Here is a 54240-nt window from a genome sequence, read left to right on the forward strand (position 1 = left end):
AGCGCTTAATCTGCGCGAGCTTCCGGAAGACGACTACGTGATGGTTGAAGTGGCGGATCAGGGGACCGGCATCCCCCCGGAAATCCTCGACAAGATTTTCGAACCTTTCTTCACCACCAAGGAAGTCGGCAAAGGGACCGGGCTTGGACTATCGATGGTCTATGGCATCATCAAGCAGTCCGGCGGCTACATCTATCCCGAATCCGAGGTCGGCAAGGGAACGACGTTCCGTATCCTGCTGCCGCGCTATATCGAAGAGCCGGCATTGCCGGGCGAAGCCGGCGAGGCGCAGGCCGCCGCAGCGCTCGCTGCAAAGGCCCCCGCCAAACCGGAACCGACGGACCTGACCGGAAATTCGGCGGTGGTTCTTCTGGTGGAAGACGAAGAGGCCGTGCGCCGCGGTGGCAAGCGCATGCTGGAAACGCGCGGCTATACCGTTCATGAGGCCGGCTCCGGCGTCGAGGCGCTCGAAGTCATGGAAGAGCTGAACGGTGCTGTCGATATCGTCGTATCCGATGTCGTCATGCCGGAAATGGATGGGCCGACGCTGCTGCGTGAAATCCGCAAGACCTATCCGGACCTCAAGTTCATCTTCGTCTCCGGTTATGCGGAAGATGCCTTTGCCAGAAACCTGCCGGCCGACGCCAAGTTTGGTTTTCTGTCCAAACCCTTCTCGTTGAAGCAGCTTGCTGTTGCTGTCCGGGAAATGCTTGACAGCTGATCTGTAACCGCTGGCCATAGATAGATAGCAGATCAGGCACTTTCGAGCTCGGAATGCTGCCACAAACCGGCCGGGCGGCCGCCGCGTTAACCGTCCGCCGAGATAATTTTGGCGGGTCTTCCGCTGTCCTAAAAAGGCCTGTTTCGCGATTGCATCTACGGGTGTCCCGCGCTGCGCTCATCGTTCGAAGGGGTTCGCCCTCTGGTTCAAGCGTAGCGTTCAATCTCCCGATTTTGCGAGCGCACGAATGAATTCAAAGCTAAGGATTGCAGTTCTTTTTGGTGGCCGTTCTGCCGAACATGATGTTTCGATTCTGTCGGCACGCAACGTATTCAAGGCGCTCGACACTGAAAAATACGATGTCGTGCCCATTCTGATCGACCATCAGGGAAAATGGCTCCTGCATGAGTTGCTCGACAGGGGCTTGCCCCATCCGCTCCCCACAGTGAACACGCAGGTTTGCCTTTTGCCCGGCGGCCGTGGTCGGCTTTTCGCCGTTCCCGAAGCTGGAAGTATCCGTGAACTGCCACCGGTCGATATCCTGTTTCCGGTTTTGCATGGGCCGCATGGCGAAGATGGCTCAGTGCAGGGGCTTGCCGAGGTCGCGATGGTGCCGTTTGCCGGCTGCGGCATTCTGGGATCGGCGACTGCAATCGACAAGGATGTGGCCAAGCGCCTGTTAAGCGAAGCGGGATTGCCGGTGGCGCGTTCACTGACGTTCCACCGGGGCGACGCACCCTCTTTCGATGAAGTCGTTGCAGCGCTAGGGCCGACGGTTTTCGTCAAGCCCGCCCGGCAGGGGTCGTCGGTGGGTGTCAGCAAGGCTCGAACGCAAGACGATTTCCGGACAGCACTCGCGGAAGGCTTCCGCCACGATCAGAAAATCCTCGTCGAGGAGTTCATTCAGGGGCGGGAGATCGAATTTAGTGTTCTTGAGCAAGTTGACGGCACGCTGATCGCCTCGCTTCCAGGAGAAATCATCCCCGCCGGCGGCCATGGCTTTTATAGCTACGATGCCAAATACATCGACCCCGACGGTGCCATTCTCAGTATTCCGGCTCTGTTGCCGGACGAAATCGCTGAAAAGCTGAGATCAATGGCGCAAGACGCTTTCAGGGCGCTTGGCTGTGACGGCATGGCCCGTGTCGATTTTTTCGTGCGGGCGGATATGAGTGCTGTCATCAACGAGGTCAACACTATCCCCGGTTTTACCGATATCAGCATGTATGCCAAGGCTTTGGCCGCAAGCGGAATTGCCTATGCCGAAATCATCGACCGGCTGATCGCGCACGGGCTGGCTCGGGCAGGGCGGCAGGGCTGACGCATCGGGGGCCGGTAGCCAGCCCCCGATTTTTCCGATGATCGATTTGACTCAGACCAGTGCGACGGCAATCTCGGCTGCAAGCCGGGCATTGTTTTCGACCAGCGCGATATTGGTCTCGAGGCTGCGGCCGTCGGTCAGGCCGAAAATGCTGTCGAGCAGGTAAGGCGTGACCTTCTTGCCGGAAATCTCGTCGCGCTCGGCATTGTCGAGCGCCCGGGTGATGTAGATTTCCATCTCGTCGCGCGGGATTTCGCTGGCCTCCGGCACCGGGTTGGCAATCAGCATGCCGCCGTCGACGCCGAGCAGGTCGCGCATTTTCTGGAAATTGGCAATCGCGGCCGGGCTGTTGAGCATCAACGGGCTTTTCAGGCCACTATCGCGCGACCAGAAAGCCGGGAAGATTTCGCTGTCATAGGTGACCACCGGAACCCCGCGTGTTTCCAGAACTTCCAGCGTCTTTGGAATATCGAGGATGGCTTTTGCGCCGGCGCAGACGACGATGACGCCAGTGTGGGCGAGCTCATCGAGGTCGGCAGAAATGTCAAAGCTCTCTTCGGCCTTGCGATGCACACCGCCGATGCCACCGGTGGCAAAAACGCGGATACCGGCACGGGCAGCCGCGATCATTGTCGCGGCAACGGTGGTGGCACCGGTGCGGCGCTCGGCGATCGCAAAGGCGAGATCGGCGCGCGACAGTTTCATCGCCCCTTCCGTCTGTGCCAAAGCCTCCAGTTGTGCATCTTCAAGGCCGATATGCAGGACGCCGTCGATGACCGCGATCGTGGCCGGTACGGCGCCTTCCTCGCGGATGATCGCCTCGACGCTGCGGGCCATGTTGAGGTTGCCGGGGAAGGGCATGCCATGGGTGATGATGGTCGATTCCAGGGCGACGATGGCTGCGCCGCGGGCCTTGGCGGCCGCGACTTCGCTGGAATATTCCATCGGAAGCAGGGGGGAGAAGGGCTTGGTCATCGCAGATCCTTTTTGGCGTTTTAAGGCGCGTTCATGACAGGATTTCGGCTGGTGGCACAAGCCGAATCGCTTCATCGAGCATCGGCCGCGACATTTTTTCCGATACGGCAAGCGGCGAACGCACGGTGATACCGGCGGCGGCAACACCGGAGCGAAGGCATATGTCGAGCGCTTTGCCTTCGACATAGGCCGACAGGAAACCGGCCGCAAGCGAATCGCCGGCGCCCGTGACGTCGGCAAGTGCATCAAGTTGTGGTGGTGCCACCGTCACCGTTCGCCCGTCCTGAAAGGCAATCGCGGGCTTGCCGCCACGAGTGATGACGCCGCCGGACAGGCCGGCCGCCTGGAGCATAATGGGCCATTCCGCCGCCGCCTCACTATCGCGGCCCGTCAACGCACGCGCCTCTGCCTCGTTCATGAAGAGAAAGTTGAGCCCTGGCAGGCTTTTCACCAGCCGCGTCACTTTCGCCGGCGAAATGGCGATGGCGGCGACCGGTTTTGATTCGGTATTCGCACGGGCAACCAGAGCGGTCAGCGTCTCCTCGGGGAGGTTCGCATCTGTGACGATCAGATCGCTCGACGAAATAATCTCGCGCATGGCTTTCTGCTGCAATCGCCTTGGAGAAAACAGCCGGTAAAGCTCCATGTCGGCAAGCGCGATCACGAGATTACCGTCGTTCTCCAGAATAGCCGTGTAGCTTGGCGTCTTGCGGTCAAGGAAGATGAACGGGCAATCGATAACTCCGGCTTCGTTCGCTGCCCGGGCGACCATTTCGCCAACGGCATCGCCGCCGCGCGGGCTGATCATACGTACGTCAAGTCCAAGCCGCGCAAGGTTGCGGGCGGCATTGAACCCGCCGCCGCCGGCCTCTTCGAACCAGCTGCCGGGATTGCTTGATCCCGGCACGGTAGTGCCGAAAATACGAGCCCGGCGATCGATATGCGCGCCGCCAAAGATGGAAACTTGTCTGCCTGTCATGCGTTTTCCTGTGTGCCGCTCCTAAGCGATTCGGTGGGCTGCGAGGTTGATATGTCTTTAGTTTCAGTTATTTCTGCAGAATACGAAATTCCCGGAACAAGAAAAGAACATGCATCCATTTATGTTGTCGATTCAAGTCGATAGATAACTCTTGCGAAATGAGAACAAAAAGTGTACATAGCTTTCATCGGCAGCTTCATTGCCTCGGCAGGCTCCATAACCTAAAGGTGGATCACATGGCACAAAACTCTTTGCGGCTTGTAGAGGACAAATCGGTGGATAAAAGCAAGGCACTTGAAGCGGCACTCTCCCAGATCGAACGCTCGTTCGGCAAGGGATCGATCATGAAGCTCGGTGGAAAAGACAGCATAGTCGAAATCGAAACCGTTTCGACGGGCTCGCTGAGCCTCGATATTGCGCTTGGTATCGGCGGACTGCCCAAGGGGCGCGTCATCGAAATCTACGGACCGGAAAGCTCGGGCAAGACGACGCTGGCACTGCAGACGATTGCTGAAGCCCAGAAGAAGGGCGGCATTTGCGCCTTTGTCGATGCCGAACATGCGCTCGATCCGGTCTATGCCCGCAAGCTTGGCGTCGATCTCGAAAATCTTTTGATCTCGCAACCGGATACCGGTGAGCAGGCTCTGGAAATCACCGATACACTGGTGCGTTCCGGCGCCATCGACGTTCTCGTCGTCGATTCGGTCGCAGCCCTTGTACCGCGCGCTGAAATCGAAGGTGAAATGGGCGACAGCCTGCCGGGTCTGCAGGCCCGTCTGATGAGCCAGGCGCTGCGCAAGCTGACCGCGTCGATCTCGAAGTCGAACTGCATGGTCATCTTCATCAACCAGATCCGCATGAAGATCGGCGTGATGTTCGGTTCGCCTGAAACGACGACAGGTGGTAACGCCCTGAAGTTTTATGCCTCCGTTCGCCTCGACATCCGCCGCATCGGCGCCGTCAAGGAGCGTGAGGAAGTCATCGGCAACCAGACGCGCGTCAAGGTCGTCAAGAACAAGATGGCGCCGCCCTTCAAGCAGGTCGAATTCGACATCATGTATGGTGAGGGCGTGTCCAAGACCGGTGAACTGGTCGATCTCGGCGTCAAGGCCGGCATCGTCGAGAAGTCGGGTGCGTGGTTCTCCTATAATAGCCAGCGGCTTGGTCAGGGCCGCGAGAACGCCAAGTCGTTCCTGCGTGACAATCCGGATACGGCAAGGGAGATCGAACTGTCGCTGCGCCAGAATGCCGGCCTGATCGCCGAAAAATTCCTGGAAAATGGTGGCCCCGAAGCCGGTGACGACGACGATGATGCCGCTCTGGCATAAGATTACCTGATTTCGACTTGATGTTGGCCGGCCGCTCCTTAATCCGAGCGGCCGGTTTTCTTTTGCCGTCTGGACAGGGATTGGCCCGGACGATAAAAGCCTGTGTTCCAATGGGGCGGGAGAGGGTCGGCGGATGTCCGGTGATCCGCGATTTTCAAAAGTTTTCCGGTTCGCGGCTCAGTCAGGCAGGCTGCGGACGGTCCGATGCAAGAGATAAGGGCGCAATATGAGCGGCGTGAATGAAATCCGGTCGACGTTCCTCGACTACTTCAAGAAGAACGGCCATGAGGTTGTATCGTCGAGCCCGCTGGTTCCGCGCAACGATCCGACCCTGATGTTCACCAATGCCGGCATGGTTCAGTTCAAGAACGTTTTCACCGGTCTGGAGCAGCGCCCCTATTCGACGGCTGCGACCGCGCAGAAATGCGTGCGCGCCGGGGGCAAGCATAATGACCTCGACAATGTCGGCTATACCGCGCGCCACCACACCTTCTTCGAAATGCTCGGTAATTTTTCCTTCGGCGATTATTTCAAGGAGCGGGCGATCGAGCTTGCCTGGAACCTGATCACCAAGGATTTCGGCATCGATGCCAAGCGGCTTTTGGTCACCGTTTACCACACCGATGACGAGGCTTTTGGCCTGTGGAAGAAGATTGCCGGCCTGACTGACGACCGGATCATCCGGATCCCGACCAGCGACAATTTCTGGGCGATGGGCGATACCGGCCCCTGCGGGCCATGTTCCGAGATCTTCTACGATCACGGCGATCATATCTGGGGTGGACCTCCCGGTTCCAAGGATGAAGACGGCGACCGGTTCATCGAAATCTGGAACCTTGTCTTCATGCAGTACGAGCAAGTGACGAAGGAAGAACGGGTCGATCTGCCGCGTCCGTCGATCGACACCGGCATGGGCCTCGAGCGCGTTGCTGCTCTGTTGCAGGGCAAGCATGACAATTATGATATCGACCTGTTCCGCGCCTTGATCGCTGCCTCGGAAGAGGCGACCGGCGTCAAGGCTGAAGGCGACCGCCGCGCCAGCCACCGCGTCATCGCCGACCATCTGCGGGCGTCCGCATTCCTGATCGCCGATGGCGTTCTGCCGTCGAACGAAGGCCGTGGCTATGTGCTGCGCCGGATCATGCGCCGTGCCATGCGCCACGCCCAGTTGCTGGGTGCCCGTGACCCGTTGATGTGGCGGCTGCTGCCGGCGCTGATCGGCCAGATGGGCCGTGCTTACCCGGAACTCGTTCGGGCGGAATCCCTGATTTCGGAAACCTTGAAGCTGGAAGAGACCCGGTTCCGCAAGACGCTGGAACGCGGCCTCGGCCTGTTGTCGGATGCCACGCTCGATCTTGCCGAGGGCGACCAGCTGAACGGCGAGACGGCCTTCAAGCTCTACGATACGTACGGCTTCCCGCTTGACCTGACGCAGGATGCCTTGCGTAGCCGGGGTATCGGCGTCGATACCGAGGCGTTCACGGCGGCCATGGAGCGCCAGAAGGCTGAAGCCCGTGCGTCCTGGTCCGGCTCCGGTGACAAGGCAACGGAAACGATCTGGTACGAGCTGAAGGAAAAGCTCGGTGCCACAGAGTTCCTCGGTTACGACACCGAGACGGCAGAAGGTGTCGTCCAGGCGATCGTGCGCGATGGCAAGGCGATCGACACCGCCTCGAAAGGCGATACGGTCCAGCTGGTTCTCAACCAGACACCATTCTACGGCGAATCCGGCGGCCAGATGGGCGATACCGGCGTAATCTCCACCGATCATGCAAAGCTGACGGTCACCGACGTGCAGAAGCGCGGCGAGGGCCTGTTCGTGCATTCCTGCGTCGTTGAAGACGGCACGGTCAAGGTTGGTGACGCAGCGGCACTGAACGTCGACCACGCCCGCCGTTCGCGCCTGCGCGCCAACCATTCGGCCACTCATCTGCTGCATGAAGCGCTGCGCGAAGTGCTTGGCACCCATGTGGCGCAGAAGGGCTCGCTGGTTGCGCCGGAGCGCCTGCGCTTCGACGTTTCGCATCCGAAGCCGATGACGGCCGAAGAGCTGAAGATCGTCGAGGACATGGCCAACGAGATCATCGTGCAGAACGCGCCAGTCACGACGCGGCTGATGAGCGTCGATGATGCGATTGCCGAAGGCGCGATGGCGCTGTTCGGCGAAAAATACGGCGATGAAGTGCGTGTCGTGTCGATGGGGCAGGGCATTCATGGCGCCAAGGCCAACCGTCCTTACTCGGTTGAACTCTGCGGCGGCACCCATGTCGGCGCCACCGGCGAGATCGGCCTTGTGCGCATCGTCGGCGAAAGTGCCGTTGGTTCCGGTGTTCGCCGTCTGGAAGCCCTGACCGGCGTATCGGCGCTGGCTTACCTCAACGAGCAGGACGAGCGGGTCAAGACACTGGCAACAACGCTGAAGGTTCAGCCTGCAGACGTTCTGACCCGCGTTGAAACGCTGATGGACGAGCGCCGCAAGCTGGAGCGCGAACTGAACGAGGCCAAGAAGAAGCTGGCGCTCGGCGGTGGCGATGCCGGTGGTTCTGCCGATCAGGTGCAGGATATCGGCGGCGTCAAGTTCCTTGGAAAGGTTGTTACCGGTGTCGAGCCGAAGGACCTGAAGAGCCTTGCCGACGATGGCAAGACGAGCCTCGGTTCTGGTGTTGTTACCTTCGTTGGCGTCTCTGCGGATGGCAAGGCAAGCGCCGTAGTGGCCGTAACCGACGATCTGACGTCGCGTTTCAGCGCCGTCGACCTCGTTCGGATTGCCTCGGCAGCGCTCGGCGGCAAGGGTGGTGGCGGCCGCGCCGACATGGCGCAGGCCGGCGGTCCGGATGGTGACAAAGCTGCGGAAGCGATCGCGGCGGTGAGCGCCGCACTCGCCGGATAATCCAGTTTCCGTCTCATTGCTTATATTTGAAAACCGGGCTGAATGGCCCGGTTTTTCTTTGGCCAATTGCTTTTCCCGTGTTGAAATCGGTGCAGCCAACTTCGCAGGATTTGTCAAATCTGGATGTGGTTCTGTCCGTTTGTTCGGCTTGTATGAGGATCGGCATGAAGGAAGACAGCATCTGGGCGGTTTACGAACAGCGTTTGCGGCGCGTATCGGCCTATATTTACGATCACCTGGACGAAGAGCTCGATCTTGATCGGCTCTCGGATATTGCCTGCATGTCGCCGCATCACTGGCACCGGGTCTACCGGGCCGTGCACGGCGAAACGCTGGCAACGACCGTCAAGCGGCTGAGACTGCATCGGGCGGCGGGTGATCTGGTGCAGACGAGCCTTTCTGTCGAGGAAATCGCAAGACGGACCGGCTATCCCAATCTCCAATCCTTCACCCGGATTTTCAAATCGGTGTTCGGCATGCCGCCGGCCCGGTACCGGAGAGAGGGCAGCCATACTGTCTTTCAATCGGCAAACGGCAAAGGATTTGGCGAAATGTACAATGTGACGATGAAAACGATTGCCCCGCGTGAGCTCACCGGGGTCAGCCATACCGGTTCCTATATGGGTATCGGCCGTGCTTTCGAAACGCTCGGCGGCACGCTGCAGGCACGCAAGCTTTACCGGCAGGACATGAAGATGGTCGGCATCTATCTGGATGATCCGGATCTGGTGGCGGAGGATAAGCTGCGCTCCTTTGCCTGTGTAACAGAAGGGCAGCACGTTCCGGCTGATGAGCCGCTGGTGCGAAAGCATCTGGAGGGTGGCGAGTATGCGGTGTTGCGGCACAAGGGGCCGTATGCCGATATGCACAAGGCCTATCAGTGGCTGTATGGCGAATGGCTGCCATCATCGGGCCGGGAGGTCCGCGATACGGTGAGGTTCGAGGAATACATCAACAATCCCCGGGATGCTGCTCCGAAAGAGCTGTTGACGGACATCTATCTGCCCGTGAAGTAAATTGTCGTGGATACCCGGTGGAAATTCGCTGCCGGGTATCGTTTTTCCATAAGCCGGCTAATGGATTAATTGTAGACGTTGCTTGATTCCATCAAGGCGTGCTGAAAAGCCCCCAATGCTGCAGGCCTTCCAGCACGCCATCGGCAAATTTTCCGCTGCTGCCATAGATATCCGGGCGGTCTCCGGCGATGGATTTCAGCTCATCCAAGGCGTTACCCACCACGATGCCGCGAGCACCGAGAAGCGCAAACATGCTGCGGTCATTGTCGGTATCGCCAGCCACCACCACGTCTTCATGCGACAACCCGAGCTGGCGGCATAGCCAGCAGAGGGCGGCGCCCTTGTCAACACCGTCAGGCAGGATGTCGAGGTCTCGTTTGCTGGAGTAGACCAGGCGGGCGGCAATTCCGGCGCCTGCCAGTTTTTCCTCTATGCTGGCCAAGGTCGCAGCATCGGCATCGTGCAGATACCAGCTGGATTTCTGGGCGTGCTGATACATGTCCGGCTGGAAGATGATGTCCGGAACACTGGATAACGCCCTGTTGATCCGTTCATGGTCAAACCCGGCGCCGATGGCGCGCGAATAAAGCGCCGCATGAGATGGTTCTTTCGCGTTGTCCAGCATCGTTCCCACTCCGCCGATATAGATATCGGGCCGTGGCAATGCCGTGGTGGCGACAAACGCTTTTTGATCGTCGATCAGCCGGCCGCTGTTGAACACCAGTAGTGGCCGTTTGTCTGGCGCAAGACCAAGCCAGGCATCGCGAAATCGCGCTTCAGCCTCTCTGTTTCCTGCCAACGTGCCATCGATGTCGCTGCAGAACAGCCGAATCGGCCTCAATCTCCGTCCGTCCATGGTTCCGCCCATTCATTATCATCCATTGCCTGCGGCATCGGCCGTCCCTCGACGACACCGATGAGCTGCTGGGCAATGCCGGTCCAGGTAAACAGGCTGCGTGCCTTGTGGGCGCCCATGCGCGACAAACGGCCGTAGAGCCGCTCGTGTTTCAACGGCTTCATCATCGTGATGCCAAGATCGTATTTGTCGAACGGATCGGCAAACAACGCATGCCGGCCATAGCTGACGGCGCGGAACAATCCGCCATGAACCGTAATGATGGTCGGGGTGCCGCTGGCCATCGCCTCGATCGCAGTCATGCCGAAGGGTTCGTAACGGCTGGATAGGACGAAGATATCGGCGGCACGGTAAAAGTCGGGCAGATCGTCATCAGCGACGAAACCGGAAAACACCACCTTGCCGTCCAGTCCAAGGGCTGCCACGCGTTGCTTCAATTCATCAAGAATACCCGCCTCCTGCGGGTCCATGTTTTCGCCGCCGACTGCCAGATGCAGGCGCGCTTCCGGCTCGCGCTCGGCCAGCACGGAAAAACCGTCGATCAGAAGATCATACCCCTTGTTCGTGGCCAGGCGGCCCATGGCCATCACCACCTTGCCTTCGAAGCCGAACCGCTGGCGGGCCATTTCGCGCGTTGCCCTGGAAACGGGAAAGAAGCGGTTGTCATCATAGCCGGGCGGAATCATATGCACACGGTCGCGCGGCAGATTGTAGTCGTTGACCAGCATCTCTACCTGGATCGGCGTCGTGGCGATCACCATGCTGCAGGAGCGATAGATGATCAGTTCATGCTTGATGCGCTCGGAAAAATTGAATTCCTTGTCGAACTCCGCCGCCTTGTCCGGATAGTCCGTCTCCATCTGGCGCTTCTTCCACAGGCCAAGCGAATGCGGCGTGTGGATATGGGTGACACCGAGCGCTTCGGACATGCGCTGGCCGGCGATACCCGCGTCCCAATAGTGGCTGTTGATCAGCGTATAGGTGAAATCGTTCCTGCGAACGAAACGGACGGCATTTTCGCACCATTCCATCAGGTGTTTGTAGAGATATTCCTTCGGTATGAAATCGTTGCCGCCGCAGGGGATGCGGATTACCCGCACACGCTCGTCAACTTCGTCAAACTCCGGTTGGTCCTCGAACCGGCGTGTATAGATGTCGACCTCATGGCCGAGCAGCGCCAGCTTGCGGGCGAGTTCGATGACATAGACCACCTGACCGCCGGTATCGGCGGCACCCAGCGGCGGTTCGGCGGCGACATAGCCATGAGTTGATACCAGGGCAATGCGGGGAAGGTGGCTATGGGGTTTGTCGGAGGAACTGTTCATTGATCTGCGGTCACAATCTTTTGGAAGGAGGGTGCGTGCAGTGCAGCATGCGGAAGGGCTCACTTCGCGAACGGTTCGCTGACGAAAAGGTTCCAATAAAAAACCCGGCACATGGCCGGGTTTCTCAGTTCATTCCAGTGTGGCTTGATCAGGCAACCATTGCCTTCTTCAGGTTCTCGTCGATCTTGTCGAGGAAGCCGGTGGTCGAGAGCCACGGCTGGTCTGGGCCGATCAGCAGCGCCAGATCCTTGGTCATGAAGCCGCTCTCGACGGTGTCAACGCAGACTTTTTCCAGAGTGTCAGCAAAGCGGGCGAGTTCCGCGTTGTTGTCGAGCTTGGCGCGGTGAGCAAGGCCACGGGTCCAGGCGAAGATCGAGGCGATCGAGTTGGTCGATGTTTCCTCGCCCTTCTGGTGCTGGCGGTAGTGACGGGTCACCGTGCCGTGGGCGGCTTCGGCTTCGACCGTCTGGCCATCCGGCGTCATCAGAACCGAGGTCATCAGGCCGAGAGAGCCAAAACCCTGTGCGACGATGTCGGACTGAACGTCGCCGTCATAGTTCTTGCAGGCCCAGACGTAACCGCCGGACCACTTGAGCGCCGAAGCGACCATGTCGTCGATCAGGCGATGTTCGTACCAGATCTTGGCTTCCTTGAACTTGTCGGCGAATTCGGCGTCGAAGACAGCCTGGAAGATATCCTTGAAGCGGCCGTCATAGACCTTGAGGATAGTGTTCTTGGTCGAGAGATAGACCGGAACGCCGCGCTGCAGGCCGTAGTTCAGCGATGCGCGGGCGAAATCAGTGATTGATTCGTCAAGGTTGTACATGCCCATGGCAACGCCGGCTGCCGGGGCGTCATAGACTTCGTGCTCGATTTCGGTGCCGTCCTCGCCGACGAACTTCATCGTCAGCTTGCCCTTGCCGGGGAACTTGAAGTCGGTGGCGCGGTACTGGTCGCCGAAGGCGTGACGGCCGACGATGATCGGCTTGGTCCAGCCCGGAACAAGGCGCGGGACGTTCTTGCAGATGATCGGCTCGCGGAAGATAACGCCGCCCAGGATGTTGCGGATCGTGCCGTTCGGCGACTTCCACATCTTCTTCAGGCCGAATTCCTCGACGCGGGCTTCGTCCGGGGTGATCGTTGCACACTTGACACCGACACCGTGCTTCTTGATGGCATTGGCGCTATCGATCGTCACCTGATCGTTGGTCGCATCGCGGTTTTCCATGCCAAGGTCGTAGTATTCCAGATCGATATCCAGGTACGGATGGATCAGCTTTTCCTTGATGAACTGCCAGATGATGCGGGTCATTTCATCGCCGTCGAGCTCGACGACTGGATTGGCGACCTTGATCTTTGTCATGTTGCAAACCTCTGCATGGGGTTGGATGGAAACGGGTTGGCGCCCCTATAGCATCCAGTTCACCACAGGCAAAGACATACACGCGTGATTCCGCGTGCGTTTCCTTCCGATTGCAAAACCTGTGTTCAATGGCCGCGGATAGCGCGCGGGAAATCCGCGGCGCGGGGCTTTGCATAACATCTTTCCTCGCGAACAAGGATGCTTTCCGCATCGAGCGCGGCAATGGGCGTATGCCGGTCGGTTGGCACCAGGCCATCAAGCTGCAGGGCGAGATAGCGGCCGCAGCAAACCCGCAGGAAGGATGTGAAGTTTTCCGGTGGATGGCCTTCGCCGAGCGATTCGATATAGAGCCGCCCGATCAGGCGGCCGACCGACATGCCGTCGCGGTCGCCGATATCGTCGAGGATGGACCAGAAGAAGCTTTCAAGCCGGATGCTTGTCGCCACGCCATCGATCCGCACCGAGCGGGTCACACTTTGCCAGAGCGCCGGGTCGGCGCCGATGAATAGTCTGCACATCCGTTCCTCCCAGAACTCCGGCTTGAAATGTTCACCCTTCGATGCGGTTTGGCAAGACCGATGTCAGGCAGCCGAGCGCGTCAATGGCGTATTGTGGCGAATCTCGGTTCCCAGAACAGTCAGGAACTGACCGATCCAGGCCGGATGCGCGGGCCAGGCGGGTGCCGATACCAGATTACCGTCAGTCACAGCCTGATCGACCGGGATTTCGGCATAATGACCACCGGCAAGCTCAACGTCGAAACGGCAGGCGGGGTAGGCGGAGCATGTCCGGCCCTTCAGCACGCCTGCGGCCGACAGCAATTGTGCGCCATGGCAAATGGCAGCCACTGGCTTGTTCGCCTCGAAGAAGTGGCGGACCATGGCGATGACGTTCGCATCGAGCCGCAGATATTCCGGCGCCCGGCCACCGGGAATGACCAGCGCGTCGTAGCTCTCGACCTTGGTGTCGGCAAAGGTCGCGTTCAGGGTAAAATTGTGACCACGCTTTTCCGAGTAGGTCTGATCACCTTCGAAGTCATGGATGGCCGTGGCAATCTGCTGGCCCGCCGTCTTGCCCGGGCAGATGGCATGAACCGTATGGCCAACGGCGAGCAACGCCTGGAATGGCACCATCGTCTCGTAGTCCTCTGTGAAATCGCCGCAGATCATTAGAATTTTCTTGCCGCCCATCGTATCCTCCATCGGGTTGCTGACGATGTCAGGATGCCACGGCCGGTCTCTGGCAAGGTATTAGCCTGATACTACATTGACCAACCCCTGACGATGATTGGTACACCGCATCATTGCGGCCTCGCGTGTCGAAGCGAATTTGATTATGAGCAGACGCAAATTCTCTGGCGCCGGAGCGCCGGTCGCGCATCTGAAATGTCGTGCATCTGAGATCAGGAGATGATGGATGAAACGGTTCGCACTTGTTGTTCTGGCTTGCTGCACGTTTTCGGCTGCGCACGCAGGCGACCCCGCAGCGCCGGTCAATGAAATCATGCAGGAAGCCGTCAAGGGCTGGGCGGAGGAGGCACAGCCGGGCGAGGATTATTTTTCCGAGGCGCGTCTTGGCCGTATCTACAGCCAGGATTTCGTCAAGGCCTATCGCGAGGCGGCAAAATTCCCGGCCTATGACGAAGGCGATTCGCCGTTTGATTATGATGTGATCGTCAGTGGTCAGGACAGCTGCTCGATCAAGGATCTGTTGGTCGTTGCCGGCCCGGAGACGGACGGCAAGAGCGATGTCACGGTCACCTTCGACAATACCCATTGTTTTGGTGAGCGCGCAGCCGACTGGAAGCCGAGCGAACTGCATTTCATGGTGATCGAGGAAGGCGGCAAGGCCGTCATTGACGACATCATCCGCGCCGGTGAAACTGGCTCGCTCAAGAGCGAGTTGCAGGCGATTGCCAGCCAGGGCGCCAGCACGCCAGAATAGACCGTTGTGGGCTGCGGCTTTCAAAATCCGCGCATCTGTGCAAGGAAGCGCTGAAATCCAGACGCAAAACAGAGACGAAAGTACCGGAATGGCAGGAACCAACAGCGAGCGCGTGCTTCTGACCGAAGGACCAGCAATCATTCTGGTGCATCCGCAGCTTGGCGAGAACATCGGCATGGTGGCGCGTGCCATGGCCAATTTCGGGCTTTCGGAACTGCGTCTGGTCAGTCCGCGCGATGGCTGGCCGAGCGAAAAGGCACGTTCTGCGGCGAGCCGGGCCGATCATGTCATCGATGCGGCCAAGGTCTATGACACGCTGCCGGAAGCAATTGCCGACCTCAACTTCGTCTACGCGACGACGGCTCGCGACCGCTACGGCTACAAGCCGGTGCGCTCGCCGCTGATTGCCGCCGAGACGCTGCGCAGCCGTTTCAATATGGGCGAGGCGACCGGCATCCTGTTCGGGCGCGAACGTACCGGTCTTACCAATGAAGAAGTGGCGCTCGCCGACGAGATCGTCACGTTTCCGGTCAATCCGGCCTTCGCCTCGCTTAACCTGGCGCAAGCCGTGCTCCTGATGTCCTATGAATGGCTGAAGACATCGATGGAATCGCGGGAGGAAACCTCGTTCCAGGCGCTGTCGCAGAACCCGGCAACCAAGGAACAGTTGCAGGGCATGTTCGATCATGTCGAGGAGGCGCTGGAGGCGCGCGGCTACTTCCGGCCCGTCGCCAAAAAGCCGAAATTGGTCGACAATTTGCGCGCGGTCCTGACCCGCCCCGGCTTTACCGAATCCGAAATCCGGCTGGTGCGCGGCATCATCTCATCGCTCGATCGTTTCACCCGCGAGGCGCCGCGCGGTGCCGGAGCGCCGGAAAATTCGCGTGCCAAGAAAGTTGACGATGCCGGTGACGACAGCTGAGCTGAAGCCCATCCTCGTTTTCGACAGCGGTATCGGCGGGCTGACCGTGCTGCGCGAAGCCCGCGTGCTGATGCCGGAGCGGCATTTTATCTATGTCGCTGACGATGCGGGCTTTCCTTATGGCGGCTGGGGAGAGGAGGCGCTGAAGGAGCGCGTCATCTCGCTGTTTGGCAGATTGCTGGCTGAGCACGATCCTGAAATCTGCGTCATCGCCTGTAATACCGCGTTCACGCTGGTTGGCGCCGATCTGCGCGCAGCGTTTCCTCAGATGCGCTTCGTCGGCACGGTACCGGCGATCAAGCCTGCGGCGGAGCGGACGCGCTCCGGCCTCGTTTCGGTGCTGGCGACGCCAGGAACCGTCAAGCGTGCCTATACCCGCGATCTGATCCAGTCTTTCGCTACGCAATGTCATGTCCGGCTCGTCGGTTCGGAAAATCTGGCCCGCATGGCGGAGGCCTATATTCGTGGCGAGGCAATCGATGACGCTGCGGTTCTCTCCGAAATCGAGCAGTGTTTTGTCGAGAAAGATGGTCGCAAGACCGATATCGTCGTGCTGGCCTGCACGCATTATCCGTTCATGGCCAACGTTTTCCGCCGCCTGGCCCCTTGGCCGGTGGACTGGCTCGACCCGGCCGAGGCGATTGCCCGGCGGGCGCGCAGTCTTGTGCCGCTGCCGGATGGTTTTGAGCCCTTGAACGGCATTGATCCCGCGATCTTCACCTCCGGACACCCGGATTTCACCACGCGCCGCCTGCTGCAGGGGTTTGGGCTGACGGTGTCGCAGGCCGGTTGACGGGATGGAAATCGTACCGATTACGCCTGCGTTCGATGGTTTCGATGCTTTGCGGGAGGCCAGCATCGGCGAGGGACATCGTATGCTTGTCCGGTTGCAGGAAAACTGGATTTCCGGCCTGAACCGGTTTGAGCGTCCAGGCGAAATCCTTGCCGGTGCCATTGTGGATGGCACGCTTGCCGGCGTTTGCGGCCGCAACATCGATCCGTTCGCGGGCAATGCCGCCGCTGGCCGCGTTCGCCATCTCTATGTGGCGCCGGATCATCGGGGCAGGGATATCGGCAGCCAGCTGGTTCGCTTCATTGTCCGTGACGCAGCCGATTTCTTCCGCTTTTTGAACACAAGGGCACCGTCGCAAGCGTTCGCATTCTACGAGCGCCTTGGGTTTTCACCGGTTCTGGAAAACAGCACAGTCACGCACAGGCTTTATTTCTGAAGATGTGGCCGTCTTAGCTGTGGGTTTTGCTGCGATTGCCGCGCAAAACATGGGCTTTAATGATACGGGTCAACGCTTGCGGGTTCGTGGCGGCGCATCCGACATGGCAATTTAAACGAGGTGGATATGAAAGTCGGCATCGACATGGGGACGGCGTCGGACGGCGCATCCGTTCCGCTCGATATCGAGGAGCTTCTCGCTACGCGTCTTCTGGTGCAGGGTAATTCCGGCTCCGGAAAGTCGCACTTGTTGCGCCGTCTGCTCGAACAGTCCGCCCCGTGGGTGCAGCAATGCATCATCGATCCAGAAGGCGATTTCGTCACGCTGGCCGACAAGTTCGGCCATGTGGTGATCGAAGGCGAGCGGACCGAGGCCGAACTGATCGGTATTGCCAGCCGTATCCGCCAGCATCGCGTTTCCTGTGTTCTGTCGCTGGAGGGGCTGGATATCGAGCAGCAGATGCGCAGCGCCGGTATCTTTCTCAATGCGATGTTCGATGCCGATCGTGACTACTGGTATCCGGTGCTGGTCGTTGTCGATGAGGCGCAGATGTTTGCGCCATCGGTCGCCGGTGACGTCTCCGAAGAGGCGCGAAAAGTCTCATTGGGCGCGATGACCAACCTGATGTGCCGTGGCCGTAAACGTGGACTGGCGGGCGTCATCGCCACGCAGAGGCTGGCAAAGCTTGCCAAGAACGTTGCAGCCGAAGCGTCCAACTTCCTGATGGGCCGCACGTTTCTCGATATCGATATGGCCCGTGCCGCCGATCTGCTCGGCATGGATCGGCGCACGGCGGAAATGTTCCGCGACCTGAAGCGCGGTTCGTTCGTAGCGCTCGGCCCGGCTTTGTCGCGCCGTCCGCTGCCGGTGACCATCGGTCATGTCGAAACCTCGGCCCGCTCGACCAGCCCCAAGCTGACGCCGCTGCCGGAAGCCGTCGCTGATGTCGAGGACCTGATCTTCACGCCGGATCCGGAAGAACTCATCCGCCCGATCATGCGGCGGCCCGGCGCCCAGCCGCGCCCCGCCACCGATATTCTCGCCGAGCTCTCACGGCCACGCCCCGAGCCAATCGGCCTTTCGGAGCCGAAAGCGCCGGTGCCGGAAATGCCGGTTCAGGAGCGCGAAGCGCTGCTCGACGGTCTGCTTGCAGAGATACTGGAGCATCCCGAGGCAGCGTTCCGCGCCGATGCCGAACTGTTTCAGGATTTCCTCGTGCGCTGCCGTATCCGTCGTGTGCCCGGCGCACCGCTGTCGCTCAGCGCCTTCCGCCGCAAGATGGCCGTTGCGCGCTCCGGCGTCGATGCCGAGACGGCCGCGACCGACATCTGGGCGTCGGCTTTGAGCCTGTCGCGCAATGTCACCGATGATCTGCAGGGCGTGTTCCTGCTTGTGGCGCAGTCCGCCGTGCGTAATCTGGCATGCCCCTCGGATGCAATGATCGCGCGCGCCTATGGCACGCACTCGGCCCGCCGCGCCCGCCGCCTGCTCGGTTACTTCGAGGAGCAAGGCCTGATCGTGGTTCACAGCGATCTTTCCGGCAAGCGGATCGTGGCGTTTCCGGACCTGCAGGTGGAGACAGCGCCGGGTGCTGCCGATGCTGTCTATGATGACGCCGGAAACCGCAGTGCTGCGGAATAGACGTGGATCCCACTTTGGGGCGTATCAGATCCAGGTCTGGATGACGCGCTCTGAGGCGTGAATGCAGGTGAGTTCCAGCCTGTCCGGCCCGGTATTGACGAAACGATGCGGCGTCTGAGCCGTGACCACGATGATATCGCCCACAGCCGCGTCGAGTGTTTCGAGCCCGACCGTGAATTGCGCGTGGCCGGACCGGACGATCCAGGTTTCGCTATAGGGATGGGTGTGCAGGGCAGGCCCTTGGCCAGGTTCGTTGTCGACCAGAAAAATGGAAATCGGCGTGTCGTACTCAGCGCCCTCGAACAGGACAGTTCTGTTTGACCGCTGATCCTGATTGGTGCGGGGAATGACATGATACATGCAGGCCTCCATTAGTATCTGGTGAATGGACGAAAGGCGATATATCTTCTTGCGAAGATAATTACCCAAAACTATCTTCTCGTCAAGATAGTTTGTTTTTGGAAAGGCACGGCATGGCGCAAAGCATTGAAAAGGCGGATCACGTGGATCGGTTGCGCGGCCAGTGGGACAGGGAATTGCCGGATCTCGATACCGAACCGATGGCCATACTCGGTCGGGCCTACCGGCTCGCCAATCTGGTGCGTCCGTCGATTGAGGCAACATTTGCGTTCTTCGGCCTCGACCGTGGTGAGTTCGATGTCATCTCGACGCTGCGGCGGTCAGGGCCGCCTTACCGGCTAACGCCGACGGAACTCTATACGTCCCTGATGATCTCTTCCGGCGGGCTGACGCACCGGCTGGACCGGCTGAAGAAGTCGGGACTGATCATACGCGAGCGTTCGCAAGAGGATGGGCGCAGCACGGCCGTTGGCCTGACAGACGAAGGTATACGGCTTGCCGAGGCTGCGTTTCGCGTCGATATGGCCAGCGAAGCATCCTATTTGACGGATCTGAGTGGAGAGGAGCGAACGGAGCTGGCGGGGTTGCTGCGCAAGTTGCTGGGCTCCTTGGAGCGGCGGGTGGAAGGTGATAAGAGTTAGATTGCAGGCGGAACTTAGCAAATTCGTTTGACAATCAGGGGCGAAGCCACTAAAGCCGCCTCAACGCCGGGCCGAAATGCCCGGTGTTTTATTTGACATGTCCCGTGGATTCTCCGTTAGCTTAATGTGAGAAACCTGTCAGAGCTCGCAAAATCGGGTTCAGAGGAGGGCGTGTTTCCTTCATCCGGTTTGGAAACAGACCGGTGCAACGTTCTGAAAGGAAATGCGATGAGCAAGCGCGAATCGTCCAAGTACAAAATTGACCGCCGTATGGGCGAGAACATCTGGGGCCGTCCGAAGTCCCCGGTAAACCGCCGCGAATACGGTCCTGGCCAGCACGGCCAGCGCCGCAAGTCCAAGCTTTCCGACTTCGGTGTGCAGCTGCGCGCCAAGCAGAAGCTCAAGGGCTACTACGGCGACATCCGCGAAAAGCAGTTCCGTGCGATCTTCGCCGAAGCTGACCGCCGCAAGGGTGACACTTCCGAGAACCTGATCGGCCTGCTCGAATCGCGCCTCGACGCGATCGTGTACCGCGCCAAGTTCGTTCCGACGGTCTTTGCTGCCCGTCAGTTCGTCAACCATGGCCACGTCAAGGTCAACGGCGTTCGCGTCAACATCGGTTCGTACCGCTGCAAGGCTGGCGACGTTATCGAAGTTCGCGAAAAGTCCAAGCAGCTCGTTTCGGTTCTCGAAGCCGTTTCGCTCGCTGAACGCGACGTTCCGGATTACATCGAAGTCGATCACAACAAGATGGTTGCGACCTTCGCTCGCGTTCCGGCTCTGACCGACGTTCCGTACCCGGTCATCATGGAACCGAACCTCGTCGTCGAATTCTATTCGCGATAATTTCTTCGGGCTCCGGCCTTGTGAAATTCGAAAAAGCCACTCAGAAATGGGTGGCTTTTTTGTTGCGCTGCACACATGCGGAGAATGACGAATGCCCGGCCCTTTGGACCTGCAGTCGATAGTCGATGATATCCACCGCGAGCTAACCCCACGGCTGGGTGAAGGCAAGGTGGCCGACTATATTCCGCAGCTCGCCCGCGTCGATCCCAAGAGTTTTGGCATGGCCATCGTTACCGTCGATGGCGATGTTCACATGGCCGGCGATGCCGGGGTGCCATTCTCCATTCAGAGTATTTCCAAGGTTTTCACGCTGACTTTGGCGCTCGGCAAGCACGGTGAAACCATCTGGAAGCGCGTCGGCCGCGAACCCTCCGGTTCCGCCTTCAATTCGATCGTCCAGCTCGAACATGAACACGGCATTCCGCGCAACCCGTTTATCAATGCCGGGGCTATCGCGATCACGGATCTGGTGCTTGCTGGCCATACGCCGAGGGAGGCAATCGGTGAGATCGTTCGTTTCGTCCGCTACCTCTCCGACGAGGAGGACATCCTGATCGATCAGGACGTGGCCAAATCGGAATCGGCGACCGGTTACCGTAACTTTGCGCTCGCCAATTTCATGCGTTCCTTCGGCAAGCTCGATCATCCCGTCGAGCATGTGCTTGGTGTCTATTTTCATCAATGCGCGCTGGCGATGAGCTGCGTTCAACTGGCCAAGGCCGGCCTGTTTCTAGCTGCGTCCGGCACCAATCCGCTGACCAAACATTCCGTCGTTTCCAAGCAGCGGGCGCGGCGCATCAATGCGCTGATGCTGACCTGCGGCCACTATGATGGCTCGGGGGATTTTGCCTATCGCGTCGGCCTGCCGGGCAAGAGCGGCGTTGGCGGGGGCATCCTCTGTGTCGCGCCGGGTAAGGCTGCGGTTGCGGTCTGGTCGCCCGGGCTCAATCACAACGGCAATTCGCTGCTCGGTTCGCTGGCCTTGGAAATGCTCGCCAGCCGCACAGGATGGTCCGTATTCGGCGCCTGAACCGGCGTTACGGAAGTTTCACATCACGCCCGGCGCATTTTCCTTGATCTTGCTGCTTTAGACGGGCAAGTGCAGGGCATTGTTTTTGCGCGCCGCCTTCGTGCTCTGCGCCCTCCATCCGGGACTTTGTCATGGATATTGCCATTCAGCCGCCGGCCGCCGGCCTCGAAGATCTTTCGTCCAGCCTGGATCAATCCGGCAACGAAGCTATGCACCCGATTTTTGCAAAAATGCCCAATTCCGTCTCGTTCAACAAGCTGCGCAAGCGGTTGCTGCGACAGGTCCGTCAGGCGATCGAGGACTTTGGCATGCTGAACGGCCAAAAACGCTGGCTGATCGGTGTTTCCGGCGGCAAGGACAGTTATAGCCTGCTGGCGCTGCTGATGGACCTGCAATGGCGCGGCCTGCTGCCGGTCGAACTGGTCGCCTGCAATCTCGATCAGGGCCAGCCGAATTTTCCAAAGCATATCCTGCCGGAATATCTGTCGTCGATCGGCGTCAAGCACCGGATCGAATATCGCGACACCTATTCGATCGTGAAGGAAAAGGTTCCGGCCGGTGGCACCTATTGCGCGCTCTGTTCGCGTCTGCGCCGCGGCAATCTCTACCGAATCGCTCGAGAAGAAGGCTGCGATGCGCTGGTGCTGGGACACCACCGCGAAGACATTCTCGAAACCTTCTTCATGAACTTCTTCCATGGCGGCCGACTGGCGACAATGCCAGCCAAGCTCCTCAATGACGACGGCGATCTGATGGTGCTCAGGCCTCTGGCCTATGTGGCGGAAGACGATCTCGCCAAATTTGCCGCAGCGATGGAGTTTCCGATCATCCCTTGCGACCTCTGCGGTACGCAGGACGGGCTTGAGCGCAATGCCATGAAGGCGATGCTGTCGGATATCGAGCGCCGCATGCCCGGCCGCAAGGACACGATGCTGAGGGCGCTCGGTCACGCCAATCCGTCGCATCTGCTCGACCCAAAGCTGTTTGATTTCCAATCTCTCTTCGCGGAGCCCAAAGCATGACATCTGCCATCGATATCGCTGCCATCGCCAATGTCCTGCAGGAGGCAGCCTTCAAGGAAATCCTGCCGAAATTCCGCAATCTGGGTGACGGCGACGTGCGGATGAAGTCGGAGGCGATCGATCTGGTCACCGAGGCGGACGAAGCCGCCGAACGGTTGATCAAGGCACGGATGGCGGAAATCGCGCCGGACGCTTTGTTCGTCGGCGAAGAATCGGTTGCCGCCAATCCGGCACTACTCGGCAGTTTGGCCGGAGCTGACCTTGCCATCGTCGTCGATCCGATTGACGGTACGTTCAACTATGCGGCGGGCATGCCGCTGTTTGGCGTCATGGCCGCCGTGGTTTCCAAAGGCGAGACGGTTGCAGGCCTGATCTACGATCCGATGGGCAATGACTGGGTGATCGCCGAAAAGGGTTCTGGCGCCTGGTTGTGCAAGGCTGACGGGTCGCAGGAGCAGCTTTCGACGGTTCCGTCCGTACCGTTGGAAAGCCTGGTCGGCTGCGCCTCGACCGGCTTCTATTCCCCGGAAAATCGCCGCATCGTCATGGGCAACATGGCCAAGGTCCGCATTGCCACCAGTTATCGCTGCGCAGCGCACGAATATCGCGGCTTTGCCGGGGGCCATTTCCACTTCCTGATGTATCAGAAGCTGATGCCATGGGATCATCTGGCCGGTACGCTGATAGCGCAGGAAGCAGGCGCCTATGCCGCGCGATTCGATGGATCGCCCTATCTGCCGCATCATGTCAATGGCGGCCTGCTTCTGGCTTCCGACAAGGAGTGCTGGGAGATGCTGCGCCGCGAAGTGTTTACGGTCTAGGCTGCGGCCAGAGTGTTGCTCACAGCTTGCGGATGATCGCGGCGGCAACGGGCGGGGCAATGAACTGCAGCAACCGCAGCAGCTTCACCTTGCCGACGTGAATGCGCGCCTGCCGGGTGGAAAGCGACCCGGCAATCGCAGCAGCGGCGGCGGCTGCGCTGATCTTGCCCCGGCCGCGTCCCGCCGACATCGGCGCATCAACCATTGGCAAGACGATATCGACGGCCCGCACGGATGAACCATTGAATTGCGCGGTGATGGCGTCGGAAAACATCCGCAGGCCCGCTTTCGTTGCGCTGTAGACGGCCGACGTTCTTTTGGGATAGCTGGCAAGGGCAGAGCCGACATTGACAATGACAAAGGCGCGGCTTGGCACATCCGGAAGCAACAGCCGCGACAGGATCAGCGGCGCAACCAGGTTGGTTTCGATCTCGGCCGCGATCTGATCAATGCCATAACCGGGATCGTCGAACCTGAGATTGTGCTGGATAGCCGCATTGTTGATCAGGCCGTCAGCCGGACCTTGTGCCTTCACCGAGGCTGCAAAGGCGGAGATCGCTGCCCGGTCGTTTAAGTCAAGCGCGTGAACATCGATGCGCTGATCCCGCTGTTTGAGGGCGTCAAGCCGGATGCGATCACGTCCGAGCGCGATGACATCGTGTCCCGCGCGGGCTAGCTGCAGCGCAATTTCCCATCCGATTCCCGAACTTGCCCCAGTGACGACATACCGTGCCATGCTATCTATTCCCCTTGTTGGAGATGTGAGCATGCTGCAGGGGGACGGGAATGGCATTAACCGGGTTAACAGGTCGGGTCAGGCGGCGATTGCGCTGTTTGAGCGTATTACCGGAGAGCCGCTGGCGCAGACGGATCGTTTGACCGGCGCGATCCAGCTTTGTCTGGTGAAACCCGGCGAAAGTATCTTCAATCAGGACGATCCGCACCCGTATCTCTATGTTGTCGAGAGCGGCCTGTTGAAATTCACATATCTGCGATCGGACGGCGAGGAATGGATCAAGTCTTTTATTGTTGAAGGCCAATTCTTCGCCAGCCTGTCAGCGCTTGCGCCGGCCGGGCGCGCGAGCTTTTCGGCAATTGCGATCGAGGCCTGCCGGCTGGAACGCATTCCGTTCGTGGCACTCAGAGACCTCGCAGATACCGATCTTGGATGGTCGCGAATGATCCGGACTGCCTTGATGATTTTTGGAGAACGCAAGGAGCGCCGCGAGCGCCAGTTTTTGACGCTTGATCGCGAAGAGCACTATCGCTCGCTGGTCGACGAGGAGCCGGACCTGGTTGCGCGGGTGCCGCAGAAGGACCTCGCGAGCTATCTCGGCATTACCGCCGTTGGCCTCAGCCGTATTTCCGCACGTGTCCGGGCCGACGCCTCGCGTTCGACTTAACCCGGGTTAATGCGCAGCAACCCACGATGGGAGATACCGGTTTTCGTTCAAAACGGGAGCCCAAACCTTGACCAACAGCAATACCGCATCGGACACGATGCTATTTTTCCGCTCGTGGCTGACAAGGCCGCTGGAGGTTGCGTCGATTGCGCCGTCAAGCAAATGGCTTGCTGCCGCGATGACCGCCGAAGTCGGGCCGGTGCCTGGCGGCGTGCTTGAGCTTGGGCCGGGCACTGGCATCTTTACCCGCAGGCTTCTGCAGGATGGCGTTGCCGAGGACAGGCTTATCCTGGTGGAGCGCAATCCTGTATTTGCCACGCTGTTGCGCCAGCGCTTTCCCAAGGCGACCCTGATCGAGGAGGACGCACGCCATTTGCGTCTGCCCTCGGCGGGCAGGATCGGCGCCGCCATCAGCGGCCTGCCACTGCTGTCCATGCCGAAGCCGGTTGTGCAGGATATTCTGGCAGCAGTCTTCCGCCATCTGGCCGATGATGCTTGTCTGTTTCAGTTTACCTACGGGCCGCGTTGCCCCCGTTCCGGCAACGGTTCTTCAAGCGCTTGACCTTGAAGCATCCTTCCGGCGATGGGTGCCGCTTAATCTGCCGCCAGCCAGCGTTTACCGCATCCGGCGCCGGAGCGTTTGAGACCGTAAATGCAGTCTGATGCCGCCACGAAAAGAAAAAGGCCTCGCCGGTTGCCTGGCGAAGCCCTTGTTTGCAGGTCGGTTGGCGCGCTTACATATGGCCGCCAGCGCCTTCCAGCGTGGCGTGGTCGTCGCCCGGATGGGTGAAGAGCTTGCCGTTTTCTGCCCAGAGGACGGCAAGGATCGTCACCACGCCGAAGACGGCGAAACCGGCGAACAGCGGCTGAACGGTACCGTTGAACATCTGGCCGACCAGACCGCCGAGCAGTGCGCCGCCCGTTGTTGAGACGAAACCGGTGATGGCGGTTGCCGTTCCGGCAAGATGCCCCATCGGCTCGAGGCTGATGGCCGTGAAATTGGTGGCGATGACGGCGAAGAACATCAGAAGGATCGAAAACAGCACATAGCTGAACAGGAAGCTCGGCGTACCGGCAAGCGCGACCAGAAGGCCCAGAACGGATAGCAGCGTGAACAGGATCATCGAGGTATGCGAGATCCGGCGCATGCCGAAGCGGCGGACGAAGTAGCCGTTGGCGAAATTGGCAACCGCGATACCGCCGGCCGTGGCTGCAAAGGCGAGCGGCAACCAGTCGCCAAGCCCGTAGACTTCACCGAACATCTGCTGAACGCTCATGATATAGGCGCAGATGACGGCGGTGAACAGCGTCATGCCGATCATGTAGCCGCAGGTGACGCGGTTGGTCAGCACCGTGCCGAAGCCCGAAATGACGGTCGCGACCGACAGTGGCAGGCGCTCGGCAGCCGGCAGCGATTCGCGCATGCGAAGCAATGCCCAGAAGAACAGCACCGCGCCGGCAATGCCGAGCAGGATGAAAATCCAGTGCCAGTTGGCGTAGATGATGATCGCCTGGCCGACGGATGGTGCAACGATCGGGATGATCATGAAGACGATCATCACATAGGACATCACCCGCGCCATTTCGCGGCCGCCGAAGCAGTCGCGCACGATCGCCATCGTCGTGATGCGCACGGCGGCAGCGCCGATGCCTTGGATGAAGCGCATGACAAGCAGCATCTCGAAACTGCCGGAAAGGGCTGCGGCAAACATACAGACGGCATAGAAGGCGAGGCCGCAGAGCAGCACCCGGCGGCGGCCGAACGCGTCCGACAGGCTGCCGAATACGATCTGCGAGCAGCCGAAGCCGAACATGAAGACGCCGATGACCCACTGGGTATCGTTGGCATTCTGGACGCTGAGCGATTGACCGATGTTTGGCAGCGCGGGCAGCATGATGTCGATCGCCATTGCGACGCTGGCGGTCATGAGGGCGATGGTGATGACGAATTCGAAGAAGCCGAGGCCTATTCGTGACGAGCCGAGATTCTCGACGTGTTCAGTGGTGGTGGCGGACATGAAGAAACCTATGAATGTCTTGGGAGGAGACAGGGACGTTTAAACTGCAGGGTTATGCGCCTTGAAAAGCTTGCCTTTTTCGGCGGTCAGAACGAAGGCGAGCCCGATGAGGGAGACGGCGAGGAAGCCGATGGCAAGGGGCGTGATCGTGCCGTTGAACGCCTGGCCGATCAGCGCGCCGATGGTGGCGCCGCCGATCGTCTGAGTGAAACCCAGGACCGAGGATGCGGTTCCGGCGACGTGACCGAGCGGCTCCATCGCCATGGCGTTAAAGTTTGAACCGATCAACCCGAACTGGAACATGGCGCAGGCGTAGAGCAGGGCAAAAAGCCAGAAGGGAAGAAAACCGGAGACCGATGCCACGACCCAGATCAGGCTTGAAATAACGAAACCGATCAACGCCCCGTGCGACAGGCGGCGCATACCGTAGCGCCGGACAAGCCGCGAATTGGTGAAGGAAGCGAGCGCCATCATGCTGGCAAAGCCGGCGAAGACCAGCGGAAACCAGTGTCCGAGCCCATAGATGCCGACAAGAATCTGTTGCGCCGAGTTGATGAAGCCGAACAGCGATCCGAACAGAAAGGCGGCCGCCAGCGAATAGCAGAGCGAGACGCGGTTTGTCAGGACGATGCGGAAGCCGGCCAGGATGGATGTGACTGTGAAGGGCCGGCGATGCTCGGCGGAGAGTGTTTCGGGCAGGCGCAGCATCACCACTGTCGCAACAGAGACCGCAAACAGGCAGATGACCACGAAGATCATATGCCATTCGGCAAAGATCATGATCAACTGGCCGACGCTGGGCGCAATAACTGGCACGATCATGAACACCATGAGCACCAGCGACATGACTTCCGCCATCATCCGGCCGCCATAGACATCACGGACAATCGAGACGGTGACGACGCGGGTGGCCGCTGCACCGATGCCCTGGATGAAGCGCAGCGCCAGCAATCCGGTAAAGGAGGGAACAAAGACAATGGCAAGCGCGCAAAGCGCATAGAGGCCAAGGCCGCCGAGAAGCGGCAGCTTGCGGCCGAAGCGATCCGACAGTGGGCCGAAGATGAGCTGCGCGCAGCCCATGCCGATAAGATAGGCGGTGATGACATATTGGCGGGTATTCTCATCGGCGACACCAAGGCTGGCGCCGATTTCCTGCAGGCCGGGCAACATGATGTCGATCGAAATTGCGTTGACCGCCATCAGCATGGCCATCAGCGCAATGAACTGTGGTTTGGGCAAAGCCGGGAGACCCGGCGCTTGGGATGGTGTGGTCATAGGATATTCCTGGCGGATGTGCCGGGCGCCTGAAACAGGAAACGGAAACGTTTCCGGCGCAGATGAAAATGCTGGAGCCAGCAGAAAAGATCGAGCCGAAAGCGCGGCTCCGAAGCGCTTTCAAAAATGGAAACCGGGTTGACCGGCCATAAGGCAAAGCCGGCAAAACGAGCCAGCGATTACGACGATGTACGGGAGGTCAGATCTGGCCTCGTTCAACGGCGCAGACATCTGCACCGCGTGTGCATACTCCCAACATCGCGACCGGCTTGTGACAATGGGTCATATTGGCTTCAGCTAAAAAAGCGCCGGAAACATTAGGTTGTCTTCATGGCGTTCCGGAATCAAAAAAGGCGGTGACCCGCCTTTTTCAGGTGTCACTGTGGCTTAAATCCGGTTTTAGGCTGCGCCCTTGACCGCAATGCCCTGTTCCTCGAAATGCGCCTGTAGTTCGCCAGCCTGGAACATTTCACGCACGATATCGCAGCCGCCGATGAATTCGCCCTTGATATACAGCTGCGGAATTGTCGGCCAGCTGGAATAGTCCTTGATGCCCTGGCGGAGGTCTGCGTCAGCAAGCACGTTGATGCCCTTGTAGTCGACGCCGATATAATCCAGCATCTGAACGACCTGGCCGGAGAACCCACACTGCGGGAACTGGGGGGTGCCCTTCATGAAAAGAACGACATCGTTGCTCTTCACTTCATTGGCGATGAAATCGTTGATACCGCTCATGTCGTAATCCTTCCTCATCCCGCTTCAAGGGCCGGGTGTGTCGATATCTGTTAGATAGCATGCACGCGAGTGATTTTCATCACCTGAATACAACAAAAATTGATGGCTTGCACGACTGCAACAGTGACGGCGCAGTCCTAGCGCACCTTGCTGCGAGATGCGGCTGTTTTGCGCCGGCTCAGCTGCTTCTTAGCCGGTTTTGCCTTTGCGGCCGGGGCCTTCTTGAAACGGCCGGTTGTGGCAGAACGGGTCTGCCGCTTTTGCCGTTTGGTTGCCGTGCTTCCGCCAGCTTTCTTCAGGATTTCCTTCAGAACGCTCTCGACTACGCCGCTAACCAATTCGTTCATGAGGCTGGCCATTCAGGCTTATTCCGGCGCGGATGTCTGAAGGGCGAGGGCGTGCAGAACGCCCCCCATATTGCCCTTCAGCGCATTGTAGACCATCTGGTGTTGCTGCACCCGGCTCTTGCCGCGGAAAGCCTCCGCGACAACTTCGGCTGCGTAATGGTCGCCATCACCGGCGAGATCCCGGATAGTCACCTTTGCGCCGGGAATGCCCGACTTGATCATGTCTTCAATATCGCCAGGTGCCATCGGCATGGTCTGTACTCCCTGAATTACTCGGCGGCGATCTGTGTTTCGCCGTCCATGAAGTCAGGGAACCATGATTCATAGGCCGAGCGCAATTGCAGAATTGCAAGTGGCTTGGCCGAACCCAGCACCACTTCCGTACCGCCGGTGCTACCGATGACAGGTGCTGCCACGCCGGCAGCCTTTGCCCGCTCTGCAACCAAGGCTGCATGCTCCGGCTTGACGGTGACGACATAACGTCCCTGGTCTTCGCCGAAGAAGACTTCGATCGCATCGCGGCCGGCAACAGCCGATACCTTGGCACCGATTCCCGATGCCATTGCCATTTCGGCAACCGCCAGCGCCAGGCCGCCGGACGAGCAGTCGTGTACCGCTGTCGTCAGCCCGTCGGTAATCAAGTCGCGAACGAAATCGCCGGTCTTGCGCTCATGAGCGAGATCGACATGCGGGGCAGGGCCGTCGGAGCGGCCATGGACGTCGCGCAGGTAAACCGACTGGCCAAGATGCGTTCCAAGGCCTTCCGGCGCGCCAACGAGCAGGAGGGTCTCGCCTTCGGCGGCAAAGCGGATGCGCGCCATCTGCGACCAGTCGCCAAGCAGGCCGACGCCGCCAATGGTCGGGGTCGGCAGGATACCCTGGCCGTTAGTCTCGTTGTAGAGCGAGACGTTGCCGGAAACGATCGGGAAATCGAGCGCGCGGCAGGCCTCGCCGATGCCCTTGATGGCGTGAACCAGCTGGCTCATGATTTCCGGGCGTTCCGGATTACCGAAGTTGAGATTGTCGGTGGCAGCCAGCGGCAAAGCACCGGTTGCCGTGATGTTGCGCCAGCATTCAGCCACGGCCTGCTTGCCGCCTTCGAACGCGTCAGCCTCGACATAACGCGGTGTTACGTCGGACGAGAATGCCAGCGCCTTGGTCGGATGACCTTCGACGCGGACGACGCCAGCATCGCCGCCCGGCAGCTGCAGCGAATTGCCCTGAATCAGCGTGTCATATTGTTCGTACACCCAGCGGCGCGACGAATTGTTGGCGGATCCAACCAGCGACAGAACGGCATCGGCGATATCGGCCTGCGGAATGTCGCCGGCTGCCAGCGGAGCGGCAATCTTTGCCGGGGTCCACGGACGGTCGTATTCTGGCGCTTCGTCGCCCAGTTCCTTGATCGGCAGATTGGCGACTTCCTCGCCCTGATGGATGACGCGGAAACGCAGGTCATCAGTGGTCTTGCCGACGATGGCGAAATCGAGACCCCACTTGACGAAGATCGCCTTGGCGACGTCTTCCTTGGCGGGTTCGAGAACCATGAGCATGCGCTCCTGGCTTTCCGACAGCATCATTTCATAGGCGGTCATGCGCTCTTCGCGCACGGGAACCTGATCCAGCTGCAGCTCGATGCCGAGGCCGCCCTTGGCGCCCATTTCGACGGCCGAGCAGGTGAGGCCGGCAGCACCCATGTCCTGGATGGCGATGACCGCACCGGTCTTCATCAGTTCAAGGCAGGCTTCCAGCAGGCACTTTTCGGTGAAGGGGTCGCCGACCTGGACGGTCGGACGCTTCTCCTCGATCGACTCGTCGAATTCGGCCGATGCCATGGTGGCGCCGCCGACACCGTCGCGGCCGGTCTTGGCGCCGAGATAGACGACGGGCAGGCCGACGCCCTTGGCTTCCGACAGAAAGATGGCGTTGGACTTGGCGAGGCCCGCCGCGAAAGCGTTGACGAGGATGTTGCCGTTGTAGCGGGCATCGAACTCGACTTCGCCGCCGACTGTCGGCACACCGAAGGAATTGCCGTAACCACCGACGCCAGCAACGACGCCGGAAACGAGATGACGGGTCTTCGGATGATCCGGTGCGCCGAAGCGCAGCGCGTTCATCGCGGCGATCGGACGCGCACCCATGGTGAAGACGTCGCGCAGGATGCCGCCGACACCGGTCGCAGCACCCTGATAGGGCTCGATATAGGACGGGTGATTGTGGCTCTCCATTTTGAAGACCACGCAATCGCCGTCATCGATATCGACCACGCCGGCATTTTCTCCCGGTCCCTGGATGACGCGCGGACCGGTGGTTGGCAGCGTGCGCAGCCATTTCTTCGAGGATTTGTAGGAGCAGTGCTCATTCCACATCGCCGAAAAGATGCCAAGTTCCGTAAATGTCGGCTCGCGGCCGATCAGGCCAAGGATACGCTGATACTCATCCGGTTTCAGGCCGTGCGAGGCAATCAGATCGGCGGTGATGGGGCGGGTATTGGAAATGGTCATCGGGGTCCATTCGGTCCGTTGGAGCATCCTGGACGGCAAAGGTTCCGTCAGTTTGTGAGGATGCGTCAAAACAAAGAGATCACGTCGCGGTTTCTTTAACCGAAGCGACTGCCGGATGCGACAGGAAAATGCCGGAAAAGCACAGGAGATCACGCGCTTTTCGCCGATAATGTGCTGGCTCGCTCAGGCGAAGCTGTCATAGCCCGTGCGGCCGCTGTCGAGTAGCCGGCGAAGGGTCAGGAAACCCCGCCGCACCTCGTTGCGGTCGGCGGGCGAGGAAAAGCCGATGCGGACACGGTGATAAACGCTTTCCGTCCGCCCGGCCTTGAACTCGTCCTCGTCATCAACAAGCACGCCTTCCTCGAAGGCTGCATGCTTGAACGTGCCTGAGAACCAGGGTTCCGACAGTTTCAGCCAGAGGAACGGCACATGTGGGTGAGAATTAAAGTCAATGTCGGCGAAGATTTCGCGGGCCATTTGTTCCCGCGCCCTGATCTCGTCGATGCTTCTGGAGCGTAAAGCCGCCGCTTCGCCGCTTAATACAAGCCGGGCGCAAAGCTCTGCCAAGAGAAACGGCATGCCGCCGCTGACCATCTTGTGAGCGATGCGAATGCGCTGGCTGAAATGCGGAGGACAGGCGACCCAGCCGCCGCGCACGCCCGCAGCGACCGATTTCGACAGGCCACCGACCAGAAATGTCCGCTCGGGCGCCAATTCGGCCAGAAGCGGCAGCATGTCGCCGGTCATTGCGCCATAAAGATCATCTTCCAGCAGCCAGACGCCGTAGCGGCGGGCAATATCGGCGATTGCCTGACGTCGCTCCAGTGACAATGTCACCACGGTCGGATTTTGCGCCGTTGGCATCAGGAAGGCGAGTTTCGGGTGCTGCTGGGCGCAGACCCGCTCGAAATCGTCCGGATCCAGGCCGTAATCATCAGTGCGCAAGAGAATCGTCCGGCGTCCGATCAGTCCGGCGCTGCGGCTGATCTGGGAATAGGTGATGTTCTCGAAGGCGATCTTGTCGCCTGGTGCCGTAACGGCGGCGATGACGGCGACGGCGCCGGCATGAGCGCCAAGCGTCGGCACGATGCGATCGGGCTGCGGCCGGAAACTCCCCTTGGCGAGCCACTGGCTTCCCGCAGTAAACCAATGTGCCGGAAAATCGCGAGCATAGCTGGCAATATCGGCGTGATGTTCCCGGCTGATATCGACCAGCACTTTTTCAAGCGAGGCGCCCTGGCCGATATCCGGTGCGGCCGTGCTGTCGAACCGGAGTTTTCCGGGCGGGGCCTTCAGCGGCCTTGTGCCGGCCAGTGCCGCGCTCATTGGATCTGGCTGTTCGGCCGGGCGCAATTCGGCATTGTCAAGCACATAGGTCCCGCGCCCCACTTCGCCACTGACCAGCCCGCGTTCGCGCACCAGATGATAGGCGCGGCCGATTGTCCCGATTGTCACGCCGATATCGAAGGCAAGGTTGCGCTGTGGCGGCAATTTCGTACCGACGGCCAACACGCCACCGGCAATCGCCTGCTCGATCTGATCGGCGATACGTGCGTAAAGCGGCCCTTGGCCTTGTGTGGGGTCTGGCATCCATGTTGTCATGGTGACAATTTCTACATTGCATCGGTTTTCCTGTCAATTATGACAATCCAATACCGAAATGCAACCGTTGCAATCGATGGAGTGATGACAATGGGTACAATTTGCACCGATAATGGCGCCGCATGTTCTATTGCGATAGGTACAATCCAGCCGCGAGGCCTCGTCTCGCGATTGAAGCAGCTTGGTCGGTATATGATCGTCTGGATTCTCGGCCGTGAAGAAAAGCGGCTGAGCCGGATTGCTCTTTCTGAGCTGACGGATGATCAGCTTGCCGATATCGGCGTTACGCCGGCGGAGGCGCGCCGGGAGGCAGCACGGCCATTCTGGGACTAAAATGGACCTGCAGGACTACAGAATTTCCAGGACTTTGGTGTCTGGCCGGCAGAGTCTGACACCCTTCCCGGTCACGACGATGGGTCTCTGTATCAGTTCGGGATGGGCCAGCATTGCGTCAATGATCTCCCGGTCTGTCTTGCTCTCGTCATCCAGCTTGAGCGCCAGGTACGCGGGCTCCTTGATCCGCAGCAACTGGCGTGGCGCCATGTCCATGGCAAGCAGAAGAGCCAGCATTTCCTCATGGCTCGGCGGTGTTGCCATATAGTCGACAATGGCAGGCACTGTTCCTGTGTCGCGAATGAGCTTGAGAACCGAACGGGATGTACCGCAGGCACTGTTATGATAGATCATGACGGTCATAAGTGTGCCTTTGGTGTGGGTAAGAGCTGGGGTGAAAAGCGCCAGCGGAATGGTCTGCGCCTAGCATGAGAATGTACGCGGATTCGTGACAGCCACAAGAATACCATTCTCTGGTTGCTTGCATAAAAATACGTTCTTGGATTGCGTTGAGTGGGTGTGAACAGTCTCGAGTTGATTGTCGTGCAAAAGGGCGTGAATGAAAAGCGGCAAGAAATAGCGATATGCGATCAATCCACCGCCTATCTCCACCGGTTAGAACGGTGGCTTTCACGGTGGACAATACTTGAGTGAACAGAAGGTCAGTGCCGGTAATTCACCGTATGCGAACGAACTGAATGGTATAATGACAGCCCGGAATGCCGCCGGGCTCAGGTTGTTCGCACCTGATTAGGTTTTTTCGGGGTGCTGTCCGCGCGGCAAGGACTTTGTGCTGAAAGCCTCAGCGGCAGCCCGTTCCGCCAGCAGCCCAGCGTTTGATATCCGTGGTCATCCGTGCGCCGACAGTTTCGCTGAAAAGCGGGCCAAAAGCCTGCAGCCGGGCAGGGTGCCCCTCGGCTTGGACCACTGCGAGAGGTCGCGATTCGGGTGAATTGCGCTTGACGATGAGGATGCGCGGGCGCCCGGAGAAGGAATTCAATTCCGGCGCGAGGCGATAGGCCTTGAAGGCTGCATCACCGGATTTGAACCAGCAGGCATTGGCGCCCAGCGCGATCCGCTCCATGGTGGGCAATGCTGCCGTGTTCTGCGCCGGGGTCGGCGGTTTTGATGACTGGCAACCCGCCAGAAGCACGGCGATGGAGCCGGCGGTAGCAAAGAAGCGAAGGAAAGCTGCGGCGCGCATGAAGGCCCCTTATGATTCTGTCTATAGGGTGCCTTCTAGCAGAGCGACTGTTAAGCAGCGATTACATCGAGCGCGGAAGCGAACAGGCCGCGTCCGTCCGAGCCGCCATGTGCGGCTTCGATCAGGTTCTCCGGATGCGGCATCATGCCAAGCACATTGCCCCTGGCATTGACGATCCCGGCAATGTCGTTGACCGAACCGTTCGGATTGGTACCGGCCGCATAACGGAAGACGACCTGGCCATTATCCTCGATCGTCTTCAGTGTTTCCGCGTCGGCAAAATAGTTGCCGTCATGATGGGCTACCGGGCAACGGATGATCTGACCCTGTTCGTAAGCGCGGCTGAAATCGGTATTGGCATTGACGACCTCAAGCTTGATTTCCTTGCAGACGAACTTCAGTGAGGCGTTGCGCATCAAGGCACCCGGCAGGAGGCCTGCCTCGACCAGGATCTGGAAGCCGTTGCAGACGCCGAGCACCTTGACGCCGGCCTCGGCCTTCGCCTTGATCGCCTGCATGACGGGCATGCGGGCTGCGATCGCGCCGCAGCGCAGATAATCACCGTAGGAAAAGCCACCAGGAATGACGATCAGGTCGACATCCGGGATGTCCGTTTCTGTTTGCCAGATGGTGACCGGCGCGTTGCCGGAAATCTTGGTCAACGCTGCGATCATGTCGCGGTCACGGTTAAGGCCTGGAAGCTGAACGACGGCGGATTTCATGGGTGCGGTTCAAACCTGGATTGGGCCTCGGCAAGCTCGCGCAATTCGAGGCGGTTTTCTATTCTCTCCAAACGCTCATCTATCTGATGAAGCATTGTATAGAGCGTGTTGATGTCGTTCTGGTGGGCATGTAACGACAGTCTTATAGAGCCCATTTCGCTTCGAAGGTCGCGGATCGCATTATCGGATTTGTCGGCCCTAACGTGCATACGCCGCAGAATCTCGTGAATAAGTTCCTGAGTGACATCAGCCATGAAACTAGCCTAGCTTCTCCAGGCGGCTTCCGAACAACGTTCGCTTGAGAGTTTCTGTACGCTCACGGCCTTCTGTTAACTCCCGGTTGGTTTCCCGCATAAAGGCAACCAATTCATCCAGAGACTGGGCGGTCTCTTGAAGCCGACGATCGAGTGCCATTACTTCCGTGTACAGCATTTCATTCGTGATTTCGGCCATTCGACCACCTCATTCAACCATCAGGCGAGTGAGATAGTGTAGTTCTCAATCACCGTGTTGGCGAGGAGTTTCTCGCACATCGCCTTTACTTCGGCTTCGGCCTTTGCCTTGTCGGCAGTGTCGATCTGCAGATCGAAGACCTTGCCCTGGCGGACATGGCCAAGGCCCTCGAAGCCGAGTGCGCCAAGCGCGCCTTCGATTGCCTTGCCCTGAGGGTCGAGAACGCCGTTCTTCAGCGTCACTGTTACGCGTGCGTTGATCACTGTCGTCTTTTCCTGCTTACTTTACCAGAACCGGGCCGGAGCCGCGGGGCGGTTCGTTTTCGTTCATGATGCCAAGGCGGCGCGCCACTTCCTGGTAAGCCTCGACAAGGCCTCCCATATCGCGGCGGAACCGGTCCTTGTCCATCTTTTCCTTGGTCTCGACGTCCCACAGACGGCAGCTGTCCGGCGAAATCTCGTCGGCCAGGATGATGCGCATCATGTCGCCTTCGAACAGACGGCCACATTCGATCTTGAAATCAACCAGTTGGATGCCGACGCCGAGAAACAGGCCGGTGAGGAAGTCGTTGATGCGGATGGCGAGCGCCATGATGTCATCAAGTTCCTGCGGACTTGCCCAGCCGAATGCCGTGATATGCTCTTCGGAGACCATCGGGTCTTCAAGCGCATCGGCCTTATAGTAAAATTCGATGATCGAGCGCGGCAGGACCACGCCTTCCTCGATGCCGAGGCGCTTGGCGAGCGAGCCGGCAGCCACGTTGCGCACGACAATCTCGAGCGGAATGATTTCCACTTCCTTGATCAGCTGTTCGCGCATGTTGAGGCGGCGGATGAAATGCGTGGGAATGCCGATACGGTTCAGATGGGTGAAGATATATTCTGAAATCCGGTTGTTGAGCACACCCTTGCCGTCGATGATCTCATGCTTCTTGGCGTTGAAGGCCGTAGCATCGTCTTTGAAGAACTGGATCAGAGTGCCAGGCTCCGGACCTTCGTAAAGGATCTTGGCCTTGCCCTCGTAGATACGGCGGCGACGGTTCATGAATGGTGTCTCTATCTCTAAAGGCGCTTGGGCTGCGCACTTGGTATTTTCTAAGGCGGTCCATAACCGAAATGAAACCATTTCACAATCGGCGACTGTTCCGATCCCCTGATTTACGTCTGCCCGATCCTCTTCAGGGTAGCACGAAAGTCGCCACGCCGGAAAACTTCGCATTGCACTTTCGATGACCTTTTGGTTTATGGGCGAAAAGCTAAACTCAAAACGGTTTTTGGGAGATCAAGGATGACCAATATGCAGGATCGCGAAAAGGCGTTCGAATCGAAGTTTGCTCTCGACGAAGAGTTGAAGTTCAAGGCCGAGGCGCGCCGCAACAAGCTTCTTGGTCTCTGGGCTGCCGAGCTTCTGGGCAAGAGCGACCCGGCCGCCTACGCAAAGGAAGTCGTCGCGGCTGACTTCGAAGAGTCGGGGCACGAGGATGTCGTGCGCAAGCTTCGCGCCGATTTTGACGCTGCCGGCATCACCCTGACAGACGAAGAGATTCGCCTGAAGATGCTTGAGCTTCTGTCTGAGGCCGTCACACAGGTCCAGAACGGCTGATATCGCCGTATTAGCTAATTAGAACCGTCCGAGTTTTCGGGCGGTTTTTTTATGCCTAGCGGTCCCTCCTGGCCATTTTGTGCATAGATTCGATGGATGTTTCCGGCGTGCGCCAGCGTCCGGAACGGATAAATGCCTCGAGGTCTGTTCTGGCCATGGGCCTGGCGAAGGCATAGCCCTGCAGTGTATCGCAACCCAGATCACGCAAGATATGCGCATGGCGGATTGTCTCCACCCCCTCGGCGACGACTTCGATGTTGAGCGAATGGCCGATATCGATGATCGATCCAACCAGCTTGCGCTGCTCCGCGGCCTCGATAATCGGTATGACGAGAGCACGATCGATCTTGAGGCGGCTCGGATTGAGCTTCATGAGGCCAACAATCGAGGCATGGCCTGTCCCGAAATCATCGATTTCGATGTCGATGCCGAGCGCGCTGAGATTATTGAGGATTTGCGAGGATTCCTCGTCGAGATCGTCGAGGAAGATTGATTCCAACAGCTCGAATGACAGTTTTCCACGCGGTATGTTCAACTGCTTCAAGCTATCGATCAGGCCAGGCTCGCGCAACCGGGGCGAGGAGACGTTGACGGAAATGCGCGGGACACCAAAACCTTGCGTCTCCCAGCGGTTGAAATCGCTCAATGCCTGCTCGGCAATGCGGCGGTCGATTGTCATCAGCGCATTGATATCGTCGGCGATCTTGAGAAAATAATCGGGTGCCAGCAGGCCATGCCGCGGGTGTACCCAGCGGGCGAGCGTCTCGACGCCGGTAATATCGAGCGTGCGGGCATCAAACTGTGGCTGATAGAAAGGAACGAATTCGCCTTCCTCCAGCCCCTTGATGATTTCATCGGCCGTGCGCTTGGTATGATGGATTTGCGTCTGCAACTGTTGCGTGAAAAATTCATAACGGTTCCGGCCAAGCCCTTTGGCCCGATAGAGCGCTATATCGGCGTTCATCAGCGACTGTTTGGCGCCAACTGTTCCATCGACGGTCCAGGCGATGCCGACGCTGGCTCCGAACCTGCACGGGTGCCCGTCATAGGTCACCGGCTGTCGCAGAGCTTCGATGATCTGATCCGTGAGCAAGATGACGTCATCCTGCGGTCGATGCGCGTCGCACAACACCAGGAATTCGTCGCCGCCGATCCGCGCAACGAAATCACGATCGCCGATGATCGTGGAAAGCACGTTCGCCGTATGTACGAGCATGGCATCACCGGCCTGATGACCGAGCGTGTCATTAATCTGCTTGAACCGGTCGAGATCGATATGAAGGATGGCGCAATAATCGACCTTATCGGCAATCCATTCATCGAGACGCTGGTCAAGGAACCGCCGGTTCGGCAGGCCGGTCAGATGATCATGCAGCGCGTTGTATTCGATTCGGGTCCGGGCCGCTTCCAGTTCAAGATTGCGTGCCTCTGCGAGTTGCCGCGCTCTTTCCAGATCCTCGCGCAAGGTAACATCCTCGGTCACGTCCCAATTGGCACCGATGAGTTTGCGCGCGCCTTCATTGTCGGTGAAGGTTACGGAACTTGAGCGGATGTGGCGAATTTCTCCGTCGGGACGGATAATGCGAAACGCGTTCATGAAGGGAGCAGCCGAAGCTACGCCCGCCGCAACCCTTGCGAGGGCTGCATCCCGATCCTGCGGGTGCAGCCTTTCTTCGAAGGCCAACACACTCGGCTCTTGTGGATCCAGGCCATAGATAGATAGCAAATGCTTGTCGCGCACGATAGCGCCGGTATCGAGATTGGCTTCGAATACACCCACCTTCGATACATCAAGAGCAAGTCTCAGCCGTCGCGATATTTCCTCAAGATGAGCCTCGGCCTTTTTGCGTTCGGAGATATCGGTATCCGTGCCGATGATCCGGCTCGGCTTGCCCTCCGATGTCCACTCAATGGAGGCTCCCCGGCTTTCGATCCAGATCCAGCGGCCATCCGCATGGCGTTCGCGGTACTGGAATGTGTTGAACGCGACTTCGCCCTCGTCCTGACGGCGAATACTTTCGATTACGTGTTCGCGGTCGGCCGGATGGACATTGTCGATCCAGACATCGAGGGATCCGTCAACGGTCGCATCCGCTGCCATGCCACGCAGATTTTTCCAGGGAATGGAGTAGAACAGTTCGTTTGTGCTGAAGTCGTGGTCCCAAACGCCCTGGTGAGCACTTTCAAGCGCGTATTTCCAGCGCGTTTCGCTCTTCTGCAGAGTGGTAACGGCCTGCTTGAGCTCGTCGATCGATTGAGTTTGGAGAATGATCCACGGCGATGAGCCGCTCATGTGCGATATCGAAGCCATGACCCATTTGATAGAACCGTCCGGTCGGGGCAGGCGTAGTTCACATTGTTTGGGCGAGGCTCCGTTGGCCTGGACATCTGCCATCATTGCTGTCAGCGGACCCGCGTCCTCATCATGGACAAAACACTGGATATGTTCGCCGAGGATTTTATCTAAGGGCAGGGCAAGAGCGTGTGAGAAGGCTGCATTGACTTCGCGAATGCAGCCGTCCTGTTCCAGCAGACAATAGCCCAAGGGCGCGCAATCAAGAATGCTTGCGGCGTCCGGTAAAACCCCCGTTGCTGCCGGTTTTGGCAGCGAATGTCTACTTTTACTCGCGGTTGTCACGTACCAGCTATTCCCGAACAAATTTCGGGCATCATGACCGATGACAATGAAAGTCCCCTTAATGGGAGATGTCGCTAAAATATCCTCGTTGCTGCGGCAAGGTCAGGGCTGGAGCCGGTTGAGAAATTGAGCAAAGACCATCGTGCCTTCCGGCCAGGGACCATGCCCGGATTCACTGTTGATATGGCCGGATTCGCCTGCGTCCACGAGCAGAGAGCCCCAGGCATTGGCCATATCGCCGGCATGTTCGTAGGTGCCGAAAGGATCATTGCGGCTTGCCACGACAAGGCTCGGAAACGGCAGCGGATCGCGCGGATAGGGACCGAACGTCATCAGATGTTTCGGGCGGATCTTCGGATTGGTCACCTCGGGCGGTGCAACGAGGAAGGCGCCGGCGATTTTCTTCTCAAAATGGGGCAGGGCGTGAATGGCCGTTGCCACGCCGAGCGAATGCGCAACGATGACGACAGGTTTTGTTGCCGCGTTGACGTCATCGATCATCCGCTTGACCCAGTCCTCCCGGACGGGCTTTGCCCACTCCGCCTGTTCGACACGCCGCGCGGAGGCAAGTTTGTTCTGCCACCGGGTTTGCCAATGGTCAGGCCCGGAATTTGTATAACCGGGTACAATGAGGATATCTGCTTCTGATGCTTTCATAATAACGGCGATTTGAGGTTGGGGGCAGCGGAAGTCAAGTGTATGGTGTGCAAATCTGGTATATGCTGGATGCACGGGCGATTGAACACGACGCCCGTAGCGGCGAGTACGCCAATATCGAGAGCATCGGATTGCCGTCAAGGATACCGCAATCCCCTCGAAACTTGAAATACTGATTGTTCTCGAATGACGTGACGACGCGTGTTCCTGGAGGAGAATTGGTCATGACAACATTTCATGTAATGGCAGGATCCAGCGACGGGCTCACACATCCGGAGATACGCAGGATCGGTGTTGCCGACGTTTTCGACGCGTTGCGTCTCGGCTGGCAGGATTTCAACGCAAAACCGTCTCACTACGTCTTTCTCTGCCTGATCTATCCGATTGCCGGCGTCGTCCTTGCGACCTGGAGTTCGGGCGTCAATATGCTGCCGCTGCTCTATCCTCTGGCTTCCGGTTTTGCCCTGCTTGGCCCGGTCGCAGCGATCGGTCTCTACGAGATCAGCAGACGCCGGGAAATAGGGATGGATACCTCCTGGCGGCACGCCTTCGATGTCCGCCGTTCCCCGGCGCTGCCGTCGATCCTCGCCTTGGCTTTCATGCTGCTCGTTCTCTTCGTCGTCTGGCTGATGGTCGCGCAATCGCTCTACACGCAACTATTCGGCGACGTGCCAGCGGCATCGCTTTCGGCGCTCTACAATCAGATCGTCGGAACCGATCAAGGGTGGAGCCTGGTCCTGATCGGCAATGCAGTCGGGTTCGTCTTTGCGGTTATCGTGCTTTCGACGGTGGTCGTGTCGTTTCCGCTGCTGCTTGATCGGGATGTTGGCGTCGTGGCGGCAGTTGAGACGTCGGTGCGCGTGACGCTTGCCAACCCGGTTCCGGTGGCTGTCTGGGGATTGATTGTTGCGGCCGGTCTGGTCATCGGTTCGATCCCGGTTTTCGTCGGTCTCGCCGTCATCATGCCGATCCTCGGGCATGCGACGTGGCACCTCTATCGCAAGCTGGTTGTTGCGCCGAAAGGCAAGTAACCGCTCGACATGCCGCACCACTATAGGTGCCGCCGGGCATGGCGGCACTGTTTTTTCGCACGTAACGCCCGTGACTTAGCGGAAATATTTGAAATAGGACGAAATCTGCGCCGATGTGTTGGACGACGTTTTAAGGCGAATGCCAATCTTGTCGCCACGGTACCATTGCACGACACCGGTCAGATGGCCGAACTCTTCGCTCTTGATCGAGACTTCTTGGCCGGTCTTGGCATTGATATCGAAGTAGAGCTGAAAGCAAATCCCGGTTTCCGACAGGTCCTTGACGATTCCCCGGCTTGACCCGCCCTTGCAAGTGACTTCACCGGTGAATTTTGTTACCGTTCGTGTAGCTTTGCGTTCGATTGTCTGCTGGCTCGGCATAGTCCCCTCCAACTTTTGCATTTTCACTCCGTCGCAGTCTCCTATGGAAGACTGACAAAAGGTTTGAAAAAATCAGTCGCAGTTGAACGAACCGGGTCGAAATAAGACATTGCGGCCGCAAGAGTGCGGAGAGCCCGTCAGGCTCTCCGCGGAGGGCGATCAGCCGAACACGCGGCGGAAGATCGTGTCGACATGCTTGGTGTGGTAGCCGAGATCGAATTTTTCGCGGATTTCCGCTTCCGGCAAGGCTGCCCGTACTTCCGCGTCGGCCAGAAGTTCCTCAAGGAAATCGGCGCCTTTTTCCCAGACCTTCATGGCATTGCGCTGCACGAGGCGATAGCTGTCCTCGCGCGATACGCCAGCCTGGGTGAGGGCGAGAAGCACGCGCTGGCTCATCACCAGACCGCGGAACTTGTTCATGTTCTTCAACATGTTTTCCGGGTAGATTACCAGCTTCTCGATAACACCGGCCAGACGGTTAAGAGCGAAGTCGAGGGTGATCGTCGTATCCGGGCCGATGGTGCGTTCGACGCTGGAATGGCTGATATCGCGCTCGTGCCACAGGGCAACGTTTTCCATGGCCGGAACCACCGACATGCGTACCAGACGGGCAAGGCCTGTCAGGTTTTCGGTCAGGACCGGATTACGCTTGTGCGGCATGGCCGACGAGCCCTTCTGGCCCGGCGAGAAGAATTCTTCTGCTTCCAGAACCTCGGTGCGCTGCATGTGGCGGATTTCGGTAGCGACGTTTTCGATCGAGGACCCGATTACGCCGAGTGTTGCGAAGAACATCGCGTGACGGTCGCGCGGGATCACCTGCGTGGAGATCGGTTCGGCAACGAGGCCGAGCTTTTCGCAGACATATTCTTCGACATGCGGGTCGATATTGGCAAAGGTGCCCACAGCGCCGGAGATTGCGCCGGTGGCGATTTCTGCCCGGGCAGCGACCAGACGGTCGCGATTGCGCTTCATCTCGGCGTAGAACCGGGCGAAGGTCAGGCCCATCGTGGTCGGCTCGGCATGGATGCCATGGCTGCGGCCAATGCGGACCGTGTCCTTATGTTCGAAGGCGCGGGTCTTCAGGGCATTGAGTACGCGATCAAGGTCAGCAAGCAACAGGTCGGCTGCGCGCACCAACTGGATGTTCAACGTGGTGTCGAGGACGTCGGACGAGGTCATGCCCTGGTGGACGAACCGGCTGTCGGGACCGATGAATTCAGCCAGATGCGTCAGGAAGGCGATGACGTCATGCTTGGTGACGGCTTCGATCTCGTCGATACGCGCAACGTCGAAAGTTGCCGCGCCGCCCTTTTCCCAGATTGTCCGCGCGGCTTCCTTGGGGATAACACCGAGATCAGCCAGTGCGTCGCAGGCATAGGCTTCGATTTCGAACCAGATGCGGAATTTGGTTTCCGGCGACCAGATGGCCACCATTTCCGGCCGGGAGTAACGGGGGATCATGGGCTTTCAGCTTTCGTCACGATGGGAGTTGCTGAGCCTCTAGCAAAGATACACGGCAATCTCAACGTTGCTGTTCGGGCGTGCGCCAAGTCAGCCACAGGCTGGCGAGAGCCAGAGCGGAAAATCCGATCGGCAGATAGAGGCGAATGCCCATGACGATGAACTGATAAATGGCACTGGCTGAGGTAAATGCGAACTGGTAGGCCCAGAGACCGGTGCCAAATGGCGCATGCCAGCGGGCATAGAAAATCCGGTAATCAAGGGCGAAAAGAACAGCCGTGATGGCGATGGTGCAAAGCGTCAAGCACAGGAAGAATGCCGCAAAGCGGGTTTCCCGGCCTCTGCCAATGGCACCGAAACGGCCAAGCAGCAACGCGAATGGCCAGGAAACCAGACCACCCAAAAAGAACAGCACAAGAATGCTGTAAAGATGCGATGTCTCTGCTCCATTCCGCAGATACAGCGCAACCAGTGCCGACAGCGCCATGACCACGCCCCAGACCGGTGCGCCGAACAGGACTTCGCGAAAACTCGGCAAGGAGGCACGCATCCGCGCCGCCATCGCCGAAACTGTACCCGTTTCTTGACGCTCGGATGAAATCATGGCGCTGCGGGCTCCGGAACGGCGATCCAGCGCCCGTCACGTCCTTCGAAACCGACGCTCAAGACCTGAACGAGGACAACGTGGACCGGTTCGCCTTGCGGTGGATTATACACCATGACGCCGCCGATACGATAACCCGTCGGGCATTTTCGGCTATCGGGAATGGCCGTGTCGGTGTGCAGAACGCGGTCCGATGCCGTTCCGTCTTCGGTTTGGTAGGAGAGACGGAAGCCGGCCGATTGCGGCGTCACGTCCTTGCAAAGTGCGGAGGGGGCAAAAGGGATTTCGTTGAGCGTCAGCGTGAAATCTCCGCCGACCGGCGGATCGACGGCATATTGCCGGTAAGTCAGGCGATGAGGCGAGCTTTCCGTTTCCGTGATCGGATTGAAGGCGGCGAGCAGGCCGGGATTGGCGCCTAGATCGAGTTTCTGGGTGAGCGCAGCGGCTTTTGCGGCGGTTTGCGCCCTTACCTTGGCAAGGCTGGTGTTTTCTTCATCGATGCGCAGCCGGATCGGCGTGCCGGGTAAAAACGTGTCCTTGCGAGTGTCGACGAAAAAGATGTTCGAATAGGGAAAGCCGGAGCCATCCTGCACGCCGTATTCCTCGAAGGCGAAGACACTGCCGTCCTCCGAAAACCCGATCGGCTGGAATGAGGCGAAATCGCCGGCACGGGCCGCGCCGGCAAAAAATGCCGAAGCAAGCAACGCAACCGCGATTCCGCCTGAAAATCTCACCCGCGACCTCCCTCAGCGTTGCTGCGCAGGATGTCGATGGTCTTGCGGTAGGCGTCAACATGGCCACCGCTGAAGATCGCCGAGCCTGCAACGAAGACATTGGCTCCGGCCGACGCTGGAAGCGCAATCGTATCCAGCGCGATTCCGCCATCGACCTGAATGTCGATCGGCCGGTCGCCAATCATCGCCTTGATGCGGCGGATCTTCTCTTCCATGGCAGGAATGAACTTCTGGCCGCCGAATCCCGGATTGACCGTCATCACCAGAACGAGGTCGATCTTGTCGAGCAGATAATCGAGCACGCTTTCGGGCGTTGCCGGGTTGATCGAGACGCCGGCTTTCTTGCCGAGTGCCTTGATGGCTTGAACGGAACGGTCGAGATGCGGGCCTGCTTCCGCATGGACGGTGATGCTGTCGCAGCCGGCTTTCGCAAAGGCTTCAAGATACGGGTCGGCCGGCGCGATCATCAGATGGCAATCGAAATAGGCCTGTGTATGCGGCCGCAGCGACTTAATCACGTCCGGCCCGAACGAGATGTTCGGAACGAAATGGCCATCCATGATGTCCAGATGGATCCAGTCGGCACCGGCGGCAACGACGTCGCGTACTTCCTGTCCGAGTTTGGCGTAATCGGCGGCGAGAATGGAGGGGGCGATGCGGATAGGTAGGGGCATGATAGGGGGCTCCAACTGTTTTGCGGGCAATAGCACCGCTTTTCGTGGCAAACAACCGATGTTGCCGCTTCCGTCATGCCGGGTCTAGCGCTGCACCGCCCAAACGGGAAGCAGATCGTTTTCCTGCGGCGTCGCATCGTGCACACCACGGGCGATGGCGCGGGCCATGACGGATGCGGCAGCCGCGCCAAGATCAATGAAATCCTGCAGCGATATGGTTTTGCCGCTGGTTCCTGTCGCCAGCGAAAAAACCAGGTCGCCGTCAAGCGGAGTATGGGACGGCCACAGCGCACGGGAAAAACCGTCGTGAGCGGCGATCGCCAGCCGTTTTGCCTCGGCCTTGGTCAGAACCGCATCGGTAGCGATCACCGCGATCGTGGTATTTTTAGTTTCACTCTGCCTGCCGCGGAACTTGATGCGAAGGTCTCGCGCATCCTTTGGAAATGGATGCGGCATGCCGATGCCGCCAAACTCTGCACCTTCCTCGAACGGTGCCGCCCAGAAATGCCTGCCGTCACCGATGGTCGCCGACCCCAGCGCGTTGACGGCGACCAGTGCACCGATAGTGATGCCGTTGTCGAGGATCGTCGAGGCGGTGCCGAGCCCACCCTTGAAGGTGGCGGTCAAGGCACCGGTCCCCGCGCCGGCGGTGCCTGTGGAAAACTCCAGCGCCGCCGCCTGTACGGCTGCGTAACCCAGTTCACGATAGGGCGGGTAGAGGCCCCAATCCTTGTCGCTACCATTGATCAGGTCGAAGAGGATGGCGGCTGGGACGATCGGGATATGTAGGTCTCCGACCGGAAAACCACGGCCCATCTGGCGCAGCGCGGCCTGGGCGCCGGAGGCTGCATCGAGCCCGAAGGCCGACCCGCCCGACAGAACGATGGCATCGACGGTCTGCACGGTGTTGTGTGGTTCCAGAAGATCGGTTTCCCGCGTACCGGGGGCGCCACCCAGAACCTGTACCGCAGCGATGGCCGGTTGATCACAGACGACGGCGGACACGCCGGATTTCAGCCTATGATCCTCGGCATTGCCGACCTTCAAGCCACCAACATCAGTTATCGCGTTGCGCGGCCCCGGGCGCATCACGGGCTTCCCGAAACGGCCGGAGCAGTAATGAACCGGTTGTTTTGCCATTCCAGCAGGCGGTAGGGGTTTTCGGCCAGTTCGTGACCGGCGCTGAAGCGGATAGGGCCGAGAACGGTCTGGTATGGGCCTTTGGCCAGCGCAGCCAATACCGGGCCTCCGTCCTTGCCTGCCTGGTCCTTTGCCTGCTCCAGCAGCGTAACAGCTGCAAATGCCGGCAATACGTAACCCTCCGGAAGCAGTTTGGCCGCTGTCATGGCGTCGACGGTGGCCTTGGCGTCCGGCAGAGTGGCATAATCGGGCAGGGCGACAGCCAGGACACCATTTGCCAGCGGAACCGGCAGGTTTGCCGCATCCAGCGTTTCGCCGCCCATAAGCGTCAGCGAGACCTGTTCGGATGCGGCATCGCGAGCGATAATGGCTGTATCGGCGCGATCTCCGCCGGTGAATACGTGTGTCGCGCCACTCTTGGCAAGCCTTCGGACAAGGCTGACCTGCTGTTCCTGGGCGGGGCGGTAGGTGTCTGAGAAGGTTGGTGTCAGGCCGATTTCGGCCAAGGCGCTGCGCACGCTTTCCACCAGTTCGCGCCCGTGGATCGTTCCGTCTTCGATCAGTCCCAGAGGTTCGTTCTTCCAGCGCGACAGGATGATTTCCGTCACCTTTTCTGCTTCGGCCTTGGCGCTCGGCACCAACCGGAAGAACGGCCATTTCTTTTTCAGCGCGTCTTCCATCAGGATATCGGAGCGAACGCTCAAGGTCAGCGCTGGAATACCGGCCTCGGCCAACGCCGGCAGCGCCGCCTCCAGGCTTTCAGTGCACAGGAAACCGATCGCTGCCTCGGCGCCGCTGGCAAGCAGTGTCTTCGTCAGGGTCTCCGCATCCTTCGGCTCGCAGGTTTCCGGAATGGCGATGATCTCAGACCCGCGATCTTCTGCCTGAAAGCGGGCGCCATCCAGAATCTGTTGCCCGAGAAGCGCGAACGGTCCATCAGCCGGAGCGACGACGGCGATCTTCAGGCCCGCAGCCAATGCGGGAGCGGCCTGCACCGATCCGGCAATCACAAGGCTGGCAAAAATCGAACGAAACATGCGCTTATCCAGTTGAGAACGCCCATGTTTTAAAGATGTGGCGGCAGGGGTCAAAGGAAAAGATCGGAACCTGCGCACCGGGAATGGCGATTGCCGTAAATGACGAAGAAAAACCAGACGATGGGTTTCATATTTCGTTGCAATGTCTATGTGTTAGAAACGTACATCGATCTGGAGACTGCCGTGTTGGACAAGACCCAACTGGACCCGCTGACCTACCGTGATGCCATGAGCCGGCTGGCCGGGCATGTGCATATCGTCACGGCCGCCCACGAAGGTGCGCGGCGTGGGGTGACAATCACGGCCGCATGTTCGGTATCCGACGATCCGGCAACGCTGCTCGTGTGCCTCAATGGAGCCAATCCGCGCAACGACATCTTCGCCGAGAGCGGTAGCTTCGGGCTCAATCTGCTCGGCGCAGACCAGATGGATCTCGCTCATGTCTTTTCGGGCAAGAACGCTGTCGATCCGTCAGAGCGATTCTCTCACGGCACCTGGGGCGAGTTGAAGACAGGTGCGCCGATTCTTGGTGAAGCCGTTGCGGCATTCGATTGCCGGCTGATCGATATCAAGACCGTTGCCACGCACATCGTTCTGTTCGGACAGGTCGTTGCGGTCACGCTCGGCCAGCAGAAACCGGCACTCGTCTATCTGGACCGGGACTACCGCACGTTATAGATTTCCTCCAACGGAGCGAGGAAACATGACGACATACACGAATGGCGCATTGCCTGCCTCGATCGCCGAGACGATGGAGATGCTGGAAGCCGGTGATTATCTTGCCGGAACGGCGCTTTCGACCGTGCTTTTCCTGTCACTTAGAATGAAGCGCCCTTTGTTTCTCGAAGGCGAGGCGGGCGTCGGCAAGACCGAAATCGCCAAGGTCCTGGCAAAGGCACTCGACCGGCCGTTGATCCGCCTTCAGTGTTACGAAGGCCTGGATATTTCCTCGGCCGTCTACGAGTGGAACTATCCGGCGCAGATGCTGGAGATCAGATTGTCGGAAGCTTCGGGTAACGCCAATCGCCAGGCGGTCGAAAGCAACATATTTTCGGAGAAATACCTGATCCGCCGCCCGGTTCTCCAGGCGATCTCGGCAGAGGCCGGAAAGGCACCGGTTTTTCTGATCGATGAACTCGACCGCACAGACGAGGCCTTCGAAGCTTTTCTGCTTGAAGTACTTTCCGACTTTCAGGTGACTATTCCGGAACTCGGGACGATCAGGGCGCAGGAGCCGCCCATCGTCATCATTACGACGAATCGCACCCGCGAAGTCCACGACGCATTGAAGCGCCGCTGTCTCTACCACTGGGTCGATTATCCCAAGGCCGCGCAGGAGCTGGACATCATTCGCCGCAAGGTGCCGGGCTGCAACGAGCGTCTGTCGCGCGAAATCGTCGGTTACGTGCAGCGGTTGCGAACCATTGATCTGTTCAAGAATCCTGGTGTTGCCGAAACCATCGACTGGGCGACAGCGTTGACCGAACTCGATCGCCTGGCGCTTGATCCTGAAACCATCTCCGACACGCTGGGCACGCTTCTGAAATACCAGGATGACATCGCCCGGATCGAAGGCGGCGACGGCCGGAAAATCCTCGACGACGTCAAGGCCGAACTTCTGGCGGCAGGGTGATGTCATGGAGACGGCAGCCCGGACAGGAGACGGCGCAGTTCTTCCACCGCTGCATGAAGGTGACGGGCGGTTTGCCGACAATATCGTCTTCTTCGCCCGCGCCTTGCGCAAAGCGGGTTTGAAGATCGGGCCGGGGGCAGTCGCCGATGCGATCGAAGCCGTCGCGTTGATCGGCATTGGCAACCGCGACGAATTTCAAGCCACGCTACAATCGGTCTTCGTCAAGCGCCATGAGGACCAGGCGATTTTTAACGAAGCCTTCCGGCTGTTCTGGCGGTCGCGCGACCTGATCGGCAAGATGATCGCGATGATGTCGCCGGTAGCACCTGATTCACGCGAGAAAGCACCACGCCGCGCAGGCGAGGCCCGCGTCAGCGATGCGCTGTTTGCCGATCGCGATGTGGCGCGGCCGGTGCGCGATGAACCGGATATTGAGATCGATGCGCGATTTACCGCGTCCGGCCGGGAACTGCTGCGCCGGGCGGATTTCGCGCAGATGTCGGCAGCCGAGATTGCCGATGCCAAGAAGGCTTTGTCGGCGCTGGTACTGCCGATGGATGAGGTGAGGACACGCCGTTTTCGCGCTTCGCACCGGCCGCGCCGCATCGATCCGCGTGCAACGATGCGCGATGCGATGAAAACCGGCGGCGATCTCATCCTGCCGCGGTTTCGCGAGCCCAAGACCCTTCATCCGCCGCTGGTGGTGCTGGCCGACATTTCCGGCTCGATGAGCCAATACACCCGGATCTTCCTGCATTTCCTGCATGTGCTGACCGAAAAGCGCCGCCGGGTCCACACGTTCCTGTTCGGAACCCGGCTGAGCAACGTGACCCGCCAGATGAAGAAGCGCGATCCCGATGCGGCGATGGACGATTGCCTGCGCGCCGTCAGCGACTGGTCCGGCGGCACGCGGATCGGTGAAACACTGCATGAATTCAATCGTCTCTGGTCGCGCCGGGTGCTCGGGCAGGGCGCCATCGTGCTTCTGATTACCGATGGTCTTGAGCGTGACGATATCGGCGATCTCAAAATCGAGATGGACCGGCTGCACCGGTCCTGCCGCCGTCTGATCTGGCTTAATCCGCTGCTGCGTTTTGATGGTTTCGAGGCGCGGGCGCGTGGCGTCCGGGCCATGTTGCCGCATGTTGACGAATTCCGCGCTGTGCATAACCTTGAAGCGGTGTCCGATCTGGCGGAAGCTCTTTCCGGGAAAAGAACAGCTGATGCCGATCCCCGCCGTTTCATGCGGCGGCGATAACTGAAACAGGAGGAGAGCAGATGCTGGACCAGCCTCTTTATCCCGACCCGTTGACGGTTGCCGGGGAGTGGCATGCCGATGGACGCGGTGTGGCCATTGCGACCGTCATCGAAACCTGGGGCTCGGCACCGAGACCGGTCGGCAGCCATCTGGTCATCGATTCGGAGGGTAATTTTCACGGCTCCGTTTCCGGTGGCTGCGTCGAGGGGGCCGTGATCGTCGAGGCCGCCGAAGTCATCACGTCGGGGACGGCACGCATTCTCGAATTCGGCGTTGCCGACGCGACCGCCTGGCGGGTTGGCCTGTCCTGCGGCGGCCGCATCCGCATCTATGTCGAAAGGCTGGGATAAGCGATGTTGGTGGGGCATCTGCAGAGGCTGAACGCGGCGCGCGGGGCGCGATTGGCAACGGTGACGATTACCGAACTCGACACGGGAACGACACGGCTCTTCCACGAGGGAGAGCCACATGATCCTTCCGTTGCACAATCCATAGAGTCTGCGCTGCGTACGGGCAAATCCGGGATTGTCGAAATCGGCGGGCAGGCGGCCTTCGTCAATGTCTACCTGCCGCCGCCGCGCATCGTCGTGATCGGCGCGGTGCATATCTCGCAGGCGCTCGCCATCATGGCGGATATCGCCGGGTTCGATCTGTCGATCATCGATCCCCGTAGCGCCTTTGCGACGCAGGAGCGTTTCGGCCAGACGAAGCTCGTTGCCGAATGGCCGGAGGATGCGCTTCGGCATACGCCACTCGATGCCTATACGGCCTTGGTCGCGGTTACCCACGATCCCAAAATCGATGATTTTCCTCTGGCGCAAGCGCTTGAGGCGGGGTGCTTCTATGTTGGAGCGCTGGGAAGCCGCAAGACCCATGCCCGCCGGGTCGAGCGGCTGATGAAACTGGGGGTGGATGAAAACAGGATCGCCCATATTCATGCCCCGATCGGCCTCGATATTCGCGCCTCCAATCCGGCCGAGATCGCTGTCGCCATCCTTGCCGATATTATCCTTACGCTGCGGACGCGCGATGTAACGGCCGGGCGAGGGACTAAAGAATGAAATTTGGTCCGGTGCCGGTGGGCAAGGCAGAAGGCGCCATTCTCGCGCATTCAGCCAAGTTGCCCGAGGGGCGGCTGGCAAAGGGACATGTTATTTCCTTGGCTGATATTGCCGCGTTGCAAGGAGCGGGTTTCTCTGAGGTCATCGTCGCCCGCCTGGAGCCCGGTGATCTGCTGGAGGACGAGGCAGCCTCCCGGATTGCGGCAGCGATCGATCGCGATCACCTGACCTTCTCGAAAGCGGCAACCGGGCGGATCAATATTCACTCCGCGGTCGATGGGCTTTTCGTTGCCAGCCGCGCTGTCATCGACCGGCTCAACCGCATCGATCCGGCCATTACGCTCGCCTGTCTTGCCGATCACGTGCCGGTTCGATCCGGCGATATGGTGGCGACCATCAAGATCATCCCGCTTGCCGTTGCAGAACGGTTTGTTGATGAAGCCGCGGCGCTTCTGCGGGCTGAGCGCGCCTTCAGAGTCAAGCCGTTCGCCGCGCGCCGTGTCGGGCTGATCGCAACTCTGTTACCCACACTGAAGCCCAGCGTGATGGACAAGACGCGCCAGAACCTTGAGGCGCGATTGCGGCTATCATCGAGCGTGTTGGTGGACGAGCAGCGCGTGCCGCATGATACCCAAGCCGTTGCGGCAGCGATTTTAAAGGGGAGGCAAAGATTCGAGATGATCATTGTCTTTGGCGCTTCCGCGGTTGCTGACGCCGATGATGTCATTCCCGCCGCCATCCGGCTTGCGGGCGGGGCTGTCGATCATGTCGGCATGCCGGTCGATCCCGGCAATCTGCTCGTTCTCGGCAGAGTTGGGGATATTCCAGTCATCGGAGCGCCGGGCTGCGCCCGCAGCCCCAAGGAGAATGGTTTCGACTGGATCCTGAACAGGATCTTAGCCGGCGAATGGCCGACGGTGCACGATATTACCGGGCTTGGTGTTGGCGGGCTTTTGATGGAGATACCGACACGACCCTTGCCGCGTGGCTTGGCGAGTTCTGAACCGAATGGTGTTTCCGTCGTGGCCGTCTTGCTCGCTGCTGGCCGTGCCTCGCGGATGGGCGCAACAGGCCAGCACAAGCTGCTGGCGGAATTTGATGGCGTGCCACTCGTGCGCCGCAGCGCGCAGGCAGCCTTGGGTGCCGGTGTTCAACGTGTCCTGGCGATTACCGGTCACAGGCAAACCGAGATTCGTGAAGCACTTGCGGGACTGAACGTCATCGTTGTCGAAAATGCCGCTTATTCGACGGGCATGGCCTCATCGCTGATCGCCGGGGTGAATGCCGCCGGCAATGACGCTGATGGGGTGCTGGTGCTGCTGGCGGACATGCCATGGGTTTCGGCCGAAGACCTTGCCGCGTTGATTTCGGCATTCAAGGCCGGGCGCGGGCTGACGATCGTTCGTGCCGTTTCTGCCGGAAAGCGCGGTAATCCGGTTATATTGCCGAGATCGACATTCGAATCGATCAGGCACCTGCAAGGCGATATCGGCGCGCGCCATATCATCGAAACCTGTGGGCTGCCGGTGGTCGATGTCGATATCGGGCCGGCTGCGCATCTCGATCTCGACACACCGGAGGCGATCATCGCCGCAGGCGGCATATTGAAAGGCTGATCAGAATGGACAATGCAGCTATCGAGGAGATGTTTTCAGCCCTTGGCCCGGTCACGGTCAAACGCATGTTTGGCGGCAAGGGCATCTATTTCGAGGGGCGGATTCTGGCACTGGAGGTGAGCGGCGATATCCTGCTCAAGGCGGACACCGAGAGCGCCGGTGAATTCGAGGCGGCCGGCAGTTCGCAATGGAGTTATGACGGCAAGGGCAAACCGGTGAAGATGCCGTACTGGTCCGTTCCGGAGGAGGCTTTCGATGATCCTGACGAAATGGCTCGTTGGGTGCGGCTTGCCTATCAGGCAGCCTTGCGGGCTAAGAAATAGCCAGCGCCCGTAATGCCTTTACGGCATCCTGCGCAAACAGCGACAGAGGCTGTGGCAGGTCGTCAAGAGAGTACCAGCCGATGTCGGAGAGTTTGTCGGGTTCCGTCAACTGCGGTTCGCCGGAGAAATGCTCTGTCACATAAATCAGCGAAATCCAGTGCTGCCGGTCAGCCTCGATCCGTTGCTCGCTGTGGCAAAGAAACCGTGCCGAATGGATTTTCAGGCCGCTCTCTTCTTCCGCCTCACGGCGAGCGGCGTCGGCTGCCGGTTCCATATGATCGACCTTGCCACCGACAATGCCCCAGTGTCCTGCTTCCGGCGCCTTCAAGCGCCGGCAAAGCAAAAGCTTGCCGTCATTGATGACGGCAAGCCCTGATCCCACACCGGGAAAATCTATGCCTGGATATGCCATGCGATTGCTGTAAGGCTCAGGCCTTGCCGGCGATCAGCATGAAAGCCGGGATATCGTCGCCGAAACCGACCGGCGTCGGGCCGTCGTCCTGGTCGCGGCGATAACGGTTGCGGCGGTCGCGGTTGTCATCATTGGCAGGATACGGCTGGGGA

General features: G+C 59.3%; 61 protein-coding genes (2 of these 61 only partly in view). 27 read left to right on the plus strand and 34 right to left on the minus strand.

Annotated elements, in window-relative coordinates:
• Positions 1 to 721 carry the 3' end of a cell cycle histidine kinase CckA gene (gene cckA, locus ACSQ3J_RS11275; protein ID WP_060505647.1) on the plus strand. It extends 1880 nt beyond the left edge of the window, so 721 of the gene's 2601 nt are visible here — the last part of the coding sequence; its start codon lies beyond the left edge, outside the window; the stop codon is at positions 719 to 721.
• A 247-nt stretch (positions 722 to 968) separates the two neighbouring features.
• Positions 969 to 2042 carry a D-alanine--D-alanine ligase family protein gene (locus tag ACSQ3J_RS11280; protein WP_060505547.1) on the plus strand — a complete coding sequence of 358 codons (1074 nt, stop codon included), beginning with the start codon at positions 969 to 971 and terminating at the stop codon, positions 2040 to 2042.
• Positions 2043 to 2093: 51 nt separating this feature from the next.
• On the opposite strand, the gene ACSQ3J_RS11285 is transcribed toward ACSQ3J_RS11280, so the two are convergent.
• Together ACSQ3J_RS11285 and ACSQ3J_RS11290 are read right to left on the minus strand one after the other, a co-directional pair.
• On the minus strand, positions 2094 to 3017 hold the full coding sequence (locus ACSQ3J_RS11285) for a pseudouridine-5'-phosphate glycosidase (protein WP_060505546.1): 924 nt from the start codon (positions 3015 to 3017) through the stop codon (positions 2094 to 2096).
• 31 nt (positions 3018 to 3048) lie between these two features.
• Positions 3049 to 3996 carry a carbohydrate kinase family protein gene (locus ACSQ3J_RS11290; protein WP_060505545.1) on the minus strand — a complete coding sequence of 316 codons (948 nt, stop codon included), beginning with the start codon at positions 3994 to 3996 and terminating at the stop codon, positions 3049 to 3051.
• Between the two features lie 236 nt (positions 3997 to 4232).
• Here ACSQ3J_RS11290 and recA point away from each other — a divergent pair, with 236 nt between their 5' ends.
• The 3 genes from recA (at position 4233) to ACSQ3J_RS11305 (ending at position 9230) form a co-directional block, all read left to right on the plus strand.
• Entirely contained in the window at positions 4233 to 5324 is a 1092-nt protein-coding gene (gene recA / locus ACSQ3J_RS11295; protein WP_060505544.1) for a recombinase RecA, read from the plus strand.
• Between the two features lie 226 nt (positions 5325 to 5550).
• On the plus strand, positions 5551 to 8214 hold the full coding sequence (gene alaS, locus ACSQ3J_RS11300; RefSeq protein ID WP_436039100.1) for an alanine--tRNA ligase: 2664 nt from the start codon (positions 5551 to 5553) through the stop codon (positions 8212 to 8214).
• A gap of 164 nt (positions 8215 to 8378) precedes the next feature.
• Positions 8379 to 9230, plus strand: a complete 852-nt coding sequence (locus tag ACSQ3J_RS11305) for an AraC family transcriptional regulator (protein ID WP_060505542.1) — start codon at positions 8379 to 8381, stop codon at positions 9228 to 9230.
• A gap of 91 nt (positions 9231 to 9321) precedes the next feature.
• Here the strand turns inward: ACSQ3J_RS11305 and ACSQ3J_RS11310 are convergent, their stop codons facing one another.
• The 5 genes from ACSQ3J_RS11310 to ACSQ3J_RS11330 all read right to left on the minus strand — a co-directional run bounded on the left by ACSQ3J_RS11310 (position 9322) and on the right by ACSQ3J_RS11330 (position 13964).
• Complete coding sequence (locus ACSQ3J_RS11310) at positions 9322 to 10098, minus strand: HAD-IIB family hydrolase (RefSeq protein ID WP_436039101.1); 777 nt, start codon at positions 10096 to 10098, stop codon at positions 9322 to 9324.
• On the minus strand, positions 10068 to 11411 hold the full coding sequence (locus ACSQ3J_RS11315; protein ID WP_060505540.1) for a glycosyltransferase family 4 protein: 1344 nt from the start codon (positions 11409 to 11411) through the stop codon (positions 10068 to 10070). Before ACSQ3J_RS11315 ends, ACSQ3J_RS11310 begins: the two co-directional genes overlap by 31 nt.
• 148 nt (positions 11412 to 11559) lie before the next feature.
• The gene (locus ACSQ3J_RS11320; protein ID WP_060505539.1) at positions 11560 to 12774 is read right to left on the minus strand and encodes an NADP-dependent isocitrate dehydrogenase; all 1215 of its coding nucleotides are present in this window, start codon (positions 12772 to 12774) and stop codon (positions 11560 to 11562) included.
• A gap of 125 nt (positions 12775 to 12899) precedes the next feature.
• Positions 12900 to 13292 carry a ribbon-helix-helix domain-containing protein gene (locus ACSQ3J_RS11325; protein ID WP_060505538.1) on the minus strand — a complete coding sequence of 131 codons (393 nt, stop codon included), beginning with the start codon at positions 13290 to 13292 and terminating at the stop codon, positions 12900 to 12902.
• A 63-nt stretch (positions 13293 to 13355) separates the two neighbouring features.
• Entirely contained in the window at positions 13356 to 13964 is a 609-nt protein-coding gene (locus ACSQ3J_RS11330) for a DJ-1/PfpI family protein (RefSeq protein WP_060505537.1), read from the minus strand.
• 226 nt (positions 13965 to 14190) lie between these two features.
• On the opposite strand from ACSQ3J_RS11330, the gene ACSQ3J_RS11335 reads away from it, so the two are divergent.
• The 5 genes from ACSQ3J_RS11335 (at position 14191) to ACSQ3J_RS11355 (ending at position 18510) form a co-directional block, all read left to right on the plus strand.
• Positions 14191 to 14718, plus strand: coding sequence for a hypothetical protein (locus ACSQ3J_RS11335; RefSeq protein ID WP_060505536.1), 528 nt, complete (start codon positions 14191 to 14193; stop codon positions 14716 to 14718).
• Between the two features lie 88 nt (positions 14719 to 14806).
• Positions 14807 to 15640 carry an RNA methyltransferase gene (locus ACSQ3J_RS11340; RefSeq protein ID WP_037095636.1) on the plus strand — a complete coding sequence of 278 codons (834 nt, stop codon included), beginning with the start codon at positions 14807 to 14809 and terminating at the stop codon, positions 15638 to 15640.
• A complete protein-coding gene (murI, locus tag ACSQ3J_RS11345) occupies positions 15627 to 16433 on the plus strand; it encodes a glutamate racemase (protein WP_112834688.1) in 807 nt (268 codons plus the stop codon). The genes ACSQ3J_RS11340 and murI overlap by 14 nt, the downstream gene beginning before the upstream one ends.
• Before the next feature lie 4 nt (positions 16434 to 16437).
• Positions 16438 to 16869 (plus strand): GNAT family N-acetyltransferase, encoded by a 432-nt coding sequence (locus tag ACSQ3J_RS11350; RefSeq protein WP_060511014.1) that lies wholly within the window; start codon positions 16438 to 16440, stop codon positions 16867 to 16869.
• A 126-nt stretch (positions 16870 to 16995) separates the two neighbouring features.
• Positions 16996 to 18510: an ATP-binding protein gene (locus ACSQ3J_RS11355; RefSeq protein ID WP_060505533.1), complete on the plus strand. Its 1515-nt coding sequence runs from the start codon at positions 16996 to 16998 to the stop codon at positions 18508 to 18510.
• Between the two features lie 24 nt (positions 18511 to 18534).
• Here the strand turns inward: ACSQ3J_RS11355 and ACSQ3J_RS11360 are convergent, their stop codons facing one another.
• Positions 18535 to 18870, minus strand: a complete 336-nt coding sequence (locus ACSQ3J_RS11360; protein WP_112834668.1) for a cupin domain-containing protein — start codon at positions 18868 to 18870, stop codon at positions 18535 to 18537.
• 113 nt (positions 18871 to 18983) lie between these two features.
• Between ACSQ3J_RS11360 and ACSQ3J_RS11365 the strand changes: the two genes are divergently transcribed.
• The 5 genes from ACSQ3J_RS11365 to ACSQ3J_RS11385 all read left to right on the plus strand — a co-directional run bounded on the left by ACSQ3J_RS11365 (position 18984) and on the right by ACSQ3J_RS11385 (position 23230).
• Entirely contained in the window at positions 18984 to 19511 is a 528-nt protein-coding gene (locus tag ACSQ3J_RS11365; RefSeq protein WP_060505531.1) for a MarR family winged helix-turn-helix transcriptional regulator, read from the plus strand.
• Between the two features lie 228 nt (positions 19512 to 19739).
• Entirely contained in the window at positions 19740 to 20357 is a 618-nt protein-coding gene (rpsD, locus tag ACSQ3J_RS11370) for a 30S ribosomal protein S4 (RefSeq protein ID WP_037095627.1), read from the plus strand.
• Positions 20358 to 20448: 91 nt separating this feature from the next.
• Positions 20449 to 21387 (plus strand): glutaminase, encoded by a 939-nt coding sequence (locus tag ACSQ3J_RS11375; RefSeq protein ID WP_060505530.1) that lies wholly within the window; start codon positions 20449 to 20451, stop codon positions 21385 to 21387.
• Positions 21388 to 21596: 209 nt separating this feature from the next.
• Complete coding sequence (ttcA, locus tag ACSQ3J_RS11380; protein ID WP_244482299.1) at positions 21597 to 22409, plus strand: tRNA 2-thiocytidine(32) synthetase TtcA; 813 nt, start codon at positions 21597 to 21599, stop codon at positions 22407 to 22409.
• The gene (locus ACSQ3J_RS11385; protein WP_436039106.1) at positions 22406 to 23230 is read left to right on the plus strand and encodes an inositol monophosphatase family protein; all 825 of its coding nucleotides are present in this window, start codon (positions 22406 to 22408) and stop codon (positions 23228 to 23230) included. The genes ttcA and ACSQ3J_RS11385 overlap by 4 nt, the downstream gene beginning before the upstream one ends.
• A 19-nt stretch (positions 23231 to 23249) precedes the next feature.
• Here ACSQ3J_RS11385 and ACSQ3J_RS11390 read toward each other — a convergent pair whose 3' ends face one another.
• A complete protein-coding gene (locus tag ACSQ3J_RS11390; protein ID WP_060505527.1) occupies positions 23250 to 23966 on the minus strand; it encodes an SDR family NAD(P)-dependent oxidoreductase in 717 nt (238 codons plus the stop codon).
• A gap of 31 nt (positions 23967 to 23997) precedes the next feature.
• On the opposite strand from ACSQ3J_RS11390, the gene ACSQ3J_RS11395 reads away from it, so the two are divergent.
• Entirely contained in the window at positions 23998 to 24633 is a 636-nt protein-coding gene (locus ACSQ3J_RS11395) for a Crp/Fnr family transcriptional regulator (RefSeq protein WP_060505526.1), read from the plus strand.
• Positions 24634 to 24700: 67 nt separating this feature from the next.
• Entirely contained in the window at positions 24701 to 25195 is a 495-nt protein-coding gene (locus tag ACSQ3J_RS11400; protein ID WP_060505525.1) for a class I SAM-dependent methyltransferase, read from the plus strand.
• A 172-nt stretch (positions 25196 to 25367) separates the two neighbouring features.
• Here the strand turns inward: ACSQ3J_RS11400 and ACSQ3J_RS11405 are convergent, their stop codons facing one another.
• From ACSQ3J_RS11405 to ACSQ3J_RS11435, 7 genes are all read right to left on the minus strand, one after another.
• Entirely contained in the window at positions 25368 to 26651 is a 1284-nt protein-coding gene (locus ACSQ3J_RS11405) for a multidrug effflux MFS transporter (RefSeq protein WP_060511017.1), read from the minus strand.
• Positions 26652 to 26690: 39 nt separating this feature from the next.
• The gene (locus ACSQ3J_RS11410) at positions 26691 to 27926 is read right to left on the minus strand and encodes a multidrug effflux MFS transporter (protein ID WP_112834669.1); all 1236 of its coding nucleotides are present in this window, start codon (positions 27924 to 27926) and stop codon (positions 26691 to 26693) included.
• A gap of 399 nt (positions 27927 to 28325) precedes the next feature.
• Positions 28326 to 28661 carry a Grx4 family monothiol glutaredoxin gene (gene grxD / locus ACSQ3J_RS11415; protein ID WP_060505523.1) on the minus strand — a complete coding sequence of 112 codons (336 nt, stop codon included), beginning with the start codon at positions 28659 to 28661 and terminating at the stop codon, positions 28326 to 28328.
• 137 nt (positions 28662 to 28798) lie between these two features.
• Entirely contained in the window at positions 28799 to 29020 is a 222-nt protein-coding gene (locus ACSQ3J_RS11420) for a hypothetical protein (RefSeq protein ID WP_060505522.1), read from the minus strand.
• A 6-nt stretch (positions 29021 to 29026) separates the two neighbouring features.
• Entirely contained in the window at positions 29027 to 29260 is a 234-nt protein-coding gene (locus ACSQ3J_RS11425; RefSeq protein ID WP_037095612.1) for a BolA/IbaG family iron-sulfur metabolism protein, read from the minus strand.
• 17 nt (positions 29261 to 29277) lie between these two features.
• Positions 29278 to 31512 (minus strand): phosphoribosylformylglycinamidine synthase subunit PurL, encoded by a 2235-nt coding sequence (gene purL, locus ACSQ3J_RS11430; RefSeq protein ID WP_060505645.1) that lies wholly within the window; start codon positions 31510 to 31512, stop codon positions 29278 to 29280.
• Between the two features lie 183 nt (positions 31513 to 31695).
• Entirely contained in the window at positions 31696 to 33114 is a 1419-nt protein-coding gene (locus ACSQ3J_RS11435) for a PLP-dependent aminotransferase family protein (RefSeq protein WP_060505521.1), read from the minus strand.
• A gap of 90 nt (positions 33115 to 33204) precedes the next feature.
• On the opposite strand from ACSQ3J_RS11435, the gene ACSQ3J_RS11440 reads away from it, so the two are divergent.
• Positions 33205 to 33447, plus strand: coding sequence for a DUF1127 domain-containing protein (locus ACSQ3J_RS11440; protein ID WP_244482278.1), 243 nt, complete (start codon positions 33205 to 33207; stop codon positions 33445 to 33447).
• Positions 33448 to 33462: 15 nt separating this feature from the next.
• Here ACSQ3J_RS11440 and arsC read toward each other — a convergent pair whose 3' ends face one another.
• The 7 genes from arsC to purC form a co-directional block, all read right to left on the minus strand.
• A complete protein-coding gene (arsC, locus tag ACSQ3J_RS11445; protein ID WP_060505520.1) occupies positions 33463 to 33810 on the minus strand; it encodes an arsenate reductase (glutaredoxin) in 348 nt (115 codons plus the stop codon).
• Between the two features lie 439 nt (positions 33811 to 34249).
• Entirely contained in the window at positions 34250 to 34651 is a 402-nt protein-coding gene (locus ACSQ3J_RS11450; RefSeq protein WP_060505519.1) for a hypothetical protein, read from the minus strand.
• 50 nt (positions 34652 to 34701) lie between these two features.
• On the minus strand, positions 34702 to 35373 hold the full coding sequence (gene purQ, locus ACSQ3J_RS11455) for a phosphoribosylformylglycinamidine synthase subunit PurQ (protein ID WP_060505518.1): 672 nt from the start codon (positions 35371 to 35373) through the stop codon (positions 34702 to 34704).
• Positions 35370 to 35627, minus strand: a complete 258-nt coding sequence (locus ACSQ3J_RS11460; RefSeq protein ID WP_060505517.1) for a hypothetical protein — start codon at positions 35625 to 35627, stop codon at positions 35370 to 35372. Before ACSQ3J_RS11460 ends, purQ begins: the two co-directional genes overlap by 4 nt.
• Before the next feature lie 4 nt (positions 35628 to 35631).
• Positions 35632 to 35826: a hypothetical protein gene (locus ACSQ3J_RS11465; RefSeq protein WP_060505516.1), complete on the minus strand. Its 195-nt coding sequence runs from the start codon at positions 35824 to 35826 to the stop codon at positions 35632 to 35634.
• Positions 35827 to 35846: 20 nt separating this feature from the next.
• Positions 35847 to 36089 (minus strand): phosphoribosylformylglycinamidine synthase subunit PurS, encoded by a 243-nt coding sequence (gene purS / locus ACSQ3J_RS11470; protein ID WP_037095598.1) that lies wholly within the window; start codon positions 36087 to 36089, stop codon positions 35847 to 35849.
• A gap of 16 nt (positions 36090 to 36105) precedes the next feature.
• Positions 36106 to 36870 carry a phosphoribosylaminoimidazolesuccinocarboxamide synthase gene (purC, locus tag ACSQ3J_RS11475; RefSeq protein ID WP_037095596.1) on the minus strand — a complete coding sequence of 255 codons (765 nt, stop codon included), beginning with the start codon at positions 36868 to 36870 and terminating at the stop codon, positions 36106 to 36108.
• Between the two features lie 243 nt (positions 36871 to 37113).
• On the opposite strand from purC, the gene ACSQ3J_RS11480 reads away from it, so the two are divergent.
• Positions 37114 to 37428, plus strand: coding sequence for a DUF1476 domain-containing protein (locus ACSQ3J_RS11480; RefSeq protein ID WP_060505515.1), 315 nt, complete (start codon positions 37114 to 37116; stop codon positions 37426 to 37428).
• 55 nt (positions 37429 to 37483) lie between these two features.
• Here ACSQ3J_RS11480 and ACSQ3J_RS11485 read toward each other — a convergent pair whose 3' ends face one another.
• Together ACSQ3J_RS11485 and ACSQ3J_RS11490 are read right to left on the minus strand one after the other, a co-directional pair.
• On the minus strand, positions 37484 to 40066 hold the full coding sequence (locus tag ACSQ3J_RS11485) for a sensor domain-containing protein (protein ID WP_436039114.1): 2583 nt from the start codon (positions 40064 to 40066) through the stop codon (positions 37484 to 37486).
• 102 nt (positions 40067 to 40168) lie between these two features.
• On the minus strand, positions 40169 to 40723 hold the full coding sequence (locus ACSQ3J_RS11490; RefSeq protein ID WP_060505513.1) for an RBBP9/YdeN family alpha/beta hydrolase: 555 nt from the start codon (positions 40721 to 40723) through the stop codon (positions 40169 to 40171).
• Positions 40724 to 40947: 224 nt separating this feature from the next.
• Between ACSQ3J_RS11490 and ACSQ3J_RS11495 the strand changes: the two genes are divergently transcribed.
• Positions 40948 to 41754, plus strand: coding sequence for a DUF2189 domain-containing protein (locus ACSQ3J_RS11495; RefSeq protein ID WP_436039117.1), 807 nt, complete (start codon positions 40948 to 40950; stop codon positions 41752 to 41754).
• Between the two features lie 75 nt (positions 41755 to 41829).
• On the opposite strand, the gene ACSQ3J_RS11500 is transcribed toward ACSQ3J_RS11495, so the two are convergent.
• The 7 genes from ACSQ3J_RS11500 to ACSQ3J_RS11530 all read right to left on the minus strand — a co-directional run bounded on the left by ACSQ3J_RS11500 (position 41830) and on the right by ACSQ3J_RS11530 (position 47785).
• A complete protein-coding gene (locus ACSQ3J_RS11500) occupies positions 41830 to 42135 on the minus strand; it encodes a PilZ domain-containing protein (protein WP_436039246.1) in 306 nt (101 codons plus the stop codon).
• Positions 42136 to 42294: 159 nt separating this feature from the next.
• Positions 42295 to 43596, minus strand: coding sequence for an adenylosuccinate lyase (gene purB, locus ACSQ3J_RS11505; protein WP_060505510.1), 1302 nt, complete (start codon positions 43594 to 43596; stop codon positions 42295 to 42297).
• A gap of 61 nt (positions 43597 to 43657) precedes the next feature.
• Positions 43658 to 44200 (minus strand): hypothetical protein, encoded by a 543-nt coding sequence (locus ACSQ3J_RS11510; protein WP_436039119.1) that lies wholly within the window; start codon positions 44198 to 44200, stop codon positions 43658 to 43660.
• Entirely contained in the window at positions 44197 to 44934 is a 738-nt protein-coding gene (locus ACSQ3J_RS11515; RefSeq protein ID WP_436039121.1) for a DUF2259 domain-containing protein, read from the minus strand. Before ACSQ3J_RS11515 ends, ACSQ3J_RS11510 begins: the two co-directional genes overlap by 4 nt.
• Positions 44931 to 45608, minus strand: a complete 678-nt coding sequence (gene rpe, locus ACSQ3J_RS11520) for a ribulose-phosphate 3-epimerase (protein ID WP_060505507.1) — start codon at positions 45606 to 45608, stop codon at positions 44931 to 44933. The genes ACSQ3J_RS11515 and rpe overlap by 4 nt, the downstream gene beginning before the upstream one ends.
• Positions 45609 to 45692: 84 nt before the next feature.
• The gene (locus ACSQ3J_RS11525) at positions 45693 to 46700 is read right to left on the minus strand and encodes a P1 family peptidase (protein WP_060505506.1); all 1008 of its coding nucleotides are present in this window, start codon (positions 46698 to 46700) and stop codon (positions 45693 to 45695) included.
• Positions 46697 to 47785: a branched-chain amino acid ABC transporter substrate-binding protein gene (locus ACSQ3J_RS11530; protein WP_060505505.1), complete on the minus strand. Its 1089-nt coding sequence runs from the start codon at positions 47783 to 47785 to the stop codon at positions 46697 to 46699. The genes ACSQ3J_RS11525 and ACSQ3J_RS11530 overlap by 4 nt, the downstream gene beginning before the upstream one ends.
• Before the next feature lie 120 nt (positions 47786 to 47905).
• Between ACSQ3J_RS11530 and ACSQ3J_RS11535 the strand changes: the two genes are divergently transcribed.
• From ACSQ3J_RS11535 to ACSQ3J_RS11565, 7 genes are read left to right on the plus strand one after another with little or no spacing between them, the layout of a single operon-like run.
• The gene (locus tag ACSQ3J_RS11535) at positions 47906 to 48463 is read left to right on the plus strand and encodes a flavin reductase (RefSeq protein ID WP_060505644.1); all 558 of its coding nucleotides are present in this window, start codon (positions 47906 to 47908) and stop codon (positions 48461 to 48463) included.
• A gap of 25 nt (positions 48464 to 48488) precedes the next feature.
• The gene (locus ACSQ3J_RS11540) at positions 48489 to 49418 is read left to right on the plus strand and encodes an AAA family ATPase (RefSeq protein ID WP_060505504.1); all 930 of its coding nucleotides are present in this window, start codon (positions 48489 to 48491) and stop codon (positions 49416 to 49418) included.
• Between the two features lie 4 nt (positions 49419 to 49422).
• Positions 49423 to 50676 carry a vWA domain-containing protein gene (locus tag ACSQ3J_RS11545; RefSeq protein ID WP_060505503.1) on the plus strand — a complete coding sequence of 418 codons (1254 nt, stop codon included), beginning with the start codon at positions 49423 to 49425 and terminating at the stop codon, positions 50674 to 50676.
• 20 nt (positions 50677 to 50696) lie between these two features.
• Positions 50697 to 51026, plus strand: a complete 330-nt coding sequence (locus ACSQ3J_RS11550) for an XdhC family protein (RefSeq protein ID WP_060505502.1) — start codon at positions 50697 to 50699, stop codon at positions 51024 to 51026.
• Positions 51027 to 51029: 3 nt separating this feature from the next.
• The gene (locus ACSQ3J_RS11555; protein WP_060505501.1) at positions 51030 to 51737 is read left to right on the plus strand and encodes an XdhC family protein; all 708 of its coding nucleotides are present in this window, start codon (positions 51030 to 51032) and stop codon (positions 51735 to 51737) included.
• Positions 51734 to 53353 (plus strand): NTP transferase domain-containing protein, encoded by a 1620-nt coding sequence (locus ACSQ3J_RS11560; RefSeq protein ID WP_436039125.1) that lies wholly within the window; start codon positions 51734 to 51736, stop codon positions 53351 to 53353. Before ACSQ3J_RS11555 ends, ACSQ3J_RS11560 begins: the two co-directional genes overlap by 4 nt.
• A gap of 5 nt (positions 53354 to 53358) precedes the next feature.
• Positions 53359 to 53676 (plus strand): TfoX/Sxy family protein, encoded by a 318-nt coding sequence (locus ACSQ3J_RS11565; RefSeq protein ID WP_060505499.1) that lies wholly within the window; start codon positions 53359 to 53361, stop codon positions 53674 to 53676.
• Here the strand turns inward: ACSQ3J_RS11565 and ACSQ3J_RS11570 are convergent.
• Positions 53666 to 54088, minus strand: coding sequence for an NUDIX domain-containing protein (locus ACSQ3J_RS11570; RefSeq protein ID WP_060505498.1), 423 nt, complete (start codon positions 54086 to 54088; stop codon positions 53666 to 53668). The two genes, ACSQ3J_RS11565 and ACSQ3J_RS11570, sit on opposite strands and share 11 nt — an antisense overlap.
• Positions 54089 to 54104: 16 nt before the next feature.
• A protein-coding gene (locus ACSQ3J_RS11575) for a DEAD/DEAH box helicase (RefSeq protein WP_060505497.1) crosses the window boundary here: on the minus strand, positions 54105 to 54240 show its final stretch. It continues 1400 nt past the right edge of the window; only the last 136 of its 1536 coding nucleotides appear in the window; the start codon falls outside the window, past its right edge; the stop codon is at positions 54105 to 54107.

The organism is Rhizobium sp. LjRoot98 (assembly GCF_964252935.1).
GTDB lineage: Bacteria > Pseudomonadota > Alphaproteobacteria > Rhizobiales > Rhizobiaceae > Pararhizobium.

What these genes read in the sequence shown, in the direction of transcription:
- ACSQ3J_RS11320 (WP_060505539.1), bottom strand. Translation starts at nt 12,774, where the DNA reads ATGACAAAGATCAAGGTCGCCAATCCAGTCGTCGAGCTCGACGGCGAT.
- ACSQ3J_RS11465 (WP_060505516.1), bottom strand. Translation starts at nt 35,826, where the DNA reads ATGGCCGAAATCACGAATGAAATGCTGTACACGGAAGTAATGGCACTC.
- ACSQ3J_RS11560 (WP_436039125.1), top strand. Translation starts at nt 51,734, where the DNA reads ATGAAATTTGGTCCGGTGCCGGTGGGCAAGGCAGAAGGCGCCATTCTC.
- ACSQ3J_RS11550 (WP_060505502.1), top strand. Translation starts at nt 50,697, where the DNA reads ATGCTGGACCAGCCTCTTTATCCCGACCCGTTGACGGTTGCCGGGGAG.
- ACSQ3J_RS11555 (WP_060505501.1), top strand. Translation starts at nt 51,030, where the DNA reads ATGTTGGTGGGGCATCTGCAGAGGCTGAACGCGGCGCGCGGGGCGCGA.
- ACSQ3J_RS11290 (WP_060505545.1), bottom strand. Translation starts at nt 3,996, where the DNA reads ATGACAGGCAGACAAGTTTCCATCTTTGGCGGCGCGCATATCGATCGC.
- ACSQ3J_RS11335 (WP_060505536.1), top strand. Translation starts at nt 14,191, where the DNA reads ATGAAACGGTTCGCACTTGTTGTTCTGGCTTGCTGCACGTTTTCGGCT.
- ACSQ3J_RS11450 (WP_060505519.1), bottom strand. Translation starts at nt 34,651, where the DNA reads ATGCGCGCCGCAGCTTTCCTTCGCTTCTTTGCTACCGCCGGCTCCATC.
- ACSQ3J_RS11405 (WP_060511017.1), bottom strand. Translation starts at nt 26,651, where the DNA reads ATGTCCGCCACCACCACTGAACACGTCGAGAATCTCGGCTCGTCACGA.
- ACSQ3J_RS11420 (WP_060505522.1), bottom strand. Translation starts at nt 29,020, where the DNA reads ATGGCCAGCCTCATGAACGAATTGGTTAGCGGCGTAGTCGAGAGCGTT.
- purB (WP_060505510.1), bottom strand. Translation starts at nt 43,596, where the DNA reads ATGATCCCCCGTTACTCCCGGCCGGAAATGGTGGCCATCTGGTCGCCG.
- ACSQ3J_RS11435 (WP_060505521.1), bottom strand. Translation starts at nt 33,114, where the DNA reads ATGACAACATGGATGCCAGACCCCACACAAGGCCAAGGGCCGCTTTAC.
- ACSQ3J_RS11285 (WP_060505546.1), bottom strand. Translation starts at nt 3,017, where the DNA reads ATGACCAAGCCCTTCTCCCCCCTGCTTCCGATGGAATATTCCAGCGAA.
- purQ (WP_060505518.1), bottom strand. Translation starts at nt 35,373, where the DNA reads ATGAAATCCGCCGTCGTTCAGCTTCCAGGCCTTAACCGTGACCGCGAC.
- ACSQ3J_RS11545 (WP_060505503.1), top strand. Translation starts at nt 49,423, where the DNA reads ATGGAGACGGCAGCCCGGACAGGAGACGGCGCAGTTCTTCCACCGCTG.
- ACSQ3J_RS11305 (WP_060505542.1), top strand. Translation starts at nt 8,379, where the DNA reads ATGAAGGAAGACAGCATCTGGGCGGTTTACGAACAGCGTTTGCGGCGC.
- ACSQ3J_RS11390 (WP_060505527.1), bottom strand. Translation starts at nt 23,966, where the DNA reads ATGGCACGGTATGTCGTCACTGGGGCAAGTTCGGGAATCGGATGGGAA.
- ACSQ3J_RS11350 (WP_060511014.1), top strand. Translation starts at nt 16,438, where the DNA reads ATGGAAATCGTACCGATTACGCCTGCGTTCGATGGTTTCGATGCTTTG.
- ACSQ3J_RS11385 (WP_436039106.1), top strand. Translation starts at nt 22,406, where the DNA reads ATGACATCTGCCATCGATATCGCTGCCATCGCCAATGTCCTGCAGGAG.
- ACSQ3J_RS11395 (WP_060505526.1), top strand. Translation starts at nt 23,998, where the DNA reads ATGCTGCAGGGGGACGGGAATGGCATTAACCGGGTTAACAGGTCGGGT.
- rpsD (WP_037095627.1), top strand. Translation starts at nt 19,740, where the DNA reads ATGAGCAAGCGCGAATCGTCCAAGTACAAAATTGACCGCCGTATGGGC.
- ACSQ3J_RS11500 (WP_436039246.1), bottom strand. Translation starts at nt 42,135, where the DNA reads ATGCCGAGCCAGCAGACAATCGAACGCAAAGCTACACGAACGGTAACA.
- ACSQ3J_RS11355 (WP_060505533.1), top strand. Translation starts at nt 16,996, where the DNA reads ATGAAAGTCGGCATCGACATGGGGACGGCGTCGGACGGCGCATCCGTT.
- ACSQ3J_RS11565 (WP_060505499.1), top strand. Translation starts at nt 53,359, where the DNA reads ATGGACAATGCAGCTATCGAGGAGATGTTTTCAGCCCTTGGCCCGGTC.
- purC (WP_037095596.1), bottom strand. Translation starts at nt 36,870, where the DNA reads ATGAACCGTCGCCGCCGTATCTACGAGGGCAAGGCCAAGATCCTTTAC.
- ACSQ3J_RS11510 (WP_436039119.1), bottom strand. Translation starts at nt 44,200, where the DNA reads ATGATTTCATCCGAGCGTCAAGAAACGGGTACAGTTTCGGCGATGGCG.
- ACSQ3J_RS11410 (WP_112834669.1), bottom strand. Translation starts at nt 27,926, where the DNA reads ATGACCACACCATCCCAAGCGCCGGGTCTCCCGGCTTTGCCCAAACCA.
- ACSQ3J_RS11340 (WP_037095636.1), top strand. Translation starts at nt 14,807, where the DNA reads ATGGCAGGAACCAACAGCGAGCGCGTGCTTCTGACCGAAGGACCAGCA.
- ttcA (WP_244482299.1), top strand. Translation starts at nt 21,597, where the DNA reads ATGCACCCGATTTTTGCAAAAATGCCCAATTCCGTCTCGTTCAACAAG.
- recA (WP_060505544.1), top strand. Translation starts at nt 4,233, where the DNA reads ATGGCACAAAACTCTTTGCGGCTTGTAGAGGACAAATCGGTGGATAAA.
- ACSQ3J_RS11530 (WP_060505505.1), bottom strand. Translation starts at nt 47,785, where the DNA reads ATGTTTCGTTCGATTTTTGCCAGCCTTGTGATTGCCGGATCGGTGCAG.
- ACSQ3J_RS11480 (WP_060505515.1), top strand. Translation starts at nt 37,114, where the DNA reads ATGACCAATATGCAGGATCGCGAAAAGGCGTTCGAATCGAAGTTTGCT.
- ACSQ3J_RS11360 (WP_112834668.1), bottom strand. Translation starts at nt 18,870, where the DNA reads ATGTATCATGTCATTCCCCGCACCAATCAGGATCAGCGGTCAAACAGA.
- ACSQ3J_RS11325 (WP_060505538.1), bottom strand. Translation starts at nt 13,292, where the DNA reads ATGTGCAGACTATTCATCGGCGCCGACCCGGCGCTCTGGCAAAGTGTG.
- grxD (WP_060505523.1), bottom strand. Translation starts at nt 28,661, where the DNA reads ATGAGCGGTATCAACGATTTCATCGCCAATGAAGTGAAGAGCAACGAT.
- ACSQ3J_RS11460 (WP_060505517.1), bottom strand. Translation starts at nt 35,627, where the DNA reads ATGGCTGATGTCACTCAGGAACTTATTCACGAGATTCTGCGGCGTATG.
- ACSQ3J_RS11570 (WP_060505498.1), bottom strand. Translation starts at nt 54,088, where the DNA reads ATGGCATATCCAGGCATAGATTTTCCCGGTGTGGGATCAGGGCTTGCC.
- arsC (WP_060505520.1), bottom strand. Translation starts at nt 33,810, where the DNA reads ATGACCGTCATGATCTATCATAACAGTGCCTGCGGTACATCCCGTTCG.
- ACSQ3J_RS11425 (WP_037095612.1), bottom strand. Translation starts at nt 29,260, where the DNA reads ATGCCGATGGCACCTGGCGATATTGAAGACATGATCAAGTCGGGCATT.
- ACSQ3J_RS11365 (WP_060505531.1), top strand. Translation starts at nt 18,984, where the DNA reads ATGGCGCAAAGCATTGAAAAGGCGGATCACGTGGATCGGTTGCGCGGC.
- ACSQ3J_RS11315 (WP_060505540.1), bottom strand. Translation starts at nt 11,411, where the DNA reads ATGAACAGTTCCTCCGACAAACCCCATAGCCACCTTCCCCGCATTGCC.
- purL (WP_060505645.1), bottom strand. Translation starts at nt 31,512, where the DNA reads ATGACCATTTCCAATACCCGCCCCATCACCGCCGATCTGATTGCCTCG.
- ACSQ3J_RS11535 (WP_060505644.1), top strand. Translation starts at nt 47,906, where the DNA reads ATGGGTTTCATATTTCGTTGCAATGTCTATGTGTTAGAAACGTACATC.
- alaS (WP_436039100.1), top strand. Translation starts at nt 5,551, where the DNA reads ATGAGCGGCGTGAATGAAATCCGGTCGACGTTCCTCGACTACTTCAAG.
- ACSQ3J_RS11495 (WP_436039117.1), top strand. Translation starts at nt 40,948, where the DNA reads ATGACAACATTTCATGTAATGGCAGGATCCAGCGACGGGCTCACACAT.
- ACSQ3J_RS11375 (WP_060505530.1), top strand. Translation starts at nt 20,449, where the DNA reads ATGCCCGGCCCTTTGGACCTGCAGTCGATAGTCGATGATATCCACCGC.
- rpe (WP_060505507.1), bottom strand. Translation starts at nt 45,608, where the DNA reads ATGCCCCTACCTATCCGCATCGCCCCCTCCATTCTCGCCGCCGATTAC.
- ACSQ3J_RS11280 (WP_060505547.1), top strand. Translation starts at nt 969, where the DNA reads ATGAATTCAAAGCTAAGGATTGCAGTTCTTTTTGGTGGCCGTTCTGCC.
- ACSQ3J_RS11440 (WP_244482278.1), top strand. Translation starts at nt 33,205, where the DNA reads ATGGGTACAATTTGCACCGATAATGGCGCCGCATGTTCTATTGCGATA.
- ACSQ3J_RS11310 (WP_436039101.1), bottom strand. Translation starts at nt 10,098, where the DNA reads ATGGGCGGAACCATGGACGGACGGAGATTGAGGCCGATTCGGCTGTTC.
- ACSQ3J_RS11490 (WP_060505513.1), bottom strand. Translation starts at nt 40,723, where the DNA reads ATGAAAGCATCAGAAGCAGATATCCTCATTGTACCCGGTTATACAAAT.
- ACSQ3J_RS11330 (WP_060505537.1), bottom strand. Translation starts at nt 13,964, where the DNA reads ATGGGCGGCAAGAAAATTCTAATGATCTGCGGCGATTTCACAGAGGAC.
- ACSQ3J_RS11540 (WP_060505504.1), top strand. Translation starts at nt 48,489, where the DNA reads ATGACGACATACACGAATGGCGCATTGCCTGCCTCGATCGCCGAGACG.